The following is a 54,258-nucleotide window of genomic DNA, read 5'->3' as shown; positions in this document are numbered from 1 at the left end:
CCCGCCCCGGCGCGCGCGGGGGGCGGCGGCCCCGCCCCGCGCCGTCCCCCGGCGCGCCCGCGCGCGCCCCCCCCCCCCCCCCCCCCCGCGCCCCCCCCCCCCCCCCCCCCACCGCGGGGTGCCGGTGCCTCGGCGGCACGGCGCCCGCCGGCGAGCGCGGCTCCTGGAAGGCGAGCAGGGCTTCCGCCCGGCGGCCCGGGCCCCCGCGTCCGCTCCGGCCCGCGGCCGGGTGGGATCCGCGTCGGCGGTCACGGCGTGTGCCCGCCGTGTACGTTCCCCGGGACGCCCGGTGACCCCGGCTCCCTACCGCGGGCAGGGGAACTGGGAGGCGGTGCCACTCAGGTCGAGGAGCCGCACCACAGCGGGGCTTCGGGCGCCGAGGGTCATGCATTTCCCCCGGTCCCGCGCCTCGTCCCGCACCCCGAGGAGCACATTGAGTCCCGAGCAGTCCAGGAAGGGCACGCCCTGGAGGTCCAGCTCCAGGCCGGTGCGCGACCGTCCCAGTGCCTCCCGCAGGGCGAGCCTCAGCACCGGAGCCGTGTCGAAGTCGAGCTCACCGCGGATCACCACCACCAGGCGCCCGTCGCTCCCGGGGTAGGTGTCCGTCGTGAAGGGCGGCGGGGTCGCCGCCGGGGCTGCGGCAGCCGCTGTCGCCGCACCCCACGATCCGGATCCGTGTACGTACTCATGCTCTGCCATGGCGGCCTCTCCCAAGTCCACCGGTCTTCTCCCCTCCAAGGTCACCCCCGAGCATGTGACCCGTCAAGAGTTACACGAAACTCTGTTCATGTCTTCTCTTGCGTCCTCTTCGGCCATAGGATCAAGCCATGGGTGCAGTTCCAGAACCGCACAACGGGTGGACGTTCATCACGAACCACGCCCGTGTGCTCGCCGCCATCGCCGACAACTCGAACGTGCGCATCCGGGACATCGCAGCGCACTGCCGACTCACGGAGCGGGCCGTACAGAAGATCATCGCCGACCTGGAACAGGCGGGGTATCTGTCCCACACACGTGAGGGGCGCACGAACAACTACCGCATCGAGCAGGCGAAGGTGCTGCGGCACCCGGCCGAGTCGGGGCTCACGGTGGCCGCGCTGCTCTCCCTGCTCGTCGCGGACGAGGCCGACCGCGTCGTCGGCCCGGAAGCCGAGGCGCGCTGACCCCCGAGGTCCGGGCGCGGCTCGCGGGCTGAAGGCGCCGGGAATGCGCGGCATGCGCTCCGGGCCCGCAGCGGCTGCCCGCCATCCTGCGGACCGCCCCGGGCTCGTCTCCGGACCTCCGGTCGGCAGGCCGGTCCCCGTCCCCCGGCGAAGCGTAGGCTGAGGTCGCAGGCGGTTTCTCGCTTCTCGTCCGCCGCGCAGCAGGACTGTGGCCCTCTCGTACGTCGAGGTCGACGGGCGGACGCGGGCCTTCTCCTCCCGATGGGCCCGTCATGGCGACGCACGACACCAGCCGCATGCTGAGCGGGTTGCTCAGAGCCTCACACCTGGCCACCTTCGAGCAGTTGCCGGCCCTGGTGGCCGAGAGCGCCCGGTACGCCGGCCTGGACGACGTCCGTGTCTTCGTCGCCGATCTGCAGCAGGACTACCTGCGAGAGGTCACCGGCCGTGGCATCGACGCCGGTCTGGACGGTCAGGAGCTGCGCATCGACGCCACCATGGCGGGCAGGGCGTTCATGACCGCCCAGGCGCTGCCCACCGTGATCGAGGACCGGGAGCAGCACTGGCTGCCGGTCCTGGACGGCACCGAGCGCCTGGGGGTGCTGCGCGTCGACGCCCGGCCGGACGGGAGCGGCGGCGCCGCCGAGGCGATGGAGGCGCTGGCGTCGGTGGTGGGTCTGCTGCTGGTGTCCAAACGAGCCAACAGCGATTCCTTCGCCCGTCTGACCCGGGTGCGTCCCATGACGGTCTCGGCCGAGATGCAGTGGACCCTGATGCCGCCCCGGACCTTCGCCAACGGCACGGTCACCATCGCCGCGCAGATGGAACCGGCGTACGAGACCGCCGGGGACGCGTTCGACTACGCCCTGGCCGCCGACGTGGCCCACCTCGCCGTCTTCGACGCCATGGGGCACGACACGGCGGCGGGCCTGACCGCGAACCTGGCGATGGCCGTGTGCCGCAACCAGCGTCGTCACGGCGCCTCGCTGCCGGACGTGTGCCGGGCCGTCGAGCAGCTGCTGGTCCGGCAGTTCGGCCATGCCTGCTACACCACGGCCCTGCTGGCCGACCTCGACCTGGTCACCGGCCGCCTGACGTGGGTCACCTGCGGTCATCTGCCACCGGTACTCATCCGCGACGGCCGCTGGGTCACGCATCTGGAATGCCCGCCGCACCACCCGCTGGGCACCGAACTGGGCATGCCGCTCACGGTGTGCCGTGAGCAGTTGCAGCCCGGCGACCGGATCGTGCTGTACACGGACGGCATCACCGAAGCCCGCGATGCCGCCGGCGAGGAGTTCGGACTCGGCCGTTTCGTCGACTTCGTCATCAGGCGTCAGGCGGACGGACTGCCCGTGCCGGAAACCCTGCGGCGGCTCATTCACGCGGTCCTCGACCACCACGACGGCAAGCTCAAGGACGACGCCACCGTCCTGATCTGCGAATGGCACGGCAACCGCCAGACAGCCGCGCACAGTGACGGGGCGCCGGGTCACCGGGCGGAAGCCTGACGGCGACCGGACGGGGCGCCACCGCTCCCGCCCGCGCGGGTGGCCGCGGCGCCGCGGAACGCACCCCGGGCGCCCGCGAATCCCGGTCCACCGCGGCGCCGAAGGACGTCGAGCCCCGCCCGCACACCCCGGTCCGCCGCCGCCCGGCGACCGTCCGATACGCCGGGCGCTGTGCACACGCAGGACCGCGGCACGGTACGCTGCCTCGTATTTTGTCGCACGACAACGGTTTCCGGACCGGTCGTGCGGCGGGGCACGGGGGTGGGCCCTCCGCCGGGGGGCCGCAGCGCTCCACCCGTCGTCGGCGGGCGGAGACGGGTCAGGCTAACGAGGGTGGTCATGGCTGAGACGACGGTGGGGAAGACGCGTCCGGTGCAGCGCACGGGGCACGACGGGGGCGCCGTGGGAGAGCCCGAGCTGCGGCAACTGCTGGCCGGGCTCACGGCCGTACGGGACGGGGACTTCGGCACCCGGCTCCCGGACGACGCCGACGGCCTGCTCGGCGAGATCGCCGGTGTGTTCAACGGCATGGTCGACCAACTCTCGCTGTTCACCTCCGAGGTGACCCGGGTCGCCCGCGAGGTCGGCACCGAAGGGACGCTCGGGGGCCAGGCCGAGGTCCCCGGTGTCTCGGGAACGTGGGCCGATCTGACCGACTCGGTGAACGCGATGGCGGGCAACCTCACCACGCAGGTGCGGGACATCGCCCAGGTGGCCACGGCGGTGGCGCGCGGCGACCTGTCGCAGAAGATCGACGTGGACGCGCGGGGGGAGATCCTGGAGCTGAAGGAGACCATCAACACGATGGTCGACCAGCTCTCGGCGTTCGCCGACGAGGTCACCCGCGTCGCCCGCGAGGTCGGCACCGAGGGCCGGCTGGGCGGGCAGGCCGACGTCAAGGGCGTCTCCGGCACCTGGCGGGACCTGACCGACTCCGTGAACTTCATGGCCGGCAACCTCACGGCCCAGGTGCGTTCGATCGCCCAGGTGGCGACGGCGGTGGCGCGCGGCGACCTGTCGCAGAAGATCGACGTGGATGCGCGGGGGGAGATCCTGGAGCTGAAGGAGACCATCAACACGATGGTCGACCAGCTGTCCTCCTTCGCCGCCGAAGTGACGCGCGTCGCCCGCGAGGTGGGCACCGAGGGCCGGCTGGGCGGGCAGGCCGACGTCAAGGGCGTCTCCGGCACGTGGAAGGACCTCACCGAGTCGGTGAACGTGATGGGCGACAACCTCACCGCCCAGGTCCGCTCCATCGCCCAGGTCACCACGGCCGTGGCCCAGGGCGACCTCACCCAGAAGATCCGCGTGGATGCGCGGGGGGAGATCCTGGAGCTGAAGGAGACCATCAACACGATGGTCGACCAGCTGTCCTCCTTCGCCGACGAGGTCACCCGCGTCGCCCGCGAGGTGGGCACCGAGGGCAACCTCGGCGGCCAGGCGACGGTCCGCGGTGCCTCCGGTACCTGGAAGGACCTGACCGACAACGTCAACGTCATGGCCTCCAACCTGACCGGGCAGGTCCGTTCCATCGCCCAGGTGGCCACCGCCGTGGCCCGCGGCGACCTGTCCCGGAAGATCACGGTCGAGGCCAAGGGCGAGGTCGCCGCGCTGGCCGAAGTGATCAACACCATGGTGGACACGCTCTCGGCGTTCGCCGACGAGGTCACCCGCGTCGCCCGCGAGGTGGGCACCGAGGGCCGGCTCGGCGGCCAGGCCCGGGTACCGAACGTCGCCGGCACCTGGAAGGACCTCACCGACCACGTCAACTCCATGGCGACCAACCTGACCAACCAGGTGCGCAACATCGCGCAGGTCACCACGGCCGTCGCCAACGGCGATCTGTCGAAGAAGATCGACGTGGATGCGCGGGGGGAGATCCTGGAGTTGAAGACGACCATCAACACGATGGTCGACCAGTTGTCGTCGTTCGCCGCCGAGGTCACCCGGGTCGCCCGTGAGGTCGGCAGCGAGGGGCGGCTGGGCGGCCAGGCCGAGGTCGAGGGCGTCTCCGGCACCTGGAAGCGGCTCACGGAGAACGTCAACGAGCTGGCCGGGAACCTCACCCGCCAGGTCCGCGCCATCGCCGAGGTCACCAGCGCCGTCGCCGAGGGCGACCTCACCCGGTCCATCACCGTCGACGCCTCGGGCGAGGTCTCCGAACTCAAGGACAACATCAACGCGATGGTGGAGTCCCTGCGCGCCACCACCCGCGCCAACCAGGAACAGGACTGGCTCAAGACCAACCTCGCCCGGATCTCCGGGCTGATGCAGGGCCATCGCGATCTGGCGGTGGTGGCCGAGCTGGTCATGGACGAGCTGACCCCGCTCGTGTCCGCCCAGTACGGCGCGTTCTACCTCGCCGAGGAGACCCGGGACGACACCGAGCTCCGGCTCGTCGGCTCCTACGGCCGCCCCGCCGGCACGCCCGGCCAGGACCGGTTCAGGCTGGGCGAGTCCCTGGTCGGCCAGGCCGCCCTCAGCCGCCGTACGATCGCCGCCGACAACGTGCCGGGCGACTACGTCATCTCCTCCGGGCTCGGCCGTACCACGCCGGGGAGTCTGATCGTGCTGCCCGTCGTGGTCGAAGAACAGGTCCTCGGCGTCATCGAACTGGCCTCGTTCACGTCCTTCACACCGGTCCACCGGGACTTCCTCGGCCAGCTCATGGAGATGATCGGCGTCAACGTCAACACCATCGTCGCCAACGCCCGCACCGACGAACTGCTCGGCGAGTCGCAGCGCCTGGCGACGGAGCTGCAGTCCCGCTCCGAGGAACTGCAGGTCCAGCAGGACGAACTGCAGCGGTCCAACGCCGAACTGGAGGAGAAGGCCGCCCTGCTGGCGGACCGCAACAGCGCCATCGAGGGCAAGAACCTCGAGATCGAGCAGGCCCGTCAGGAACTCGAGGACCGCGCCCAGCAACTCGCGCTCGCGTCCCGGTACAAGTCGGAGTTCCTGGCCAACATGAGTCACGAGCTGCGCACCCCGCTCAACAGCCTGCTGATCCTCGCCCAGTTGCTGGCCCAGAACCCGACCCGCAACCTCACCCCCAAGCAGGTCGAGTACGCCGGCATCATCCACTCCGCCGGATCCGATCTGCTCCAGCTCATCAACGACATCCTCGACCTGTCCAAGGTCGAGGCGGGCAAGATGGACCTCAACCCGGAGCGCATCGCGCTGCGTCCGCTGCTCGACTACGTCGAGGCGACGTTCCGGCCGGTGACGACGCAGAAGAGCCTCGACTTCACCATCTCCACCGCGCCCGGTGTCCCGGCCGACCTGGTCACCGACGACTCCCGGCTCCGCCAGGTACTGCGCAACCTCATCTCCAACGCGGTCAAGTTCACCGAGCGCGGCAGCGTCGAACTGCGCATCGAACCGGCGTCCGACGGCGAACTGCCCGACTCCGTCCACCGCGGAGGCGCCGTGGTGGCCTTCCGCGTCAAGGACACCGGCATCGGCATCGCCGAGCAGCAACTGGAGGTCATCTTCGGTGCCTTCCAGCAGGCGGACGGCACGACCAGCCGCAAGTACGGCGGCACGGGCCTGGGACTGTCCATCAGCCGTGAGATCGCGCATCTGCTCGGCGGCGCGGTGACCGCCGAGAGCGCACTCGGCCGGGGCAGCACCTTCACCCTCTACCTCCCCGTGGCACGGACCGGCTTCCAGAGCCGGACCGACGACCCAGCCCTCCCCCCGGCCGGGACCGGGGAGGCAGCGGAGGCCAACGAGGGTGAGCGGCCCAACGGGGTCTTCGGCGCCGCCCGCGCCCGGCAGCCCCGGCGGCTCCTGGTGATCGAGGAGCGCCCCCGCGGTCTGCTGTCGCTCGTGGCCGAGAGCGCGGTCGGCGAACTCGCGGGTGGGGACCTGCCCGACCGCGACGACTTCGAGGTCGTCGCCTCGGTCGGGCCGGAGGAGGCGGCCGCAGCCCTCGCCACCGACCCCTTCCACTGCGTGGTCCTCGAACTCGACATGGCCGACGGGCGGGCCCTGCGCTTCCTCGACGCGATGGACGGGGACGCCGCGCTGCGGACCGTACCGGTACTCGCCCACAACAACCGCCGGCTGGACGCGGCGGACGAGCACGCCCTCCAGTCCCGCGTCCACGAGCGGCCGCTGGAACTGCTGTCCAGCCTGGACGAACTCCGCGAACGCATCACCCTGTACCTCTCGGCCGAGCAGCCCGGGGACGTCGTGCCGTTGGTCAGGGCGGAGGAGAGCCACCAGCAGCCACCGAGTGCCGCCGGGGGACTCCAGGGCCGTACGGTCCTCGTCGTCGACGACGACGCCCGCAACCTGTACGCGCTCAGCGGCATCCTCGAACTGCACGGCATCCGCGTGCTCCACGCCGAGAACGGCCGCCAGGGCATCGACAAGCTGGCCGAGCACCCCGAGATCGACCTGATCCTGATGGACGTGATGATGCCGGAGATGGACGGCTACGCAGCCACGTCCAAGATCCGACAGATGCCCGAGCACACGGCGTTGCCGATCATCACGGTCACGGCGAAGGCGATGCCCGGCGACCGGGAGAAGAGCCTCGCCGCGGGGGCCAGCGACTATGTCACCAAGCCCGTGAACGCCGACGACCTCGTGGCCTGCCTCCGCAGGTGGCTCAGTGCCCCGTGACACACACCGCACCGCGGTGAACGACCCGTGCCGGAGCACGCACGGCCTCCCTCACCACCCTCACCCCGAGGAGTCCGCAGCGCCATGAGCCGAACCGAGCCCGCCGGGAACCCGCCCGGTGACGACGCGCTGCTCGCCCCCGGGGCCGTCCCGGCACTCGGCGCGGGGGTGCCGTCCGGTGCCTGGCCGGGGCCGGATCCGGCGCACGGCACGGAACCGGGAGCGAGTCCGCTGCCCCCGGGGGCGGGCGCGCCCGGTGCACCCCACGACCCCACCGGGCCGGGGGAGACGGGGGACCGCACCTCCAGCGTCGGCCGTCTCGCGGCCACCGTGGAACGGCTCCGCAAGGAGGTCCGAGCCGCGCACGCCGCCGCCGACGGGCGGGCCCTCGTCGAGCTCGCCAAGGGCGTTCTGATCGAACGCCTCAGCTGCGGGCCCGCCCAGGCGGCCGCCCAACTGGCCGAACTCGCCGACCAGGCGGGCCTTTCGCAGCTCGAACTCGCCGCGGACATCATCAACCAGGCCGCCCGCGACGAAGTCGCGGAGATCGCGGGCGAGTTCGTCCGGCGCGCCCAAGGACACCGGGACGCGGACACGGAGGGACCGGGCCGGTCCGTCTCCGTCCGGCTGCGCACGGCCGAGAGCGCCGCACTGGCCTCGGGCGACACCCAGGCGGTCGCCGAGTCGCTGCTCGAGCACGCCCTCGTCCCGCTGGGGGCGACGGCCGTGGCCGTCTGGACCGCGGGGGCGGACGGCTCCCTCTCGCTCAGCGGCCACGCAGGCTTCAGCCCGGACGAGGCGGCACGCTGGCGCTACGTGCCGCCCGGCGTGGCCACCGTCGCCCGACAGGCGCTCGGCGAGCGGCGCCCGGTGCACGTTCCGTGCCTCGCCGAGGCGGGAGTGCCGTCCATCGGCCACGGCCGAAGCGCGGAGGGCGGCCGGATCGCCCTCCCGGCCGGAACCGGCGGCAGGATCCACGGAGTTCTGGAGATCTGCTGGCCGCAGCTGCTTCCCGACCGGGGGCCCGCCGTCGAGCGCCAGCTCGACGCGCTGGCCGAACTGTGCGCACACACACTGGAGAGCGCACCCGCAGGCGCGGGTCTCCACGCGCCGCGGGAGTCCGCCGGCGTGGCCGAGCTCGTGGAGCTGTCCGAAGGGCTCCACGACCCCGCGCTCGTCCTCACCCCGCACCTCGACGCCCAAGGCCATCTCACCGACTTCCGGGTCCGCCACGCCAACAGCCGTTTCCTCGACCCGGCGGGCCGGCCCCGCAGCGCCGTCGGCGGCGCCCTGCTGCTCGAGGCGTACCCCATGGCAGCGGCGGACAGCGACCTCTTCGACAAGGTCGAACGCGTCTACGCGACGGGTGAGCCGTTCCGGGCCCGGCGGATGACCCTCACCGCTCTCGTCGACCAGGTGCCGCTCGACACCGTCGCCGACCTCAGCATCAGCCGGCACGGCCACGCCGTGCTGCTCATCTGGCGCATCGAGGACGAGACCGCGCGCCTGGCCAGTCTGCTCCAGCACGCCCAGCGCCTCGGGCGCATAGGGGGCTTCGAGGAGAACCTGGTCAGCGGCGAAGTCACCTGGAACGGGCAGCTGTTCGCCCTGTACGGCCGCGCCGTCACCGACAGCCCCGTCCACCTGGAGGATGTCTCCGCCCACGCGCACCCCGACGACGCGGTCACCATCGGCCGATTCCTGCAGGCCGTGCTGCACCACCGACGGCCCGCCTCCACGGCGTTCCGCCTGCGGCGCCCCGACGGCGTCACCCGGCACATCCGGGTCATCGCCGAACCCGTCCTCGACGCCGAGAACCGCCTCATCGCCGTGCGCGGGGCCTATCAGGACATCTCCTCGCAGCACTGGACCGAGGTCGCGCTGGCCGCCACCCGCGACCAACTGGAGCACACCGAGAAGGAGTCGGCCGAGCGCAACAGGCTCGCGCTGCAGCTCCAGCACGCCATCATGCCGCCGCGCCGCGCACCGCTCGACGCCCCCGGCCTCGAGGTCGCCGTCCGCTACCGGCCCGCCGAATCGGAGTCCCTGGTCGGCGGCGACTGGTACGACGCGGTCGTGCTGCCGTCCAAGCGCATCCTGCTGTGCGTGGGCGACGTCGCCGGGCACGGCATCGAGGCGGCCACCGGCATGGTCGTGCTCCGCAACGCCGTGCGCGGCCTCGCGGTCACCGGCGCCGGCCCGGCCCAGCTGCTGTCCTGGCTGAACATCGTGGCGCACCATCTGACCGAGCACGTCACCGCCACCGCGGTCTGCGGCCTGTACGACCCCGAGACCCGCGTGCTGCGCTGGGCCAGGGCAGGGCACCTGCCCCCGGTCCTCGTGCGCGGTGCCGACGCGACCACCCTCCCCATGCCCGGTGGCCTGCTCCTGGGCGCCCTCGGCGACGCGCAGTACGAGGAGTCCGACGTCCAACTGGAGCCGGGCGACACCCTCCTGATGTACACCGACGGCCTCGTGGAGCGCCGGGACACCTCCGTCCACGACTCCCTGACCCAGTTGCTCGGCACCGCCCGGACCGCGTCCGCGACCCTGGAACGGCGACTGGACCACCTGCTCACCCACAGCAAGTCCGACACCGACGACGACACCTGCCTCATCGGCGTCCGGGTGCTCTGATCGGGCGCGCGGGACCGGGGACGGGCGCCCTCGGGGGTGGTCCCGGAAGCAGGGGCGCGTCGCCCCGGCTCCGCGTGGCGGGGGCCTTCCCGTCCCGCCCCGCGGCGCTTCGTCGCCTCCGCGGCCGACGTCCGGGCGGCGCCGGGGACCGTCCTTCGCGGGCGGGGGAGGGCGGGTCGGCGAGGCCGGTTCCGGTCCGGTGGCGGAAGTCCCCGGGGACCGCGCCGAAACCACCCCCGCCCAGCCAGGGCGATCCGCCGGGCCTCAGTCCCTGCCGGTCCTGTCGCCGCTCGGCCAGACACCGGTCGCGCGGTGCACGGCCTTGGCGCCGGACCGGTCGACCACGCTGCGCACGACGGCGAAGATGGCACCCTGCACGGCCGCCGCGAGCAGGATCTCGCCCCACTTCCGGTCGGGGTCCAGGGCGTCGGGCGCGTCGTCCTCGTGGCGCAACGCCTTCCACGCCTTCTGGAAGGCCAGTCCGGCGAGCGCGCCGCCACCCCAGCCCAGGGCGAAGCCGACCGGCTTGTAGACGAGCGGGACCTTGCCCTTCCGCTTCAGCTTCATCTTGTTCATGTGTCCCCCTTCACCTGTTTCGCGCTGTGCACACCTGGTCGTACCGCGTGGGCGCGCCGTGCACACCCACGCCCCCGCCATCCGGCTCTCCGACTGGCGCGTGCCCCCTCCGGCACCCCGTACACGTGCCGTTTCGCCCCACGGCGCCGCGGGCACCCGCCGCGTCGCAGGCACCGCGGGCCGGATGCCCGCCCGGCGGCGGCCCGTCGCCACCGGTGGTGCGGGTGCGAGGAAATCCGACCCCGAGCGGAACGGGAGAGACACGTGCAGTGGTGGCGTCGGCTGCGTTGGGAGGCGGCGGCTGTAGGGCGATCGGTGCTGCGGGCGGTGCGAGGGCCCGGGCGCGAGCGCAACACCCTGGTCCAGTCGATGAAGGCGGCCGCCGCGGCCGTACTGGCCTGGGCGGTGGCGGGCTGGTGGTGGGAGGCGCCCATGGCCCTGATGGCACCGTGGGCCGCCGTGGCGCTGGTGCAGAGCACCGTCTACCGCTCCCTGGTGTCCGCCGTGCAGCAGGTCGTCGTCATCGCCTTCGGTGCGGCGCTCGCCGCCGGTGCGGCCGCGGCCACGGGAAACAGCACCGCGGCGATGGTGCTGGTCCTGCCCGCCACCGTGCTGCTGGGCAACTGGACCCGCTTCGGTACGCAGGGCATCTACGCTCCCACCACCGCCCTCTTCGTACTGGCCTACGGTTCCACGTCCTTCTCCGACGTGGGGCACAGGTTGCTGGAGACGCTGGTCGGAGCCCTCGTCGGGATCGGCGTGAACGCGCTCGTCCTGCCCCCGGTGCACCTGAAGGACGTACGCGCCCATCTGGACCGGCTGCCGCGGGACACCGAGCGGCTCCTGCGCACCATGGCGGCAGGCATGGAGGACGGCTACGAGCGGGCGGACGCCGAGCGCTGGCACGATCACGCGCGCGCCGTCCACGGCAATCTGAGGGCCCTGAGCGAGGCACGCGGCTGGACGCGGGAGAGCTACCGCCTCAACCCCGGCCACCGCCTTCGACGGCGTGGCCCCGCCCTCCCGCCCACCGAACTGGACACCGCGTGGGAGCGGGTCGCCCACCACCTCATGTCCCTGACGCGCCTCCTCGCGGACGCCGCCGGCGACACCCCCGCACTGCGCCCTCCCCATGTCGATGCGCTGGGGCCCCTCGGCGAGGTACTGCGCCGAGCGGCCGATGCCTGTGTGCCGGCAGCGGTGCCGGTGAGCGTTCCTGCTCGCGACCCCGAGGCGGAGCCCGGGCTCGCCCCGCGTCGGGAGGAGGCGTTGTCGCGAGCGTGGAGCGCTCACAGCCGCCTGAAAGCCCTGGTCATCAGCGAGGACCAGGAGACGGCCACCTCTCTGGGCGGTGTGGTGGCCGAGACCCAGCAGCTGCTGTACGCCCTCGAGCCGAGTGACACGCAGGCATGACGGACGCCGGTCGGACAAGGCGGTGTGTGTGTCGTGTGATGTGCGGGGCAGGCGGATTCCTGAAGGCCGGTGCGGGCCGGCCGCCGGGGCGTCGTCCCCTTGTGGGGTGCGTGCGCCGCGGCGGGCGGTGCTCGTCGCCGGCACCAGCGGAAGGCGGAGGACATGAATCCACTGATCGTCGGTACGGACTCCCTCGTTGTCGAAGCAGCCGGCAATCCCGCCGTGGGCGGCATCGGGCCGTTCGTCGCGGGAGTCGTGATCGTCGCGGTCCTGATCGGGGTCATTCCGTGGGCGATCCGGCGTCGCAGGACGCAGCCGCGCCGGCCGTTGCCGTCCGAGCAGCCCAGGCGCCCGGCGGGACGCACGCACATCGAGGAGAGCCGGAACTCGGATGGCGAGACCTTTCCCGACGACGGCTCCCGGTTGAACCCGCATCAGCTCAGGTCCCGGAGCGCGCACCCCGGCGAAGGTCCCCGGAACGACGATCGGGGCGGCGGCTCGTTCGGCAGCGGTGGACTCGGTGGATGACCGCAGCCGCCGCGGGGCGTGGGTCCCACCGCTCTCCGAGGCATGAAATCCATGTGACGTCGAGGGATGAGGAGGTATCCGGGCATGAAGGGCACGCAGCGGAAGGACGTACCGCGCACCGCTTTGGACGAGGTCGGGAGGGAGGTTCGAGAGGCGGCGGCCGACGTGACCGAAGGCGGCCGGGGGCGAGGAGCGGGCGATGCCCTCACACCGAACGAAGCGGCCCAGGAAGAGGCGCAGGGCGACCGCCCGGACCGTTAGCGCCGCGTCGGGGGAGGCGTTCATCCACCGAGTGCCGGGAGCCGCCGGGCCCGTTGTCCGCGGCGACCGACCCCACCCCGACAAGGAGCACACTGATGGCGATCTCCGAGCGGCCCGCTGGTTCCCTGTGGGCGGAATACGATCCGGGGCCCGAGTACCCGTCTCTTCACGAGGACGTCCGCGCCGATGTCGCCGTGGTGGGCGGCGGCATCGCCGGACTCTCCACCGCGTGGGAGCTGGTCCGTGCAGGCCGGCAGGTCGTGCTCGTGGAGGCCGACCGCATCGCCCGGGGCGTCACCGGCCACACATCGGCGAAGGTGTCGGCGCTGCAGGGCACGGCGTACAGCCGAATACGTTCGACGAGGGGCCCCGACGCGGCCCGACTGTACGCGGACTCGCAGGCCGACGCGGTACGCCACGTCGCGGCGGTGGCCCAGCAGCTCGGCGTCGACTGCGATCTCGGACATGTTCCCGCCTGCACGTACGTCACCCGACGGGCTCAGGCGGACCGCATGTGCCGTGAGGCGGAGGCCGCGGCGGAGGCCGGGCTGGCGGTGTCCCTGCTCCGGAACGTCGACCTGCCCGTCCCCGCGGCCGCCGCCGTACGCCTCGACGACCAAGTGCAGTTCCATCCGCGCAAGTACCTGCTGGCGCTCGCGGCGGACTTCGTGCGGCGCGGCGGCACGATCGTCGAACGCACCCGCGTCACCGGGCTCGACGAGGGAGATCCGTGCCGGCTGACCACGAGCGCAGGCAGGACCGTCGACGCGCGCGACGTGGTGGTCTGCACGCACTACCCGATCTTCGACCGGGCCCTGCTCTTCACCCGCCTGGAGCCCGTCCGCGAGGTCGTCGTCGCGGGGCCCCTGCCACCCGGGGGCGCGGAACCCGTCGGCATGCTCCTCACAGAGGAGCAAGGCACCCGTTCCGTGCGCACCGCTCCCCACGAGAGCCATGGGCGCATGCTCGTCGTCACCGGGGAGAAGTTCACCCCCGGTGACCCGAAGGACGCCGGTGCCGCCGCTCACTTCGACCGCCTCGAACACTGGGCAAAGCAGCACTTCGGGGACTTCGCGGTGACCCATCGCTGGGCGACGCAGGACGCCTTCTCCACGGACCACGTGCCCTACGTGGGCCGACTGCACCCCCTGACCCGGCGGGTCCACGTGGCCACCGGTTTCGGCGGCTGGGGCATGAGCGGGGGAGTGATGGCGGGCCGGCTGCTCGCGGAGCAGCTGACCGGCGGCTCCTCGCCCTGGGCCGGCCTCTACGACCCCGTACGGCTGCACCCGAGCGACGCCCCGAATGCCATGAGGCTGTGGGCGAAGACAGCCAAACACCTCGTGGGTGACCGGCTGCCCGGCGGTCACGCCGACTCCGTGGACGACATTCCGCCCGGGGGCGGCGCGGTGGTGCGGGGCTCCCACGGCGGCCTTCACGCCGTGCACCGGGACGCGTCCGGTCGCCTGCACCGCCTCTCCGCACGCTGCACCCACCTCGGCTGCATCGTGCACTTCAACGATGCCGAGACGGCCTGGGAGTGCCCGTGCCACGGCTCGCGTTTCGACGTGGACGGCGAGGTGCTGCAAGGTCCGGCCGTCCGCCCGCTCGAACAGCGGAACGGCGAGGACACCGACTGAGAGGCTCCCGACCGCCGTGGCGCGGGCGGATCGACGGCAGTGGTCCGCGGCCGAACGGGGCCGGGACGGGTGTCACTCGTACGGCCGGTGGGCGCCGGGACGCACAGACCCGCAGCGCCCCTGTGCGCGGACGGCCGGAGTGCCGTCGAGGACCGCGGTGGCCGGGTGCGCGCGGCCACCGGACGGGGCACGGACGACGCCGGTCCGTCTGGAAGTCGGCCGCCGAGTTTGCTAGACGTGGGGGATGCCTGAACCTGACCACACCCCATCGGCCCCGGACACCGTGCTCGGCGTCCTCAGCTGCGGCCGTCGTGGAAACGCCTGGGTCGTCACCCTGGGCGGCGATCTCGGGCCGGATGCGCTGGCCGGCGTATCGCGGCAGCTCGACGACGTGGTCGACGAAGGCCGGGCGGTCGTGGTGGACACGAAGTCCGTGACCTCCGCCGACCCGGCCATGCTCACCCTCCTCATGAGGCTCCGGGACGAGGTGTCACTCTATGTGGCCGCTCCTTCGCCTCCGGTGCGGGCGCTTCTCGAGACCGCCGGGCCGCACGCGTCGCTCCGAACCGCCACCTCGCTCGGCGAGGCCCTGGACGCGCTCGGCGCCGGGTCCTCCTGACCGCCGGCACCGGCGAAGGAGTGCGTGCCGTGCGCAGCGTGGGAGTGGAGGAGGAGCTCCTCCTGGTGGACGCGGAGAGCGGTGAGCCCCGCGCCGTCTCGGCGGCCGTTCTGGACGCCGCCGCCAGGGAGAGCGCGGGGGAGCAGCAGGTCTTCGAGTCGGAGCTGCAGCGTGAGCAACTGGAGTTCGCCACCCGGCCGCAGACCCGGATGGAGGAGCTCGCGGCCGAGATCCGCCGGTGCCGGGCCGAGGCCGCGCGGCACGCCGAGGACACCGGCGTCGCCGTGGCGGCGCTCGGCACGTCTCCCCTGCCGGTCAGTCCCTCCGTCGCCGTGGGCAGCCGGTACCACTGGATGGCCGAGCGCTTCGGGTTGACCCTGCAGGAGCAGCTCACCTGCGGCTGTCATGTCCACGTCTCGGTCGACTCGGACGAGGAGGGCGTCGCGGTACTGGACCGGATCCGCCCCTGGCTGTCCGTTCTGCTCGCCCTGAGCGCCAACTCGCCCTTCTGGCAGGGGAGGGACAGTCGCTACAGCAGCTATCGCAGCCAGGTGTGGGGGCGGTGGCCGTCCGCCGGCCCCGCGGGGATCTTCGGCTCGGCCGACCAGTACCACCAGCAGGTGCGTGACATGATCGGCACCGGCGTCCTCAGGGACGAAGGCATGGTCTACTTCGACGCCCGGCTCTCCCACCGGTATCCCACGGTCGAGGTCCGAGTCGCGGACGTCTGCCTGAACCCGGACTCGACGGTGCTGCATGCGGTCCTCGTCCGCGGGCTGGTGGAGACGGCCGCCCGGCAGTGGCAGGCGGGGGAGGCCCCGGCGCGACACGGCGAACACCTGCTGAGGCTCGCCGCATGGCAGGCCGCCCGATACGGCCTCGGAGACCGGCTGCTCCACCCCCTGTCGATGCGCCCCGCTCCCGCCGAAACGGTCGTCCGAGCACTCTTCGATCACGTGAGAGACGCCCTCGACGACCACGGGGACACGAAGCCCGCCCAGGACGCGCTGGCCGGACTGCTCAGGGACGGGAACGGCGCCGCCGTCCAGCGCGCCGTCCTGGAGCGCACCGGAAGCATGCGGAGCGTCGTCACGGAGTGCGTGCGCCTCACCGGCGAAGGAAGTGCCTGACCGGCTCGTCGATCAACCGCCGTACGCGGGGCGACGGCAGCCCGAAACGCCTTCCCGCGGCGCGTCGTTCGCCGATGTCTCGGCTGCCCTTCGCCCCGGCGGGCGACGTACGCGTCACGGGCCTCCCCAGTGGGAGGCCCGTGGTGGGGAGGACGTCGACCCGCTCCCGGGAGTCATCCGGTTCCGGGCTTCCGGGACCGGGTCCCGCGCGGGGAGCCCTCACATGTTCTTGCGAGCCTTGCCCTTCAGCTCTTCGGCGGTCCCGCGGACCGTCTGCTCGGCCTCGGCGGCCTTCTCCTTGCCCTTGCCCGCCAAGCGGTCGGAGGTCCCTTTCGCGCGGAGCTCCTCGTTGCCCGTGACCTCGCCGGCCTTCTGCTTGGCCTTGCCGACGGTCTCCTGGGCCTTGCCGCGGATCTTCTTTCCCTGTGCAGCCATGTGACATCAGCCCCTTGAGCGTCCGAACGGTTCGTCCGCTACGCCATTGCTGCTACCTCGGGCCAATATCCTCAAACCTCATTTGACGTATTCGTCCTCATCCTGGTCCTCGTCCTGGTCCTCTTCGTCGTACTCGTCCTCGTACTCGTCGTCCTCGGGACCCTGGTCCTCGTCCGCGTATTCCTCGTCCTCCTCCTCGTCGTATTCCTCGTCCTCACCGTCGCCCTCCTCGTCGTACTCGCCTTCCTCCTGTTCCCGTTCCTCGTCCTCCAGTGCCTCTTCGTGGCTGCGGACCACCTCACCGTCACGTATTTCCCCACGCCACCCCTCGGGCTCCTCCTCGGCGAAGGTGACATGGCGGACGAACTTCTTGAAGTCCAGCCGCAGTCGCCGGCCTTGGGCGCGCCAGAGATTTCCCGTCTTCTCGAAGAACCCGGACGGGTAGTACTCGACGATGAGCACGATCCGCGTGAGGGACGGCGTCACGGAGTGGAAGCTGACGCAGCCGCGTGTGGTGCCCTTGGCGCCCTCGGACGTCCACATGATCCGCTCGTCGGGTATCTGCTCCTGAACGGTCGCCTTCCAGCCCCTGGTCGAGGGCCCGACCTTCACCTTCCAGTCGCTGTGCACGTCGTCGCTGTCCTTCGACACGCTGCGCACACCCTTGGTGAAGTCGCTGAACGCCTCGTACTGGGTCCAGTGGTCGTAGGCTGTGCGGATCGGCACGCCCACGTCGTGGACCTCGAGGATTTCCGTGGACTTGCCACCGCCGGATTTCCGTTTGCCCTTGCCGCCGCCGAGCAGATCCTGGGCCTTGCCCACCACGTTGTCCTTGACGTCCTTGGCCTTGCTCCCGATGACGGCCTTCATGACGCCGCCGGGCAGCGGGCCGCCGTTCTCGGCCGCGTCGAGCAACTGGTCGGTGAGATCGGAGAGTTTGTCCCCGGCCTTGTCCGCCAGACTCTCGACCTGGGCGCCGAGGAAGTCGACCAGTTCGTCGCGCAGCAGGTCGAGGCCGGAGGCCTCGCCGCCCTTGGAGCTCCGTGCTGCCTTGGCCATGGCCCTACCTCCGCCGTCCGGCCGTCTTCTTGGCGGCCGACTTGCGCGGAGCCGCCTTCTTCGCCGCGGTCTTCTTGGCGGGTGCCTTCCTGGGTGATGTCTTCTTCGCGGCGGCCTTCTTGGGCGCCGCCCTCTTGGCGGTGGTCTTCCGCGCGGGTGCCTTTTTCGCGGGTGTCTTCTTCGCCGCGGCCTTCTTGGCAGCCGTCTTCTTGGCAGCCGTCTTCTTCGCGGGCGCCTTCTTCGCCGTACCTCGCCTCGCGGGCCGAGCCGGGGCCTTCTTGGCGGCCGTCCTGCGCGAGCCCGGCTGCTGCCGTCCCCTTGTGGCGCCCCGGCGGCGTGGCGGCTCCGGTTCCTCCTCCTCCGGTTCCTCCTCCTCCGTCTCGGCTTCGGGCTCCCCCTCTTCCTCGGGCTCTTCCTCCTCGTCCTCTTCTTCCTCTTCCTCTTCCTCGGGTTCCTCGTACTGGTCCTCGTCCTCGTCCTCGTACTCCTCCTCCCCGCCCTTCTCCCCGAGGTGGAGCGTGCGCTCATGGAGCGAGTCCGCCAGATCCGCGAGCTTGCGGTCCGCCGTCGCCGTGATGGCCCTGCGGCCGGCATCCAGCAGCTCGCCCCGTATCTGTTCGTTGAGCTCGGCCACTTGCGGCACGTCCTTCAGCCTGCGCAGCCCTTCCGCCGCCAGCTGCTGGGGGTCCAGGCCGAAGCGCCGCCCTGCGATGTAGGTCGCCATGGCGAAGGCGAGTCGACCCTTCTTGGCGCGTCCCAGCAGGTATCCGCCCGCAACCGCCGCCGCGAGAGCCATCTTGGTCGTGTCGTTCATGAACTGTTCCCTTCGCAAAGGGCGTTGAGGGAAGGCAGGGAAGACCGCAGCCACCGCAGGGCACCGCCCCACACACGACTCACATGTCCCTATATAGTGAAATTGTAGGTTCACATGTGGAATGTGGCGTCCGCTCCGTCCCGGAGAAACGACATGGCCCCTGCAGAGCAGCCCGCGAAACGCAAGCGCAAGGACACGGCCGCCCGGGCCATGCGCTCCGCGGCGCAGCAGCTGGCGCAGCTGCTCGGGCGGCCGCCCGAATCGGTGTCGGCCCTCAGACCGACCGAGGACGGCTGGGAGGCCGATGTGGAGGTCGTGGAACTGGAGAGGATCCCCGAGACGACCAGCGTGATGGCCAGCTACCGGGTCACCCTGGACAAGGAGGGTGATCTGGTGGCTTACGAACGCAAGCGCAGATACACCAGAGGGCAGATCGACCGCAGGCCCTGAGCGGTCGGCCCGGTGAAGGGAGGCGCCATGACCGTGGTGCCGCAGGGCGGAGGCGGTGTCTCCAGGGGTGGCAGCAGCAGCCTCTACGACGTCCTGGAACTCATTCTCGATCGCGGACTCGTCATCGACGTCTTCGTGCGGGTCTCGCTCGTCGGTATCGAGATTCTGAGGATCGACGCCCGTATCGTCGTGGCCAGCGTGGACACGTACCTCCGCTTTGCCGAGGCGTGCAACCGCCTCGATCTGGAGGGTGGCAAGAAGCCGTCGCAGCTGACCGACCTCGTCGGCGACACCGTCGAGAAGGGCGCCCACGGCAAGTCCAAGGGCGCGCTCTCGGGGGCGGTGGAGGCCGTGACGGGCAGCCTCAAGGGCGACGGGGAAGAACAGGACGAGCGGGAAGGGCAGGACGAGCGGGACGAGACGGAGGAGCAGGAACGGGAGCCCGTGGCACGGAGGCGGCGCACGGCGACCCGGAGGCCCCGGCGTTCGAGGGAACGCGAGGAGGACTGACCCATGGCCGTCTATGTGTACTCCGTCGTCGGAAAGCAGCATCCGCTCCGGTTGGACGGCGTCACCGGAGTCGGCGACCCGCCGTCCCCACTGCGTACCGTGACGTCAGGATCACTGACGGCGGTGGTCAGCGACGCTCCCGAGGACCTGCGCCCCAAGCGCCGTGATCTCACGGCGCACCAGGAGGTCCAGAACCGGCTGATCGCCGACGGCACGGTCCTGCCCTTGCGGTTCGGACTCACGGCGCCGGACGACGACGCCGTCAGGGAGGCCCTGGAGGAGCGGGCGGCGGATTACGCGGACCGCCTCTCCGTGCTGGAGGGCTGCGCCGAGTACAACCTGAAGGTCAAGCAGGACGAGGAAGCCCTGCTGCGGCAGATCCTCGAGGACTCCCCCGAGGCGCGGGAACTCAACGACGCGGTCCGGGGCGGCAGGGCCGGCCCCGACGTGTCCCTGGCGCTCGGTGAACTGGTCGCCAGGGAGGTCGAAGCGCGCCACGCGTCCCTGGCCGCCGGAGTCGTCGAGGCGCTCCGACCCTTCGCCCGGGACCAGCAGACCTCCCAGCCCACCGGTGAGGACTTCCTCAGCGTCTCCTTCCTGGTGGCAGAGGAGCAGGAGGAGTTCTTCCTCACCACCGAGTTGAGCGTCGCGAACCAGATGGGGGACGACTTCGAGTTCCGGCTCAACGGCCCGCTCCCCCCGTACAGCTTCGTCTGAGGTGATCCCATGGGCCTGCTCACGCAGATCGTGACCCTTCCGCTGGCGCCCGTGCGCGGGGTCGCCTGGGTGATGGACCGGGTGCTGGAGGCGGCGGAGAACGAGTACTACGACCCCGAGCCCGTGCAGCGGGAGCTGGCGGCGCTGGAGGCGCGGCTGCGCGCCGGGGAGATCGACGAGGAGACCTTCGACCGCCGCGAGGACGAGCTGCTGGACCGGCTCGAGGAGATCAGGGAGTTCCGGCAGGAGCGGGGTCTGCCGTGACCGATCCGCTGGCCGGCAGGATGGGGTCCTATCCGTCCAGGGCCGCGCCGTACGGGCAGAGCTCCACCGCCAATCTGGCGGACATCCTGGAGCGCGTGCTGGACAAGGGGATCGTCATCGCGGGCGACATCCAGATCAATCTGCTCGACATCGAGCTGTTGACCATCAAACTCCGCCTGCTGGTCGCCTCGGTCGACAAGGCCAAGGAGATGGGCATCGACTGGTGGGAGCACGATCCCGCGCTGTCCTCGCGGGCCCGCGGTGGCGAACGTTCGCTCGCCGAGGAGAACCGGAGGTTGAGGGCCGAGGTCGAGGCCCTGCGCCGGGGCGAACCGCTGCCTGAGGGCGGGCGCCGTTCCGTTGCCGGCGAGCGGTCCGTTCCCGCCGAGGAGGCGGAGGGGGAGCCGGCCGAGGCCGAACTCGTCGAGGAGGAGCCGCCGAGGCGGTCCCGCCCGGCTCGGCGCACCGGGAAGGCACGCGATGAGTGACCGCGTCAGCTACGTCTATGCCGTGCTGCGGGAGGCGCCCGGCCTGCGGGAAGCCGTCGCCGAACTCGTCGGTGTCGCCGAAGGGCCCGTACGCCTGCTCCCCCTCACCGGTGGTGCCCGGCTGCTGATCGCGGTGAGCCCCGTGCCGTCCGAGGACTTCCAGGAGGAGGCCCTCAAGCGGCACCTGGAGGACCTGCGATGGCTGGAGTCCGTCGCCCGCGCCCACCACGCGGTGATCGAGCAGCTCTCAGCGCGCACCACCGTCCTGCCGTTGCGCCTGGCCACCGTGTATCTGGACGACGAGCGGGCGAGGAGTGCCCTGGACGCGCAGCGGGAGTCGCTCGCGGAACGGCTGTCCCACCTCGCCGCCCATGTGGAGTGGGGTGTGAAGATCTACGTCGAGCCGTCGGCCTCATCTGCCTCCGAGCCCGCCGAACCGACGGGGTCCGAGGAGCTCAGCCCGGGGCGGGCGTACCTGCGCACCCGCAAGGCCCAGCGCACCGTTCGGGACACGGCCCACCGCGCGGCGCGGACCGCGGCCGAGCGAATCGAGGAGACGGGTCGCCGCCACGCCGTCGGCCGGGCCCGTCATCGCGTGCAGCAGGGCGAACTCGCGGCCGCACCGGGCGAGAACGTCCTCAACGACGCGTACCTCGTGCCGCGGGACCGGGCCGAGGAGTTCCGCGACGAGGTCGGCCGTGCGGCGGAGGGCCTGGACGGGGTACGGGTCGAACTCACCGGCCCCTGGGCGCCGTACTCGTTCGCCACCCCGCCGGACACGCCGGAGCCGGAGGAAGCAGAGCCGGAGGAAGCGGCGCAGGCGCCACGAGGCGGGGACACGGCCGGGGGCGAATCAGGTGATGCGGCCGGGCCGAGGGGAAACGCCGGCCGGGCGAGCGGCGAGCCAGGGGAGTCCACGGCCCACTCACGGGCGCCCGCCGGGTACGAGCGGGGCGCGGAGACGTGACGGAGCCCCGCCCGCTGCCGGCGACGTCTTCCCGGCCCTCGGAGACCGGATCCGCCCTGCCGGACCGTCAGGTCGCCCTCATCGACCTGCTGGACCGTTTGCTCAGCGGGGGTGTCGTCCTGACCGGGGACGTGGTCCTGTCCATCGCGGACATCGATCTCGTACGCATCTCGCTCCGTGCCCTCATCATGTCGATCCGCTCGTCGGAGGGCGCCGACGCCTCGGCGGGCACTGCCTTTCCCGGGAGCGGCGCCTCGGCGGGCAGTGCCATTTCCGGGAGCGGCGCCTCGGCGGTCGGGGGTCTCCCCCGGCGCGCGACGGAGAGCGGTGACACGGCAGGGGGCGGTGGCGGTGACCCCTGAGGCGGAGGGGGAGCGGGGCCGCCGCTTCGACGAGGTCGCCGAAGCCGCGGCCAGGGCTTTCCGCCTGCTGCCCGCCGCGCCGCAGGACCTGCCCGCGCCGGGCCGGGCCGCGCCGTCACCCGCCCGCAGGATCAGCGCCGACCCCGACACCGTGGAACGCGACCTCGTGCGGCTCGTCCTCACGCTCGTGGAACTGCTCCGCCAGCTGATGGAGCGTCAGGCGCTGCACCGGGTGGACCAGGGCGACCTCTCCGAGGAGCAGGAGGAGCGGCTGGGGGCGACGCTCATGATCCTCCACGACCGCATGACGGACCTGTGCGCCCAGTACGGGCTGACGATGGAGGACCTCAACCTGGACCTCGGGCCCCTGGGCCCCCTGCTGCCGCCGGCCGACTGAGCGGGGGCGGCGTCCTCGCCGCGGCCGCCCTTCGGACCACGCCCCGCCGTGCGGGCAGAGCGGCCAGTCCGGATGTCCTCACGGCACCCTCCGCATCCGCGCGCGTGTCGGACGGGACTCCGGGTACGCGAGCGCCCATGGACACCAAACCCTCGGGCCGGACGGTCCGGGCCGCCCGGGAAGCGCTCGCGGACGAGCCGTGCGAACGGGTGACGAAGCAGCCTCGCACGGCGCTCCGCCACGGCATGGCGGGAGCCGCCGGGCTCTGTACGGGGCGCGGCGGCTCTCGTCGGCTGCCTCGTACTCCTGCTCGGCGGGGAGGCACCCGCGTGGGCCGCCGGGCCGCCCGCCGCCGCACCGGCGGCCGCCGCGGTCCTGGTTCGGTCCGCCGCCCGGAGGGAGTGTGTCCCCTCGGCATCGGCACCCGTCCCGCCCGGGACTGCGCCGATGCCTCGGAGGGCGCCGGGCGCCGGTGCCGGTTCACGTCTGTGACACACAGCCAGGTTTTCGCCGACGACATGCGGCAACCAGAAGGAGGACGAGGTCGCGATGACCAACTCAACCAGAAGGTCCGGTGGCGGTGACACCGGGGCGGACCGTCCGTCGACGGCGATCGACGTCATGCGGGCGGCCCGCGACCAGCTCACCGAACTCACCGGAAGGCAGGTCGAGTCGGTGTCGTCCTTCGCGCGCACGGAGGACGGCTGGGAGCTCGCCGTCGAGGTGGTCGAGCTCGCCCGTATCCCCGACACGACAAGTCTGCTCGCGACGTACGAGGTCTCCCTGGACCCCGACGGCGAGCTGACCACGTACCGGCGCGTCCGGCGATACGAGCGCGGGAGGGCGGACTCCTCCTGAGGCTCCGGACCACCGGCCGACGGCTCCGGGCACGGTGCCCGCGACCACGGCCCCGCGCCTCCGTCGCATCCACCCCGTGCCCTGCACCCGTGCGTGACCGCGGGAGCCCGTCGGCGTGCCCGCCGACCGGACCGAGGCGCACGGACCATGACGACCAGAGAGGGAGGACCGGAACCATGACGGTTGTTCCGGCACAACAGGGCCGCTCCGGCGGCGGTACCAGCGGACTGTACGACGTCCTCGAGCTCGTCCTCGACCGGGGGCTCGTGATCGATGCGTTCGTACGGGTGTCGCTGGTCGGCATCGAGATCCTGAAGATCGACGTCCGAGTCGTCGTCGCGAGCGTCGACACCTATCTGCGCTTCGCCGAGGCGTGCAACCGCCTCGACCTGGAATCGGGCCGCAACGCCAGCCCCGGACTGCCCGATCTCGTCGGAGAGATAACCGAGTCCGGCGCGCGCGGCAAGTCCAAGGGTGCGCTCTCGGGCGCAGCCCAGACCATCTCCGAGGCCTTCGAGAAGGCCCGTGACGAGAGCGGCTCGGAGAGCAGGTCGCGCACCCGCCGCACCACGTCGCGCAAGAAGGAGGAGCAGGAGTGAGCACCTACGTCTACGGCATCGCCCGCCGCTCCCACCCGGGCCCGGCGACCGAACTCGTCGGAGTCGGCGATCCGCCGCTCCCGGTGCGGACCGTGGTCGGCGGCGACCTGATCGCCATCGTCAGCGACGCGCCCGAGAACCTGAGGCCCAAGCGCCGGGACCTGCTCGCCCACCAGAACGTTCTCGCCGAGGCATCCGCGACCGGCGCGGTGCTGCCGATGCGGTTCGGCGGGGTGTCGCCCGACGACGACGCGGTGAAGGCGGTCCTCGCGGAACGCGCGGAGCACTTCGAGCAGCGGCTCACGGCCCTCGACGGCAGGGTCGAGTACAACGTGAAGGCATCCCACGACGAGGAGGCCGTACTGCACCGCATCCTCGCCGAGAACGCCGAGCTGCGCGCCATGAGCGAGGCCAACAAGGCCGCCGGCGGCGGAACCCAGGAGCAGAAGCTCCGGCTCGGCGAGCGGATCGTGGCGGCCGTGCAGCAGCGGGAGCTGATCGACGCCGACATCGTGCACCGCGAACTCGGCGGTCTGACCGAGTCGATCAGCGTCGGTCCGGAGTCCACCGGCTGGCTGGCCAATATCTCCTGCCTGGTCGCCCGGGACGACGCGGACGCGTTCGTCGCCGCCGTCGACAAGCTGGCCAAGGACAACCCGCACCTGTCGCTCCAGCTCAACGGCCCACTGCCTCCCTACAGCTTCGTGGAGTGAGCCCCCATGGGACTGCTGGGTGAGCTGCTGCTCCTTCCCGCGGCGCCGGTCCGGGGCACCTTCTGGGTGCTCCGGCAGGTCGCCGACGAGGCGGAGCGGCGGTACTACGACCCTTCGACCATCCGGCGCGAACTGGCTCTCCTGGAACGTCAGTTGGAGGAGGGCGAGATCGGCGAGGAGGAGTTCGACCGTCGCGAGGACGAGCTCCTCGACCGGCTGGAGAGGGCGGCGGGGACGTCATGAGCAGAGGGGCGGCGGCACGATGAACAACGGGCTCGCAGTGGGGCTCGCGGTCGGCGCGGGCTATGTGCTGGGGCGCACGAGGAAGGCGAAACTCGCCCTCGCCGTCGGCACCGTCGTGGTGTGCAGGCGGCTCGGCCTGGGGCCGCGCGCACTGGTCGGGGTGATCACCCATCCCTTCCGGGGCAATCCTCAGTTCAAGGAGATCGGCTACCAGCTGCGCGAGGACCTGAACGGCGTCGGCAGCGCCGCGGTCGGCGCCGTCGTCAACCGGCAGCTCAACGGGCTGGCGGACCGTCTGCGCGAACGCACGCTCGACGTCCGGGACCGGGTGTACGGGGCCGTCGGGCCGGGGGCGGCGCATCGCCCCGACGACGACTTCGACTTCGACGACGCCGACGCCGACGACCTCGGGCAGTCCGCCCCCGGCGAGACCGTACCCGAGAGGTCGCAGCAACCCACCGCGCCGACGGCGGAGCCGAAGAAGACCGCGCCCGCCGCGAAGCGGGCGACCGGCGCCACCGACTCCGGCTCGGCGGGGGAGGAGTCCGCGTCCGGGAAGGCGCCGGCCAGGAGGAAGGCCGCGAAGAAGGCGGCGAACAAGGGAGCCGCGGCCAGGAAGGCCGCGGCGGGGAAGACGCCGGCCGGCAAGACCACGCCGCGGAAGCCGGCCGACCGGAAGCCCGCGACGACCGACACCACCGCGAAGACCGGCGCCAGGACCACCGCCAAGTCCACCGCCAAGAAGGCGTCCTCGTCCCGGAAGAGGACGCCGGCGAAGCGAACCACCGCCGCCGCGAGGAGCGCTTCCGCACGGGAGGGCCGAACCGATGACTGACACGAGAGGCCACGGCGGCCTGCTCTCCACGGTGGACCCGGACGCGGTCGAGCGCGTGAAGACCGAACTCCGCGACCATGCCGTCGCCCGTGCGGAGTACCTGCTGGCCTCCCTCGGCCGTGGGCTCGGCCGGGCCGTCGTCACGCTGCAGGACATCGCCGACGGCCGCAGTCCCGGCTTCGCGAGGCTCGCCCTCGACGGCGGCCGGAAGCTCTCGCAGGGAAAAAGCCCGCTGCGCGCGGCGGTGGAGATGGGCGCCTCCCGCCTCAGGGACGGCATCACCGATCGCATCGCCAGGCGGGTCCGCGCCGGAGGCGACGGCGGCCCCGCCCTCGTGGTGGAGTCCGTCGATGTCGGGACACCCGTGGCCCGCGCGTTCGACCTGTGGAACCGTCAGGAAGCGCTGCCCGCATTCGCGATGGGGACCAGGGGCGATAGGGCTTCGGACGAGACCGGAGTCGTCTGGACCTCGCGCGGGGCGAAGGGCACCGTCGACGGTGTCGTGACCTTCCACGCGATCGGGGACACACTCACCCGGGTCCTGCTCGTCGTCGAGTACCGACCGAGAGGGCTCGTCCAGCGCGCCGGCGCCCGGCTGGGCACCCCGAGCCGCCGGGCACGCCTCGACCTCACGGGCTTCGCGCGGCGCGTCGCGATGGCCGAGCGGGCCGGAGAGTGGGAGGGCCGCGCCCGGACCGATGCCGACCGCGACGACACCACGGGCCGGGGCGAGCAGGAGCTCGACCACCGCGAGCCGTGCGACCGCGAGTCGTGTCAACACGGGTCGGATGAAAACGAGTCGCACGCCGAAGAGACCCACGACCGCGAGACGGCCCGCGCCGAGGCCGGGACCGGAGGACGAACATGACCACCCCGAGCCGGCTCCCGGACCCCTACGGCTCAGGAGCATCGGGAGCCAACCTCGCCGACATCCTCGAACGGGTGCTCGACAAGGGCATCGTCATCGCCGGCGACATCCGCATCAATCTGCTCGACATCGAACTGCTCACCATCAAGCTGCGCCTCGTCGTCGCCTCGGTCGAGCGGGCGAAGGAGATGGGCATCGACTGGTGGGAGGACGACCCCTCGCTGTCGTCCGGAGCCCGCAGGCGTGAACTCTCCGAGGAGAACGAGCGGTTGCGACAGCGCATCGCTGCCCTGGAGGCGGATACCGCATGACGGAGGTTCGCTATGTGTACGCCGTGACCCGGCCCTTCGACGGTGCCGGCGCAACCCCGTGCGAAGAGGTGCAAGGGGTGTCCGGAGCCCGGGCGAGGCTGCTGGCGCACGACGGTCTCGTCGCCGTGCTGAGCGACGTGCCCGCCGAGGAGTTCTCCGACCTCGCCCTTCGCGAACGGCTGGAGGACCTCGACTGGCTCGCCGCCACCGCACGCGGCCATGACGCCGTGGTCAGTGCGCTGACCACGGCCACCACACCGCTTCCCCTGCGCCTGGTGACGGTGTGCCGGGACGACGACGGCGTCCGGCGGCTGCTGGACGCCGGTCGCGAGCAGTTCACCCGGGCCCTTGAACGGCTTGACGGGCGCGTCGAATGGGGGGTCAAGGTCTATGCCGAAGAGGGGGGCGACGACACCCGGGAACCCGGGGGCGGCGCACGGGACGTCCGGACGGGGCGAGAGGACCGGCCGGAAGGCACTGCTCCCGGTGGCTCCGGCGACGCGCCCGTGCGGGGCCGTCGCCCCGCATCCGGTCGTGACTACCTGCGGCAGCGGATGCGCCGCCGCGACGCCACCGAGGGCGTCTGGGCCCGGGCCGAGGCCGTCTCGCGCACCCTGCACACGGAGCTCTCCCGGTACGCGGAGGCCGAGCGGGTTCACCGGCCCCAGGACCCCAGGCTGCCGGGAGCGGCACGTGGGAACGTGCTCAATGCCGCCTATCTCGTGCCCCGCGAGGACGGCGACGCGTTCGCCGACGAGGTGCGGCGGCTGACGCCGGCGGGTACCGGCATCCGCGTGGAGCTGACCGGGCCGTGGGCGCCGTACTCCTTCGCCGTCACCACGGCCGTACCGGAAGTCGAGGGGAGCGAGGCGGAGTGACGACTTCGACGGATCCGGCCGTGCCGCGGGACACCCGGACGGCGTCACTGGAGGCCGGACCGCTCGCACAGCGGCAGTTGGCGCTGGTCGATCTGCTGGACCGGCTGCTCGCGGGCGGCGTGGTGATCAAGGGTGATCTGACCCTGCGGATCGCGGACGTCGACCTCGTGCGCATCGACCTCAACGCGCTCATCTGCTCGGTCGGGTCCGTGGTCGCCTCGCCCTTCGAGGACGGCGGCGGCCCCGGCACGTACGGGCCGGGCGCCGGCGCATCGCCGGGAGGGACGGCATGAGCGGGCGGCACATGGACCTCGACCCCGACACCGTCGAGCGCGACCTTGCCCAACTGGTGCTCACCGTCGTCGAGTTGCTGCGACAGCTCATGGAACGCCAGGCGTTGCGCCGGGTGGAGACCGGCGACCTCACGGAAGAGCAGGAGGAGCGCATCGGCCTCACGCTCATGCTGCTCGAGGAGCGCATGGACGAACTGCTGGAGAAGTTCGGGCTCCGCCCGGAGGACCTGAACATCGACCTGGGCCCGCTCGGCCCGCTGCTCCCTCGCGACGGCTGAAACGAGCACATGCCCGCAGATCACGATTCCCGAAGGAAGGCAGCGATGGCGTCCCACGATGTGGTGGAGTTGATTCTCGAGGACCACCGGACGATGGAGGACCTCCTCCGCAGGATGCGCAGCATCGAAGCGGACCGAGCGAAGGCCCTCCGTGAGTTCTCGCGGCTGCTCATCGCCCACGGCGAGGCCGAGGAGTCTGAGGTCTATCCCGCGCTGAGGCGCTACAGGAAGATCGACAACGACGAGGTCGACCACGGCGAGGAGGAGCACGCCGAAGGCAACGAGGCACTTCTCGCGCTGCTGGAGGCGGACGGTGCCGGCGACGACGAGTGGGACGAGAGGCTGGAGAACCTGGTCCGGGCCGTCGGTCACCACCTCGACGAGGAGGAGAGGACCCTGCTCAACGAAGCCCGCCGCCATGTGCCCGAGGAGCGGCGGGCGGAACTCGGCGAGGCCTTCCGGCGCGAACGCGACGGGCTGCTCGCCTCCGACTGCGGGTCCGTGGAGAACGTACGTCGTCTGGTCAAGGGCTGAGGACGGTCAGGGGCGGAGGAGACCGGGCGAGGGCACGGCAACGGGTGCCGGTCCGGACTCCTCACCCCCGTCCGTGAACGAACCGCGTGTGAGGACCTTCGACGTGCGAGCCCGGGCGAGGATCTGATCGACGCCGTCCGTGGCCTCACCGAGGGGCGCGGGACGGACGCGGTCATCGACGTGGTCGGCGTGGAGCCCCACGGCGCACCCGTCGCCCAGGCATGCTCAGGACCTGGCTCAGATCCTGACCGGGTCCGCGGCAGGGGCCGGGCCGGAGGCCGGCCCGGCAGCCGTGACGCGGCGATTCCCGGTCAGCCCCGCTCCCGGTTGAGGACCGTGCCGGCCGCGGCCAGGTGCAGTTCCTCCACGGTGGCCATCTGGCCCTGTGCGCGGTCCATCAGCTCGTCCAACTGTGCCGTGGTGACCGGTCCTGTCCGCTGCGCCAGCGGGGTGAGGGCACGCCAGAGCATGTACTTCCCCTGAATACCCATCCGGAGCGCCTCCAGTTCGACGATCGTGCTGAGCCCCGCGCGTCGCAGTGCCCGCCCGTTGGGCTTGAACCGGGCTGCCTTCTCCATGGCCCAGCCGGCGCAGATCTTGTACCGGTGGGGGGCGATGTCGAGAACTCCCATCAGGTCCCGAAGGGTCTTGCGGTCCTGTGCGATGTCGTCCGCGAGCCGACGCAGTTCCGAGGCGCGCGGGGACGACCGGTGGGCGCGCGCCATCCGCCGGGCGAGTTCGACCCCGGACGTCGCACCGGACAAGTGGTCGTTGAGATAGATGCGGAGGGCGTCTCGGTGCACGGGAAGGCTCCAAGCTTCGGACGCGACGGGGCGCTGCGTCTGGATCGGTGGACTGATCGCGGGCGGCCGTCGACTCGCAGGGTACGGGCCACCTGTTTCTCGCCTTCATGTCTTTCCTGCGGCGCGCAGGGGCCTCGCTTCGTGTGCCCACCCTCGCCCGTTCGGAGTCACACAGGCCGCCGGGCGTCTGGCAGGGGGCCCCGGGTTTGGTGGACGGACGGGCGGGCAGCCGCCCGGTGCCCCGGAAGCGCGAGGGACCGGGGCGCTCCCGCCGGATCGTCGCGCCCACGACGATCGCGGAAGGGTCGTACCGAGTCGAGAGGACGGACGAGATGGCAGCGAGGGAACCTGAACGGATCGACCCCGTCACCGCCCACCCGCAGCCGGAATTCGCCGACCAGCAGCAGGCGCATCCCGGATGGACGGGGCCCATGGATCCGCCCCCGGACCACGGAGAGACGACGTACGTGGGGCACGGCCTCCTTCGGGAGCGCGCGGCGGTGGTGACCGGTGGCGATTCGGGTATCGGCAGGGCGGTCTCACTGGCGTACGCGCGCGAGGGAGCCGACGTCCTCTTCACGTATCTGCCGGAGGAGGAGGTGGACGCCCGGGAGACCGCCCGGCTCGTCGAGGAGGCGGGTCGCAAGGCAGTGGCGGTGAGCTGTGACATCCGGGAGGAGGACCAGTGCCGGTCCGTGATCGAACGGGCTGTCGAGGAGTTCGGCCGTATCGACGTCCTGGTCAACAACGCCGCATACCAGATGTCCCAGCCGGAGGGGATCGGCGCCATCTCCACCGAGCAGTTCGACCGGGTGATGCGAACCAACCTCTACGGTATGTTCTGGCTCTCCAAGATGGCGTTGCCGCACATTCCCCGCGGCGGCAGCATCATCAACACCACGTCCGTACAGGCGTACAAGCCCAGTCCGCACCTGCTGGACTACGCGACGAGCAAGGGCGCCATCGTGACCTTCACGCAGGGGCTGGCCCGGATGGTCGCTGCGGACGGAGTGCGTGTGAACGCCGTCGCGCCGGGGCCGGTGTGGACGCCCCTGATCCCGGCGACGATGCCCGACACCGAGGAGTTCGGAAAGCAGGCTCCGCTCGGCAGGCCGGCGCAACCGGTGGAAATGTCCCCGGCATATGTCTTCCTCGCCTCCGACCAGGCGCGTTTCATCACGGCGGAAGTCCTCAACGCCACCGGAGGTACGCCGCTGCCCTGAGGCTTTCGTGATGGGGGCCGGCGGCGGAGTTTCCCGGCACTGGCGAAGGGCAACCAGGCAATATGGTGCAAATCGGATACACGATGATGTCGGAACAGGCCGGCCCCCGGCAGCTGGTCGATCACGTGATGCACGCGGAGGACGTCGGGTTCGACTTCTCCGTTACCTCCGACCACGCCTTTCCCTGGCTGCGCGCCCAGGGGCACTCGCCGTACGCCTGGAGCGTGCTCGGCGCGGCGGCGCAGGCCACTTCCGAGATCCCCCTGATGACCTTCGTCACGTGCCCGACGATGCGGTACCACCCAGCCGTCGTGGCGCAGAAGGCGGCAACCCTCCAGATCCTGTCGGAGGGGCGGTTCCGGCTCGGACTGGGATCGGGCGAGAACCTCAACGAGCACGTCGTCGGGGACTGGCCGCCTGCCGACGTGCGCCTGGAGATGCTCGGCGAGGCGGTCGGGATCATCAGGGAGCTGTTCCGCGGGGAGCACGTCAGCAGGCGCGGCGGCTACTTCACCGTGGACTCCGCCAAGCTGTGGGACCTGCCGGACGAGCCGCCGCCGATCGGCCTCGCCGTCTCGGGCGACCGGTCCTGCGGACTCGCGGGGCGACTCGCCGACCTCATGGTCGCGGTCGAGCCCGCGCGCTCCCTCACCGAGTCCTTCGCGCGTGCCGGGGGAGCGGGCAAGCCCCGCATCGGACAGCTGGCCGTCTGCTACGACACCGACCGCGACGCCGCGGTGCGTCGCGCGCACGAACAGTTCAAGTGGTTCGGCATGGGCTGGAAGGTGAATGCGGAACTTCCGCACCCCGACTCGGTCGCGGCGGCCACCCGGTACGTACGGCCCGAGGACGTGGCGGAGGCCGTCCCCTGCGGCGACGACCCGGAGGCGGTCGTGGAGGCGGTGCGCGCCTTCGTCGACGCGGGCTTCACCGAGGTCGCCCTCGTGCAGATCGGGGGCGACACCCAGCACGATTTTCTGGCCTGGGCCGAGGACAAGCTGCTGCCCGAACTGCACGCGCTCGGCGGGGGCAGCGACGCGATGGCGGCGTAGCCGCCACCTGGCGCGAGGGTGCGCGGATGCGCAAGACGGGCGCGGCTGTGCAGCACGGGCGGGGTGCGCCCGACGTTCGCGGTGCGGGGCCCGCACGCGGGAGCGCTTCTGCTCCCCGCGCGGCAGCAGGGACGGGGGCGTTGCTTCCGCGTCGCGTCGTCGGTGCCTACCGGCTCACGGCGCTCCAGGGTGCGCGTCCGGCCGGTCGCCCCTGGCACCGCCGCATCCGGCCGGTGCGGTGGTCGTCGCCCCGAACGCCGCCTCTCCCCGTACGCCACCCGGCTCGCCTGCCGCGCCCACGTGGACCGAGAACGGCTTCGCGCGGCGGCCGTACCGTCGGCGGCCGCCGCGTGAGGGGTGCTCGAACCACGGCTCGACATCGACGGGCAGCGGTGACGGCCCCGGGCAATCCGCCTGCGACGGGTCCACGTCGCCGGGGCCGCGACGGACCCGGCCGTGGCCGTCCCCCGCGCTGCGAGGACCGGGCCCAGTACGGCGAGGACGAGCACGTACCCGGCGATGAACGGAGCCAGACGTGCGTCGAGGTCGGCGACGGCGGCATGGCGGCCAGGACCAGCGCGAACCCCCCGCGTGCCAGGAGCGTGGCCGCGATCCCTGCGGCGGGGCCGGGACCGTGGAGGCAGAGCCGGGCGACGAGCAGACCGGCGGCCGTGTTCATCCCGATCGTCAGGCCCGCCGCCGCTGAGACCGCCCCCGCCACCGGCACGACGTCACCGGGGTCGATGGCGAGCCCGAACGCGAAGGAAGAAGACGGCGGCGAACGTGTCGCGCAGCGGATGCACCAGTTCACGGACGCGCGGCCCGGAGGGAGTGCCGGCGAGCGGTACACCCACCGTCACACGGGCAGGGGGCCGGCACATCGGTGCCGGCCCCATCTTCCGCGGTCGGGAGGGGCATCCGGAGCCGGCCGTCCGGGCCCGCGGTGACCGCGGGCCCGGACGGGGCGTGCGTGCCGCCGCCGTGGCGCCGGGCCCCCAGGAGCGGGCCATCCCCGCACCGCCCCGGGCTGTGGGCCGTCGCAGTCGCCGCCGTTCCCGGCGTCGCGCAGGGGCGCCGTGGCTGACGCGGCACCGACTCGGTATGGTGCGCAGCGCGGAGAGCCATGGTCAGCGCCCGAGGGAGAGGGGCCCGGCGACGATGCAGGCGTCAGAGGTCCCGCGTGCGGTGGCCGCGGCCGTGTCGACCGCCTCCTCACTCGGTCTGAGGGCCGATGACGCGATCGTTCTGCAGGACTCGAACACGATCACTCTGCGCCTGCTGCCCTGTGACGTCCTGGCCCGGGTGGCACCCGCAGCGCGCCAGATCGCCCAGTTCGAGGTCGAGCTCGCCCGGCGGCTGGCCGCGTCCGGCTGTCCCGTGGTCGCGCTCGATCCTCGTGTGGAACCACGCGCTCATGAGCGTGACGGCTTCGAGATCACGCTGTGGACCTACCACGAACGCATGACACCTCGAGCGCCCTCACCGGCCGACTACGCAACTGCGCTCGGGCGGCTGCACGCCGGCATGCGGGAGATCGACGTCCCGACGCCGCGGTTCACGGATCGGGTCGAGCGCGCTCAGCAACTCGTGGCGAACCATGACGACACCCCGGCGCTCGCCGACGCGGACCGGCGGCTGCTCGGCGACACATTGCGGGATTTGAGACAAGTCGTCGGCGAGTACGGCGGCGCGGAGCAACTGCTGCACGGTGAGCCGCACCCGGGCAATGTGCTGAGCACGAGCCACGGGCCGCTGTTCATCGACCTTGAGACGTGTTGTCGTGGGCCCGTCGAATTCGATCTCGCCCATGCGCCCGAGGAAGTCGCCGAGCACTATCCCGGTGCCGACCGGGACTTGCTGCGTGCGTGCCGAATCCTCGTGGCGGCGATGATCACAACGTGGCGGTGGGATCGGCGCGACCGACTCCCCGACGGGCGCCGACTGGGCACGGAATGGCTCAGCCGGATCCGGCAAGCACTCGACCGCGACGGCTTGCCGGGGCGTCAGGGGAACGGGCCGGCCGGTCCGTGACCACCGCTACCGCCACCGCCACCGCGGCATCTCGTCGTGGAACTCCTGGGCGCTGTGCCGCCGCTCGGACTCCCGCGCCACGAGCACCCGGCCGCTGCTCGTGGCGCGTTCGGCCTCCAGCCGGTCGAGCACCGCGTTGAACGTCTTCGTCAGCTCCGCCGTCTCACCCCGGCCCGTGACGACCGGCCGGGCGCCCGGCCGCGGCAGATCGGCCGTGGTCATGGCGCGGGTCAGCCGCTGCAGCGGAGCCGGCCCGACCCTCTTCGCCCGGAGCCGCCTCTCGACCACGCGGCTGCGCGTCCATACGTGCCGACACCCATGTTCGGGCTCCGCGGCGAGGTGGCAACATTGCTCGTCGCCGCGCGCGTCCCCGAACGGGGCGCCGCGGTCCGCACATCAGTCCGCAAGACCAGAGGGGATGGGCCGTGCCTGCCTCACGGATGAGCACCACGCCACTGCCCGGCATCGGTGTCCAGTACGACCTCACCACGCGTGAACACCGCCATCTGTCGGTGGTCGCGCACCGGGACGGCACCCGGACGGTCAACGTCTACCGCGCCGACGACCCAGACGCCTGCGCCCAGTCCCTGCACCTGTCGTCGGGGGAGACGGCATCGCTCATCGACGCGCTGATGCCGGACCACCACAGCCCCAACGTGCTCCACACCACGGACCTCGGCCTGGTAGCCGAGCGAATCGAGTTGTCCGCCCATTCGCACTGGAACGGCCGCGTACTCGGCGACATGCGGATGCGGACGGAGACCGGCGCGTCCGTGGTCGCGGTGCTGCGCAGGGCGGAGGCGACCCCGTCTCCGGCGCCCGACTTCCGGCTCGCCGGCGGCGACACCCTGATCGTCATCGGTACCCGTGAGGGCATCGAGGCGGCGGCCGCCATCCTCGGACGGGAGTGACCCGCGTGCACTCCGCCCTCTTCCTGATCGAGTTCGGTGCGATCATCCTCGGCCTCGGCCTCCTGGGCCGTGTCGCCGGGCGCTTCCGGTTCTCCCCGATCCCGCTCTACCTGCTCGCCGGTCTCGCCTTCGGAGAGGGCGGTCTCCTGCCGCTCGGCGCGAGCGAGGAGTTCGTCGCCATCGGTGCCGAGATCGGAGTCATCCTGCTGCTGCTGATGCTGGGCCTGGAGTACACGGCCAGCGACCTGGTGTCCAACCTCAAGACCCAGTACCCGGCCGGGCTCGTCGACTTCACCCTGAACGCCGTGCCCGGCGCCCTCGCGGCGCTGCTGCTCGGGTGGGGGCCGGTGGCCGCGGTGGTCCTGGCCGGCGTCACCTGGATCTCGTCCTCGGGCGTCATCGCCAAGGTGATGGGCGACCTCGGGCGGATCGGGAACCGCGAGACGCCGGTGGTCCTGAGCATCCTCGTCCTGGAGGACCTGGCGATGGCGGTGTACCTGCCGATCGTCACGGCCCTGCTGGCAGGGGTCGGCCTCGCCGCGGGCAGCATCACCCTCGCGATCGCCCTCGGCGTGGCCGGAGCGGTGCTGTTCGTGGCCCTGCGCTACGGCCGGGTCATCTCGCGTTTCGTCTCCAGCGACGACCCCGAGAAGCTGCTGCTGGTCGTGCTGGGGCTGACGCTGCTGGTCGCGGGCATCGCCCAGCAACTGCAGGTGTCCGCGGCGGTCGGCGCGTTCCTCGTGGGCATCGCCCTGTCCGGCGAGGTCGCGGAGGGTGCCCACACCCTCCTGAGCCCGCTTCGGGACCTCTTCGCGGCCGTCTTCTTCGTGTTCTTCGGTCTGCACACCGACCCGGCGAGCATCCCGCCGGTCATTCTGCCCGCGCTCGCCCTCGCCGTCGTCACGGCCTGCACGAAGGTCGCGACGGGCTACTGGGCCGCCAAGCGGGCCGGTGTCGGTGTCAAGGGACGCTGGCGCGCCGGCGGCACGCTGGTGGCGCGAGGCGAGTTCTCCATCGTCATCGCCGGTCTCGCCGTCACCGCGGGCATCGAGCCGGCCCTGGGCCCGCTCGCCACGGCGTACGTCCTCATCCTCGTCGTCATGGGCCCGCTCACCGCCCGCTTCACCGAACCCCTCGCCACCCGCCTCACCGGTCGAGGGGGGCCGGTGGCGACGGCTCCGGTGGTACGGCAGGCCCCCGAACCGGCGGCGGGCGGCCCGGTCGGCGACCCGGTGGCGGACGGGGAGGGCACGGTGCTGTCGGACCGGGACGCGGTGGACCGCGCCTGAGCGTCGGGCCGTCCGACGAGACGTTCCGCAGAGGCCGCCGCCTGCCGCTGGGGTACGCAAGCCCTCCGGGGCGTCCGACGGGCGGTCCGGGCCGGTCATCCGGCACACAGAGGCGCCATGGCCGGTGCGGCGAGGGCCCGCACCGGTCACGGCGCCCGGCGAGGACCCGGGCCGCGCAGTCCCGCCCGGTCGCGTCGCCGGGGACCGGCCACCGCGGCGGCCGTTCCGCCTGCTGAACGGCGCAGTCGGGATCGGCCGCCTCGGCCCCGGGCAGGCGACGCGGAACGCCCGGAGCCGTGTCGGAACGGCGAGGTGCGGGCGGACCGCCTCGCCCCGTCAGACGGGTGGCGTCGGGCTCACCGGCGTGGTCATCGTGTCCGTGGCGACGCGCGGACCGGGGATGGGCAGCTCGGGCTGCGGGATCTCCGTCTGGTGGACGGAGACGATGCGCCGGGGAGCGGGCACGCTGATGCCCTCCGACCGGTAGCGCTTGTGCAGCCGCTTGATGAACTCGTGCTTGATCCGGTACTGGTCGCTGAACTCGCCGACCCCGAGGATCACCGTGAACCCGATCCGGGAGTCGCCGAACGTGTGGAAGCGGACGAGGGGTTCATGGTCGGGCAGACCCCCCTCGACATCGGCCATGACGCTCTTCACGACCTCGACGGTCACGTGCTCGACGTGCTCGAGGTCGCTGTCGTAGCCGACCCCCACCTGCACCAGGAGCGACATGTGCTGCTCGGGGCGGTGGTAGTTGGTCATGTTGGTGCCGGAGAGCTTCGTGTTGGGGATGATCACGAGGTTGTGCGAGAGCGTACGCACGACGGTGTTGCGCCAGTTGATGTCGACGACGTAGCCCTCCTCACCGCTGCTGAGCTTGATGTAGTGACCGGGCTGCACCGTGCGGGAGGCGAGGATGTGCACGCCCGCGAAGAGATTGGCCAGGGTGTCCTGCAGGGCCAGTGCCACCGCCAGACCGCCCACTCCCAACGCGGTGAGCAGCGGCGCGATGGAGACGCCCAGAGTCTCCAGCATCACCAGGAAACCCATGGCCAGGACCACGACGCGGGTGATGTTCACGAAGATGGTGGCCGAACCGGCGACACCGGACCTGGACTGCGCCAGGGCCTGCACCATTCCGGCGACGACCCGCGCGACGGTGACCGTCGCCGCCAGGATCAGCACCGCCGTCAGCGTCATGGTGACGTTGCGTCCGACCCGGGCCGTCAGCGGGAGGGCCGAGGCGGCTACCGCCGCGCCACCGGTCACCGCGGCCCAGGGGGCGATCGTCCGCAGGCCGTCGACGATGATGTCGTCGCCGCTCCACTTCGTTCTCCTTGCGCGTACCCCGAGCCATCTCAGGATCACCCGCAGCAGTACGGCGGCCGCTGTGCCCGCGGCCAGCGCGATACCGGCGACGACGAGGTCGTGGAGGGTGAGGGCCCGGTTCACCTCGTACCTCCCGGTGCGTGGGTGCGGCGGGGTGCGCCTGCCGCAGTGAGTCGGATGTGATGAGTCGTCACGAGCCACCTGTGCGTGTCGGGGGATGCCGTTGTGCGTCGCGCCGGGCGGTTCGGATCCGTTCGGCGCGCGAGTCATCCTGCCGCATCTGTCGTACCGTCACATGATCGGCCCCGACGTGGGGTCCGTACCCCGGCGCACCGTTCACCCCGTCGTCCAGGGGGTCGAGGCCCGGGGAGGGGTCCGGGGCGCGATTCGGCCCCGCGATGCCGAGTCTCCACGGTGGCGGTGGTGGTGCCGTCGGTCGCGCGTGGCGTGGCGCTCCGCGCGACGCTGAGGCCCCGTCCGGTCGGCAGGCGCGCCGAAGGGACCGGTGACGTGAGCGGAGCCGGCCCGGGCGGGGCGGGCCCGGGCCGGGCGGGTCGAAGTCAGCCGTCGCTGCCGGGCGGCGGGGGCGGGGATGGCGAGGGGAGCCGGGGCGGCAGGCCGGGCGGCACGATCCACGGCTCAACGGGGTGTCTTCCTCCGTGTGCCGGCGGGGACCCGGGCGTGCGCCGGTCCCCGTCCTCGCCGGGGCGGGACGCCTCGGGAGAGGCTCCGCTGCGGGCGTCATGCCGGGCCTGGACCCGGACGAGGCAGCTGAGCGGGTCGTGCGTGTGGGAGTCGAGCCAGTACGCGTCGACGCAGGACGCGGCCGGAGCGAGTGGGGTCTCCCTGCCGATGGCGTTCATGCCTGGGGAACGACCGACTCCTGCGAGGGGGAACGACACCCGACCGCGTCGCAACCGAAACGTCATCCGCCGTGGTCCCCGGCGGTCGGCGGTGCGTGAGCGACCGGATACTCCGAGTCGTGTCGGATGGGTGGAAGCGGCGCCTCCGTGTGATGCCGGGCATAGGAGGCGCGTCACGTCCTAAGGGCGGTAGTGGAACCGGGGGCCGAGTGGCCTTCGGGGAGCGCATGCGAGACGCGAAATCGGACATTTCTCCGTAGAACGGTAGTACGTCACATCTTTGCGTTCGGGCGGGGGTGCCCTCCACGATGGCTGACGTCCCGGGGAGTGAGTGCCGGGCCGAGCGGGTCGCCATCCGCACCGATCGCTCAGCTCCTGCCGAACCGCCCATGGTTCCTCCCCACGCAGTCCATCATTGGAGTCCTCCCGCATGACCGCTCGCACGCAGTCCACCACCGGCCGTATCGCCCGTCTTCGCAAGCTCTCCGTCGCCGGCATCGCCACCGCCGGTGCCGCGGCAGCGGCCCTCACGCTGGCCCCGTCGCCGGCGCACGCCGCCGAGCAGGCTTCGGTGAGCGTCGCGTCCGGCAAGGCTGTGGCGGCCGAGGCTCCGGCGAAGAAGGCGAAGAAGGACAAGAAGCAGTACAAGGACAACCTCGACGGTTGGATCCGTGAGGCCCTGGACATCATGGAGTCCGAGGACATCCCGGGCAGCTACGAGGGCCTGCACCGCAACATCATGCGCGAGTCCGGCGGAAACCCGAACGCGCAGAACAACTGGGACGTCAACGCCCAGAACGGCACCCCCTCCAAGGGGCTGCTGCAGGTCATCCAGCCGACCTTCGACGCCTACCACGTCAAGGGCACCGAGCACGACGTGACCGACCCGGTCGCCAACCTCACCGCGGCAGCCAACTACGCCGCCGACCGCTACGGCTCCATCGACAACGTCGACTCCGCCTACTGATCCGCTCCGGTCCCTCCCGGAGCGGGCCCGAGCAGGACCCGGGCGCCGAACTCCCGGGTCCGTACCCGATCACCCCGGCGGGTCCGGCAGCTCCGTGCCCACCGCCGGCTCCGAACGGCGAATGCGCGCCCCTGTTCCCGCCACCGCGGCGGCGACGGGGGCGCCTTTGTCCTGCGCACGTCCCCAAGCCGCGGGACCCATCCCGCCGGTCCGCCTCCGCCGGTCCGTCCCCCTGCCGGTCCTCCCGTGCCGGTGCGGCCCGAGACGCCGGCGATGCGCGGTGGCCCCGGGCGGGCCGCTTCCCACTCGCGCACCGGCAGCGCCGGTTGTTCGCCCCGATGTCGCCAACGCCCTCTGGTAAGGCATCACTCGCGCCGCGATGCTGAAGCGCCGTCACGTGCGCACCGGGCGCACGTGACCGCCCGCCCTCACCGGAGTCGCCGTGCTTTCACCTGGACTGAGAAGAAGCGCGACCGTCGTGGCGGTGTGCTCGGCCCTGGCGGTCGGGGCCGCCGGGCCGGCCGCCGCAGCCGGGTCCGCACCCCCGCCCGATCCCCTCCCGCGGACCGCGGCCGAGATGCTTCGGCCCGTCTCCCCGCCGGCCGCGAGTGACGCCGACCGTACCGGCGCCGACCCGGGCGGCAAGGGTCTCCAGAGCTTCACCGTCGCCGACGGCGACGGACTGGAGACGGCCCGGACCAGTCGTCCACTGGCCCCCGGCGTCGAACTGAGCTCGTACGACCGGCTGGAGTCCGACAAGTGGCTCCGCGTCGACTCGCTGTCCGTCGACCTCACCCGGGGGACGAGGGTGGACTATCTCCACCCGGGCAAGGTCGCCGCCCGGAAAACGGTGTCCCGGATGGCCGCCGAGCACGACCCCGGACCTGGACGCCGTACCGTCGCCGCGATCAACGGGGACTTCTTCGACATCAACCAGACCGGTGCTCCCAGCGGCATCGCCCTCCAGGACGGCCGCCTGCTCAACTCGCCCGCCGCCGGCCACCACCGGGCCCTCGGCTTCGGTCCCGGTGACGCCGGCCGCGTGCTGCGGATGTACTTCGACGGCACGCTGACCCTGCCCGCCGGTACCCGTCCTCTCGCCGCGCTCAACGCGGCCGACGTCCCCGCGAACGGCGTCGGAGCGTACAACGCCCAGTGGGGCGAGGCGGACCGGGCCCTCACCGTCGACGGCGCGCAGCGCACCGCCGAAGTCGCCGTCACGGACGGCAGGGTGACCGCCGCTGCCGGCGCGCCAGGAAAGGGGCCGGTCCCGCCGGGCACGACCGTGCTCGTCGGCCGGGACGCCGGCGCGGACGCGCTCGTCGCACTCGCCGTCGGTGACCCGGTCACCCTGGAGTACCGCCCACGCGCCGCCACGGGGCGGCTTCCGCGCACCGCGATCGGTGCCAGTGAACTCCTCGTGGTCGACGGCGTACCCGTCGACCACGAGGGTGGTGGGAACAACGCCGCCGCCCCCCGCACCGCGGTCGGCTTCTCCCGGGACGGCGGCATCATGCGGATCCTGACCGTCGACGGCCGCCAGGCCGACAGCGGCGGGGTGACCCTCACCGAACTCGCCCTGATGATGCGACGGGCGGGCGCCCACAACGCCGTCAACCTCGACGGCGGTGGTTCCTCCACCCTCGTCGCCCGCGAGCAGGGCAGCGACACCGTGCAGGTCGAGAACAGCCCGTCCGACGGCGTCGAACGGACCGTACCCAACGGCCTGGCCCTCACCGCGCCCGACGGCAGCGGACGGCTCAGGGGCTACCGGGTCGAGACGGCCATGGACCCCGGTACCGCACCCACCGCCGACCCCGTCCGGGGCGGCCACCCCGAACGGGTCTTCCCCGGGCTCACCCGCCGCCTCACCGCCGCCGGTTACGACGAGACGTACGGGCCCGCCGGCGGGGCCCCGCGCTGGTACACGGGGAACCCCCTGGCCGGGCGGGTCGGCACCGACGGGGTGTTCACCGCCCGGCGCAGCGGTGACACGCACGTCACCGCTCGGCGCGGGAGCGCCCGCGGATCCATCCGGCTGACCGTCCTCGACGACCTGGTTCGCATTCGCACCTCGGAGCGGCGCGTGGCTCTCGCCGACGCGGAGGCGTCCGGGCGTTTCGGCGTCCTCGGCTTCGACGCGCACGGGACCAGCGCCCCCGTCGAACCCGCGGACGTCCGGCTCGACTACGACCGCTCCCTCTTCGACATCGCCCCCGACACCGAGGGCGGCTTCTCCGTCAGGGCACGCGTGGCAGAGCCCGCGGCCGGCCGGGTCACGGTCACGGTGGCGGGCAGGAGCACGGTCATCGCCGTGACCGTCGGCCTGGCCGCCCGGGAGGTCGCGTCGTTCGACGACGCCGGGCGCTGGACGTTCACCGCCGCCCGTGCCTCCGGCTCGGTCGCACCCACGGCCGACGGGCGCACCGGCACCGGCCTGGAGATCGCCTACGACTTCACCCGGTCCACCGCGACCCGGGCCGCCTACGCCAGTCCGCCGGGAGCGATCCCGGTCGACGGCCAGCCGCAGTCGTTCGGGCTCTGGGTCAAGGGCGACGGGAACGGAGCCTGGCCGACGCTCCACCTGAAGGACTCGGCCGGGTCCGACCAATTGCTCCGCGGGCCGTACGTGACGTGGACCGGCTGGCGGCACGTCGAGTTCGCGGTGCCCCCCGGCGTCTCGTACCCCCTGCGGCTCCACCGCTTCTACCTCGCCGAGACCGGCGCCGACCGCTCGTACACGGGCAGGATCGTCGTCGACGACCTCACCGCCGAGGTCCCGCCCGCCGTCGCGCTGCCCGCCGAGCCGCCGCACCGGGACCCGCTCGTCGGATCCGCGGCGGGCACCCAGAGCCGGGACTGGCGGTTCGCGGTCATCTCCGACGCGCAGTTCGTGGCCCGCAGCCCCGACAGCCCCGTCGTCGCCCAGGCCCGCCGTACCCTGCGCGAGATCAGAGCGGCCGGGCCCGACTTCGTGGTCGTCAACGGCGACCTGGTCGACGAAGGCTCGCCCGAGGACCTGGCGTTCGCCCGCACCGTCCTCGAGGAGGAGCTGGGGGGCGAGTTGCCCTGGTACTACGTACCGGGCAACCACGAGGTCATGGGCGGCAGGATCGACAACTTCGTGGCCGAGTTCGGGCCCGCCCAGCGGACGTTCGACCACCGGGGCACCCGGTTCGTCACCCTCGACACCTCCAGCCTCGGACTGCGCGGCGGTGGCTTCGCCCAGATCAAGGAGCTGCGCGAACAACTGGACGCGGCGGCCGCCGACAAGAGCGTCGGCTCGGTGATGGTCGTCCAGCACGTGCCGACGCGCGACCCCACACCGCAGCGGGGCAGCCAGCTCGGCGACCGCAAGGAGGCCGCGCTGCTGGAGAGCTGGCTCTCCGCGTTCCGGCGGGAGACCGGCAAGGGAGCGGCCTTCGTCGGCGGCCATGTCGGCACCTTCCACGCGGAGCGCGTCGACGGCGTCCCGTACCTGGTCAACGGCAACTCCGGGAAGGCGCCCTCCACTCCGGTGGACGAGGGCGGCTTCACCGGTTGGTCGCTGGTCGGCGTCGACAGGGTGTCGGGCGCCGACCAGACCGCGGCACGGCACTCGCCGTGGGCCGGCGGGCCGGACTGGGTGACCGTCCAGACCCGCGCGCACGTCGACGGGCTGGCGCTCGACGCCCCGGCGTCCCTGCCGGTCGCCACCGACGAGTCCGTCACGGCCGTCGTCCGGCAGGGCCGGGGCACGGCCGTCCGCGAGGTGCCGGCCCGCTTCCCGATGAGCGTCGACTGGAGCGGTTCCCCGAACGTGTACGTGGGCGATCCCGGCCGGGCGAGGCCGTGGCACATCGCCGCGTACGACCCGTCGACGGGCCTGCTCACCGGACTGCGCCCCGGGACGGCCCTGCTCGCGGTGACGGTGAACGGGACGCGGACCGAGTCCCGTGTCGCAGTGACCGCTTCCTCCGGGCACGGGTACGGGGACGCTCTCCGGCGTGGGTACGTGTACGCGCCCGCGGACGGGAAGAGCCGGGTGCCGGCGGCGTAGCGACCTCCGTCTGGCCGGGAGGGAACGGCCGCGCGGCACCGGTCGGGTCACCGCCGGTGCCGTACCGCCCGGCCGGGTCACCGGTCGGGCGGTCCTGACGGCCGGCCCGGCCGGTGACCCGCTGCCTGCCCGGCCGCCGCGTGCGACCGGCCGCAACACCCCCCGGGCCGACGGACGTCCGGGTGATGTGCGGACCTCGTGCTCCCTGGTCTCGGCGCCATGAGCACTGCGCGGCTCCTGTGGGCCAGTTGGGGAGACTACGACCGCAGGCGGATCGCCCGGCAGTGCGCGGCGACCGGTACGGCGTACGCCTTCGGGCAGCGGCACACCAACGCCAAGGCCGTGTTGACCGACGCGTACGGCCTGCGCGAACGCCCGGGCATGGCGCAGGCGCTGCGGATCCCCGGTCTTCCCCCGGAGGGCCGCCACCACAGTGGTGAGGACGACGCCTGGAACATCGGCGCACCCGTGCTGTCCTGGCCCGACGCGGCGACCGGCCGGAATGAGGCGGGCTGCGGGACGCGAAGGGTGCCGCCGAGGGGGGTGCGGGAGCGGGCCGGGGAGTGCGGGGGCGGGGCACCGGGATGGGACGTGGCGAGGCCCCGCCGTGCGGATGCGGGCGGGGTCTCGCGGCGGTGCGCAAGGGGGAGGTGCACCGCGTTTCCCCGGCGGGCGGGTGCCGGGGAAACGCACAGTACGCGCCAACATGGCGGGAAAGGAACCCTTGTGCGGCCAGTCGTCGCACCTGATGCGGAACCCTTGCCGGAGCGAGTCGCCGCACCCGATGCCCACCGGTCCTTGCGCCGGGCGTCAGCCGGACCTTCCCGCGTGGGACTCGGCCATGGGACTCGGTCCCGGGCACGGCTGAAGCGCGGGGCGGAGGCACGGGGCGGAGGCGCGGGGCGGAAGCAGCCCCGCGGCGCGACCCCGTCCGGCGACCTCCCCGGCCGACCGCGGGTGTGACCTGACCGGCGCGGCGCGCCTCGCGTCCTGCACCGCCCGACGCGGGGCGCCCTCCGCGGCGCTCGGGACGCCCGTGCGCCCTGGAGCGGCCGGGTGGCCCGAGTGCATCATCGAAGAGGAGGAGCCGGGCGGCGAGGAGTGACGATGAGTCTGTCGTATCCGGAACCACCCGTGACGCGGCCCGGCGACCGCACCGGACAGGGGGCACGATGATGTCGCGGCAGCCGTCACCGCAGCCGTCGTGGGAACCGTCCCCCGGGTCGTCGCCACCGCGGTCGGAACCCTCTCGGGACTCGTGGTCAGGGCCGTCCCCGGAGCGGGAGGGCCGCCAGGGGCGTGGCGAGGGGCCCGGTCCCGAGGACCTGGTCCGGGCCTCGCGGGCCGTGGGAGTGCGGGACGAGCGCGTCCTCGAAGCGCTGCGAAGCGTCCGGCGGGCGGACTTCGTCCCCCGCGCGGAGGTCGTGTCCGCCTACCTCGACGTCCCCGTTCCTCTTCCGCACGGCCAGGTGACCACCCAGCCGAGCCTGGTGGCCCTGATGGTGGAGGCGCTCGGACTGACCGGTGGCGAGCGGGTTCTGGAGGTCGGTACCGGCTACGGCTTCCAGGCCGCCGTACTGGCCCGCCTCGCCGGGGAGGTCGTCAGCCTGGAACGCTGGGCCGACATGGCGGGGCAGGCCCGCCGCCGACTGTCCCGGGCGGGTGCCGGCAACGTCTCGGTCACCACCGCCGACGGCACGCTCGGCTCGCCGGAACGGGCGCCCTACGACGCCGTCGTCGTCTCGGCGGCCTTCCCGGAAGTGCCGGAACCACTGGTGGGGCAGTTGCGCGTCGGGGGCCGACTAGTCCAGCCGATCGGTCCGGGCGGGCGGGAACAGGTGTGGCTCCACGAGCGCACGCCCCGGGGCCTCACGCCGTGCCGGACCATCGTCCCGGCCCGTTTCGTCCGGCTCTACGGCGCGTACGGATACCCGCCCGGTGCGGACCCGTGAACGCCAGGGGTGCGACGGCCGGAACGGGTCACGGCCCGAACCGGCCCCGACGGCGGCCCGGTTCCCCGGCGAGACCGGCGCGTGCTCGTCCGCCCGACGTGTCGAGGCGGACGGGCGCACGGCCCGGCATTTGCCGGCAGGCGGCGCACGCCCCGGCGATTCCCGGCGGGTGGGCGCATGGCCCTGTACGGAAGCGCGGCCGTCGACGCGCCTCGGCCCACCCGTCCGGTCAAGGAAGTGACTACTCATGCCGTTGAGTACGCTTCCGACGGTACGGACCGGGAAACGACACGGAGCGGGAGGCGGAGTCATGGCGCTGCGCCATGCGGTGCTCGCGGCCCTGCTGGACGGGGAGTCCAGCGGCTACCAACTCGCGAAGGCCTTCGACCTGGGGGTGGCGAACTTCTGGCACGCCCTTCCGCAGCAGCTCTATCTGGAGCTGACCAAACTGGAGCAGGCCGGGCTGGTCGAGGGCCGCCAGGTGATCCAGGAAGCCCGTCCGCCGAAGCGGCTGTTCACCATCACGGAAGAGGGACTGGAAGAACTGGCGCGCTTTGCGGAGACCGTCGCGAAACCGTCCTTCATCCGCGACGACCTCCTGGTCAAGGTGCAGGCCGTGGACAGCGCGCCCATGGCGCCCGTGATCGAACAGCTCGACGAGCGGGCGGCCACGGCCGCCGCCAAGACCGACTTCTTCGAGCGCTTCCTGCGGCGCTTGCGCGGCGAACTCGACGAGGACACCTTCCTCGCCACCGCGGACCGCGTCGGCCCGTACCTGACCTGTCTGCGTGGCCTGCGCTTCGAACAGGAGACCTCCCAGTGGTGCGCCCGGACTGCCGCGGTCCTCCGGTCCCGGCAGGCCGGGCAGACGCAGGAGGGCGCCCCGCGGGACGCCTGACGGCCGTCCCGCCGGGCACGCCGGCAGCCGCCGGAACTCCGGTCGCCCCAGCAACGATCGGACCCTGGCCGGGCCCACCCGGCCTTGCGCATCCGTCCCGGCGTACCCGAGTGCACCACGACGCAGTCGACGGCCGAGGACGGGCCCGTCCGACCCGGGCCCGGCCGGCCGGGGTCCCAGGGTCAGGCCAGCTTCTTCAGGACCTCGGACGCGACCCCGGCCGAGGAGGCCGGATTCTGGCCCGTGATCAGGTTTCGGTCGACGACGACGTTCGCGGCCCAGGGCTCGCCCTCCTGGACCAGTACCCCGGCCTCCGTCAGGCGGTCCTGGAGGAGCCACTTCGCGCGGTCGGCGAAACCGGCCTGGGTCTCCTCGGCGTTGGTGAACGCGGCGACGCGGTAGCCGGCGAAGGCGTTCGAGCCGTCGGCGTGCGTCGCGGCGAGCAGGGCGGCCGGGCCGTGGCAGAGCACCGCGAGCGGCTTGCCGGAGTCCAGTGCGCGGACCAGCAGCCGACCCGAGGCCGGGTCGTCGGCGAGGTCCTCCATCGGACCGTGGCCGCCCGGGTAGAAGACGGCCGCGAACTCGTGGAGGTCGACGTCCTCCAGCTTCACCGGGCTCCGGAGCTCGGTGAGCGCGGAGAGGCCGGCGCTGACCTTCGCGGCACCCTCCGGCCCGCCGTTGACCTCGGGCGCGAGGCTGTGCCGGTCCACGGTGGGCACGACGCCGCCCGGGGTGGCGACGACGACCTCGTGCCCGGCCGCCCTGAACGCCTCGTAGGGGGCGACGGCCTCCTCGGCCCAGAAGCCGCTGGGGTGGCGGCTGCCGTCGGCCAGGGTCCAGTGACCGGCGCCGGTGATTACGAAAAGGATCTTCGACATGCTTGGTACTCCCAGTGAGGAGCGGCCCTCTGCAACGGGGCCCGGATATGCGTTCGGCACCGACCGTAGACCCGTTCAGTCATAGGTGGCCAATGGGAAAACCTATCTTTGCCATCGGGATTCCAATGGCTTGGATCGGTGCTGAGCAGCTCCCGGCGGCTAGGGTTCATGGAGTGAGACACAAAGCAGACTCCGGTGGCGGCCCGGGCGGACGAGGGCCCGAACGGCGCGGGCCGGACCCGCGTGTCCCCGAACCGGCCGTGGGCCCGGGGCCCGGCGCGCCGCCGCCGGCCTCCCCCGCCGATCTGAACCTGCTGCGGACCTTCCTCGCCGTGTACCGCTCGGGGTCCTTCACCGCCGCCGCGTCTCTGCTGGGTCTGTCGCAGCCCACCGTGACGGCACAGATGCGCGCACTGGAACGACAGTCCGGACGCGAGCTGTTCGTACGGCTGCCGCGAGGCGTCGCTCCCACCCCCGTGGCCGACGAACTCGCCGCGCGCATCGCCGCGCCCCTGGACGCGCTCGCCGCCGCCACCGGAGCGGGTACGCCCGAAGGCGTTCCCAACGAGCCGGTCCACCTCGCGGGTCCCGCCGAACTGCTGTGCAGCCGCGTGCTGCCCGCCCTGGCCCCGCTCGTCGCCGACGGGGTGCGGCTGCGCGTGACCATGGGTCTCACGGACGCGCTCCTCGACGAACTGCGTGCCGGGCGCCACGATCTCGTCATCGCCACCGGACGGCCGCGTGGCCGCACGCTGTCCGCCGTGCCGCTGATGGACGAGGAGTTCGTACTCGTCTCCGCGCCCGTGTGGGCGGAGCGGATCGGGGGCGGTGTGAGCAGCGACGGGCCCTCGGTACTGCATCGTGTCCCGCTGATCACGTACGCCGAGGACCTGCCCATCGCCAGGCGGTACTGGCGCCATGCCTTCGGCACCCGTCTGTCCTGCCACGCGGCCGTCACCGCCCCCGACCTCCGGGGCGTCGTCGCCGCCGTCACGGCGGGCGCGGGCTTCGCCGTGCTGCCCCGCTATCTCTGCCTCGACGAACTTGCCTCGGGGGCCCTCGTCCTTCTCCACGACCTCGACGAGCCGCCCATCAACACCTGCTACCTGGCCCAACGCCCGGGCGTGCCGGACAACCCCCGCGTCGCTCCGGTCCGCGACCGAATCCTGGAAGCGGCCCGCGACTGGTGAGCCCCGGACGGAAGCACCGGACGGACGCCCGGCCGAGGCGGCCGCGGGACGCGCGCCCCGAGGGCGCGGACCGTGCATCGGCACGGACCGTGCATCGGCACGGACCGGGCGGGGGCGCGGACCGGCCCCCGCGTGGACGGCGAGGTGTTCATCCCGGCCGGTCAGGGGGAGCCGGTCCGGTCAGGGGGAGCCGGTCCGGTCACGGGACCCGTCCCGGTGGCCGTTCGCCGTTCGCCGTCGCACGCGGTCGTGCCGCCGGACGACGTCGGCCGTCCCGGCTGTGCGCGGTGCTCCGCAGGCACCTCCGCTCCGTCGGCCCCGCGCGGTCCCGGAAGCCCGGGTGCCGCGCCCCGCGCCCCTCCCTCCCCGGATGACGGATCCCGCCCCGCCCGGTCCCGGCCCGCTCCCGTCCCCGGCGCGTACTGCGCGGCCTGCGTACGGAACATGGACGCGTACCGGCCGTCGGCCGCCATCAGTTCGTCGTGGGTTCCGTGTTCGACCAGCCGTCCCCCGTGGAGCACGTGGATGGCGTCGGCGTGGCGCACCCCGGACATACGGTGGGTCACCAGTACGATCGCGCGCCGTGGGCCGGCCAGTTGCCGGATGCGGTCGAAGGCCGCGATCTCAGCCTCGGGGTCGAGCGCGGACGTGGGCTCGTCGACGATGAGCAGGCTGTCCGCCGCGCAGTGAGCCGTGCGGAAATGCGTACGGGCGAGGCCGACCTTCTGCCACTCCCCGCCCGAGATCTCCGACGCACCCCGGAACATCCGGGCCAGCAGCGTCCGCAGCCCGTGCGGCAGCCGCTCCACGAGCGCGCCGGCGCCCGCGAAGCGCACCGCCGCGGCCAAGTGCCCTTCAAGGCCGCCGAGTCCGGGTCGGCCGATACGGATGTTCATCTCCGCCGTCATCGGCCAGCGCTCGAAGTCCTGGGTGAGCAGGGCGACCCGGTCGAAGACCTGGGCGCGGTCGAGCCGGGCCACGTCGACGCCCGCCCAGCGCACGGTGCCGGTCCCGGGCAGCAGCAGCCCGGCGAGCACCTTGATCAAGGTGCTCTTGCCCGAGCCGTTCTCCCCGACGACAGCCGTGACCGACCCCATGGGGATCGTCAGCGACACCCCGGTCAGGGCCGGTGCGTCGCGGTCGGGATAGCGGTAGGTGACGTCCTCCGCGCGGATCTCACCCACCCGGCCCGGCACATCGACGCCACCCTCGGGGATGGTGCAGGCGGCGGCCTCCGCCAGGAAGCGGTCGTGGTCGTGGACGTACAGGGCCTCCTCGTGGAGCTGGTTGACGTTCATGACCAGCGCGCCGAGGTTCGCCGAGCCGGACCGGACCGCGATCACGGCGGTGCCCGCCACCGCAAGCTCCATGTGCCCCGCCACGATCAGCCAGCCCATCAACGCGTACGTCGCCACCGTGGCGACCCCGGACATGCCCGCCGCCACGAGTTCGGTGAACGCCTTGTCCGTCGCGAGCCGCTTCTGCTCCCGCTCCGCGCTCTGAGCCATGTCGCGATAGCGGTCCAGCAGGAAGGCGCCCACTCCGTGAACGCGTACCTCGTGCGCGGCTGTGCGTGAGGTGAGCAGAGTGCCCAGCAGACGGCCCGCTCGAATGTGCTCCACCCACACCATGACCGACATGTACCGTTCCTGCGCCACTCGCATGGCGCCCCAGCCGCGCGGGGCCGCGATCAACAGGAGCATCGGCAGCAGCGCCGGGTGCAGGACCGTCAGGACACCGCCCGCGGCGATCAGCGAGATGGTCCCGTTCACCGCGGCGACGCAGGCGCCGATCATCTGGCGGGCCGAGGCCGCGCCGTACTGGGCGACGTCGATGAGGCGGCGGAACTCGGGGTCCTCGATGGCCTCCAGCTCCACCGCCGCTGCCGCCGCCAGGTACTCCGTCGTCGCAAGCCGCTCCACGAGCGGCTCAAGGCGGCCGGCCCGCGACGTGGACCAGCATGCGAGCCCCGCGTTGACCACACCGACCGCACCCACGACGCCGAGGGCCGGAAGCGCCGCGTACAGCCGGTCGACCGGCGCGCCGCCACCGAGCAGGGCGTGCATCACCGAGTTGACCGCGAGCAGTCCCACGGCCGCGGCGACGCCCTGCCCGATCTCGCTCACGGCGACCGCGACCAGCGCCGAACGGTCCGCGCGCCAGGCCCTGCGCAGCGTCCCGCCGACCAGCCTCGGCATCGCCCGCACCGCGGAGAGCATCGACAGCTCCAGCCGCGCGCGTTCGTGCTCGGCCCAGCCCGTGTCGTACCGCAGCGGCCCGCCGAACAGCTCCCGCTCGCTGTCGGAAACCGCGGCCCCGGCCGCCCTCACCCGTCCGAACACCCTCATGGCGCCCCCTCCCGTGAGGCCATGGATACCCCGGTTGAACGACGCCGCGCCGGGCCGCGTATAGACGGTGGGGTCCAGGCCGCTTCCTGGGCCCCGTACACCTGGTGACACCGTGTCGGTACGACCTTGGGGCCGCGGATGAGGCACGCACGACGAAACCTTCAGCGGATCGCCCGGCTGGCGGCGGTCGGCGGGCTGGTCTGCGGCTCGCTGATGGTCTCCGACGCCATGGCCGGGGAGACACGGCCCCCCGGCACGGGCCCGGCGCCCGTCACACGCGCCGCCGACCCCGGTGGGGAAGTGGTCGAACGGCTCGGCACGTCCCGTACCGCCGGGAGCTGGATCGGGGCCGACGGCCGCCCGGTCGTCGCGGTGACCGACCCGGGCGCGGCGGCCGAGGTGCGCCGGGCCGGGGCGAACCCCAAGACCGTGCGCCACAGCATGGACGAACTCCGCTCGGCCACCGAGACACTGCGCGCAGCCCCGCGGGTGACGGGCACAGCCTGGGCGGTGAACTACCGCACCAACGAGGTCGTGGTGCGCGCCGACCGCACGGTCTCCGCCTCCGACTGGTCGCGGCTCACCGAACTCGCCGAGGACATCGGCGGCTTCGTCCGCATGGAACGCAACCCGGGCACCTTCACCACCCGTCTGAACGGCGCCGCGCCGATGTTCGGCGGGAACAGCCGCTGCTCCGCGGGCTTCAACGTCACCGACGGGCAGCGGTCGTACATCCTGACGGCAGGCCACTGCGGGCCCGTGGGCACCACGTGGTTCGGCGACCGAGGACGGAACGACCGGGTCGGCAGCACGGTCGCCGGGAGCTTCCCCGGCGACGACTACTCCCTGGTGCGGTACGACGAGAGCTCGGTGCCCGACCCGGCCGTCGCCGACATCGTGGCCGTCGGGGAGAACCGGGGCGTACGGATCAGCGGGGCCGCCGACCCGTCCGTCGGCCAGGAGGTCTTCCGCAGCGGCAGCACCACGGGACTGCGCTCGGGACGGGTGACCGCGCTCAACGCGACCGTCAACTACCCCGAGGGCACGGTCGGCGGGCTGATCGAGACCACGGTCTGCGCCGAATCCGGGGACAGCGGCGGCCCGTTGTTCGCCCAGGGCATCGCGCTCGGCGTCACCTCGGGCGGCACCGGCGACTGCGACAGCGGCGGCACCACCTACTTCCAGCCGGTCACCGGCGCCATGGCGTCCCTCGGGGTGGCACTCATCGGTCAGACCCCCGGAGCGCAGGGCGGGGCGGGCCCGGACGCGACACCCCCCGCCCCGGCCGATCCCTCGGCTCCGGCACCCGGGAGTCCCGCGCCCGGGGCGGGAGCCGGGGGCGGTGTCGCTCCACCGTGGGGCGGTACGTCCGGGCCGGGGATCGTCACGGACATCGCCGCGGAGCTCGGCCCCCTCGGTGCCGTCGCCCCCGGCATCGGTGTCATCGGTGCGAGCCTGGTCCTGCTCGTCGTGAGCCGCTGGATCCAGACGGCCCAGGGCCGCAGGAACTACCGGGACTACTACTCGCAGACCTGGGCTTGAGCGCCTGCTCGGGCCCGGAACCGAGAGGGACCGGCGGCGGGCGGGCACAGGCGGAGGCTCCGTCCGGCCCCCTCGGCGCCGCCCGGCGTCCCGTCCGCGCCCCGACGCCGCTCCTCCGCCCCGACGCCGCTCCCGACGGCAGCGATGTGACCGGCATCACCCTGGAGGGGCGCTTCTTCGGCGGCGGCACCGGGATGTACGTTCCCGGTCATGACGGACGATCTTGCGTACGCGGGCGCAGCCGGACAGGCGGCGGCCGTCCGCTCCGGCGAGGTGTCGGCACGGGAACTCACCGAGCTGCTGCTCGCCCGCATCGAACGGTACGACGGCACCCTCAACGCCTTCACCGCCGTCATGGCCGAGGAGGCGCTGGCCGAGGCCGGACGCAGGGACGCCACCGCCGCGGACGAGCGCGGCCCGCTCCACGGCGTACCGGTGGCGATCAAGGAGGAGAACGACGTCGAGGGCCGTGTGACGACCTTCGGCACCGCCGCCAACACCCGCCCCGCGCCCGCGGATTCCGAGGTCGTACGACGGCTGCGCGCCGCGGGCGCGGTCGTCATCGGCAAGACGAACATGCCCGAGTTCGGGCTGTTCCCCTTCACCGAGTCGTCGGCGCACGGCAGCACCCGCAACCCCTGGGCCCCGGACCGCTCGCCCGGCGGATCCAGTGGCGGCTCGGCGGCGGCGGTGGCCGCCGGACTGGTTCCCGCCGCCATCGGCGGCGACGGGGGCGGCTCCATCCGGATCCCGGCCGCCTGCTGCGGCCTGTTCGGTCTGAAGCCCACCCGCGGGCGGGTGAGCACCGCGCCGCAGCCGCACCTGTGGTGGGGGCTCGGGGTGCTCGGCCCGCTGACGCGCTCGGTCGAGGACTCCGCCCTCGTCCACGACGCGATCCGGGGCTCCGTCCCCGGGGACCTGTTCCGCGCCCGCGAACCGGCCGGCTCCTTCGCCGCGGCCGCGGCCGCCGAACCGCCCCGGCTGCGGATCGGGTGGTCCACCCGGCCCGCGGCGCGAGGGGTGCGACCGGCGCCGGAGGTCGTCCGGGCCGTGACGGGGACGGCCGGTCTGCTGGCCGGACTGGGCCACCACGTCGAGGAGATCGACCCCCACTACCCCGACCCCACCGCGTCCTTCGTGCCGCAGTTCTTCGCCGGTCTGCGCACCGAGGCGTTCGCCATGGACGACTACGCCCGACTCGAACGCCGCACCCGCGAGACCGTCCGCCTCGGCACCTGGGTCCGGCCCGGCGTCACACGCTGGGCGATGAACCAGGGGGAGAGGACGGCGGCCAGGGCGAACCGGGTGTTCGACCGGGTCGATGTGCTGCTCACCCCGACGATCGCCGGACTCCCGCCCATGGAGGGTCGGTTGACGGGCACGGGCACCGTGCGGGCGGCCCTGCGGTCCATGCCGATGATCGCGTACTGCGCGCTGTGGAACGTCACCGGCAACCCCGCGGCCTCCGTCCCGGCCGGGTTCACCGCCGGCGGCCTGCCCCTCGCCGTGCAACTCGTCGGCCGCCGTGACGACGAGACGACACTGCTGTCCCTCGCCGCCGAGCTGGAGCGGGCCCGCCCCTGGGCCGATCGCAAACCGCTGCCGGCCTGAGAGCCGGTGGCCGTCCGCGCCGGCACCGCTTCGAGGCGACCCGGTGGCCGGCCGCCCGTGGCGGCGCACGCCCTCGCGGACACGGGAGCCTGGGGAGCCGAGCACCCGTCAGGCGACGTTCTGCTCGGCCCAGATGGTCTTTCCGTCCTCGGTGTAGCGAGTACCCCAGCGCTCCGAGCACTGCGCCACGAGCAGCAGCCCCCTGCCGCCCTCATCGGTCGTACGGGCGTGGCGCAGCCGGGGCGAGGTACTGCTGCCGTCGGACACCTCGCAGGTCAGTACGTGGTCGCGGATCAGACGCAGCCGTACCGGAGCGCTGGCGTACCGGATCGCGTTGGTGACCAGCTCG

The 54,258-nt window shown here is 72.6% G+C and carries 51 protein-coding genes and 4 pseudogenes (1 of these 55 running past the window's edge); 43 read left to right on the top strand and 12 right to left on the bottom strand.

What is annotated here, in order from left to right:
* Positions 1–303: 303 nt before the first annotated feature.
* The gene (locus AB0J10_RS03970; protein ID WP_363057486.1) at positions 304–699 is read right to left on the bottom strand and encodes an STAS domain-containing protein; all 396 of its coding nucleotides are present in this window, start codon (positions 697–699) and stop codon (positions 304–306) included.
* A gap of 128 nt (positions 700–827) precedes the next feature.
* Here AB0J10_RS03970 and AB0J10_RS03965 point away from each other — a divergent pair, with 128 nt between their 5' ends.
* The 4 genes from AB0J10_RS03965 (at position 828) to AB0J10_RS03950 (ending at position 9,943) form a co-directional block, all read left to right on the top strand.
* On the top strand, positions 828–1,163 hold the full coding sequence (locus AB0J10_RS03965) for a helix-turn-helix domain-containing protein (RefSeq protein WP_363057484.1): 336 nt from the start codon (positions 828–830) through the stop codon (positions 1,161–1,163).
* Between the two features lie 272 nt (positions 1,164–1,435).
* Positions 1,436–2,674, top strand: coding sequence for a PP2C family protein-serine/threonine phosphatase (locus AB0J10_RS03960; protein ID WP_363057482.1), 1,239 nt, complete (start codon positions 1,436–1,438; stop codon positions 2,672–2,674).
* Positions 2,675–3,013: 339 nt separating this feature from the next.
* On the top strand, positions 3,014–7,306 hold the full coding sequence (locus AB0J10_RS03955; RefSeq protein WP_363057480.1) for a HAMP domain-containing protein: 4,293 nt from the start codon (positions 3,014–3,016) through the stop codon (positions 7,304–7,306).
* A gap of 84 nt (positions 7,307–7,390) precedes the next feature.
* Entirely contained in the window at positions 7,391–9,943 is a 2,553-nt protein-coding gene (locus AB0J10_RS03950) for a SpoIIE family protein phosphatase (protein WP_363057478.1), read from the top strand.
* Positions 9,944–10,207: 264 nt separating this feature from the next.
* On the opposite strand, the gene AB0J10_RS03945 is transcribed toward AB0J10_RS03950, so the two are convergent.
* A complete protein-coding gene (locus tag AB0J10_RS03945) occupies positions 10,208–10,519 on the bottom strand; it encodes a DUF4235 domain-containing protein (RefSeq protein ID WP_269727092.1) in 312 nt (103 codons plus the stop codon).
* Between the two features lie 264 nt (positions 10,520–10,783).
* Between AB0J10_RS03945 and AB0J10_RS03940 the strand changes: the two genes are divergently transcribed.
* From AB0J10_RS03940 to AB0J10_RS03915, 6 genes are all read left to right on the top strand, one after another.
* Positions 10,784–11,932 carry an aromatic acid exporter family protein gene (locus AB0J10_RS03940; RefSeq protein ID WP_363057476.1) on the top strand — a complete coding sequence of 383 codons (1,149 nt, stop codon included), beginning with the start codon at positions 10,784–10,786 and terminating at the stop codon, positions 11,930–11,932.
* Positions 11,933–12,094: 162 nt separating this feature from the next.
* Positions 12,095–12,460 (top strand): DUF6479 family protein, encoded by a 366-nt coding sequence (locus AB0J10_RS03935; protein WP_363057474.1) that lies wholly within the window; start codon positions 12,095–12,097, stop codon positions 12,458–12,460.
* 84 nt (positions 12,461–12,544) lie between these two features.
* Positions 12,545–12,721, top strand: a complete 177-nt coding sequence (locus tag AB0J10_RS03930) for a hypothetical protein (RefSeq protein WP_363057472.1) — start codon at positions 12,545–12,547, stop codon at positions 12,719–12,721.
* 95 nt (positions 12,722–12,816) lie between these two features.
* Positions 12,817–14,361 carry an FAD-dependent oxidoreductase gene (locus AB0J10_RS03925; protein ID WP_363057470.1) on the top strand — a complete coding sequence of 515 codons (1,545 nt, stop codon included), beginning with the start codon at positions 12,817–12,819 and terminating at the stop codon, positions 14,359–14,361.
* Between the two features lie 244 nt (positions 14,362–14,605).
* A complete protein-coding gene (locus AB0J10_RS03920; RefSeq protein ID WP_363057468.1) occupies positions 14,606–14,980 on the top strand; it encodes an STAS domain-containing protein in 375 nt (124 codons plus the stop codon).
* Positions 14,981–15,009: 29 nt separating this feature from the next.
* On the top strand, positions 15,010–16,110 hold the full coding sequence (locus AB0J10_RS03915) for a glutamate--cysteine ligase (protein ID WP_363057466.1): 1,101 nt from the start codon (positions 15,010–15,012) through the stop codon (positions 16,108–16,110).
* A gap of 219 nt (positions 16,111–16,329) precedes the next feature.
* Here the strand turns inward: AB0J10_RS03915 and AB0J10_RS03910 are convergent, their stop codons facing one another.
* From AB0J10_RS03910 to AB0J10_RS03900, 3 genes are all read right to left on the bottom strand, one after another.
* Positions 16,330–16,545, bottom strand: coding sequence for a CsbD family protein (locus AB0J10_RS03910; RefSeq protein ID WP_363057464.1), 216 nt, complete (start codon positions 16,543–16,545; stop codon positions 16,330–16,332).
* Between the two features lie 78 nt (positions 16,546–16,623).
* Entirely contained in the window at positions 16,624–17,604 is a 981-nt protein-coding gene (locus AB0J10_RS03905) for an SRPBCC family protein (RefSeq protein WP_363057462.1), read from the bottom strand.
* Positions 17,605–17,608: 4 nt separating this feature from the next.
* Positions 17,609–18,418, bottom strand: coding sequence for a histone H1-like repetitive region-containing protein (locus AB0J10_RS03900; RefSeq protein ID WP_363057460.1), 810 nt, complete (start codon positions 18,416–18,418; stop codon positions 17,609–17,611).
* Between the two features lie 153 nt (positions 18,419–18,571).
* Here AB0J10_RS03900 and AB0J10_RS03895 point away from each other — a divergent pair, with 153 nt between their 5' ends.
* From AB0J10_RS03895 to AB0J10_RS03800, 20 genes and pseudogenes are all read left to right on the top strand, one after another.
* Positions 18,572–18,868, top strand: coding sequence for a gas vesicle protein (locus AB0J10_RS03895; protein ID WP_363057458.1), 297 nt, complete (start codon positions 18,572–18,574; stop codon positions 18,866–18,868).
* Positions 18,869–18,895: 27 nt separating this feature from the next.
* The gene (locus tag AB0J10_RS03890; RefSeq protein WP_363057456.1) at positions 18,896–19,378 is read left to right on the top strand and encodes a gas vesicle structural protein GvpA; all 483 of its coding nucleotides are present in this window, start codon (positions 18,896–18,898) and stop codon (positions 19,376–19,378) included.
* Between the two features lie 3 nt (positions 19,379–19,381).
* Positions 19,382–20,095: a GvpL/GvpF family gas vesicle protein gene (locus tag AB0J10_RS03885; RefSeq protein ID WP_363057454.1), complete on the top strand. Its 714-nt coding sequence runs from the start codon at positions 19,382–19,384 to the stop codon at positions 20,093–20,095.
* A gap of 9 nt (positions 20,096–20,104) precedes the next feature.
* On the top strand, positions 20,105–20,359 hold the full coding sequence (locus AB0J10_RS03880; protein WP_363057452.1) for a gas vesicle protein GvpG: 255 nt from the start codon (positions 20,105–20,107) through the stop codon (positions 20,357–20,359).
* Positions 20,360–20,379: 20 nt separating this feature from the next.
* On the top strand, positions 20,380–20,847 hold the full coding sequence (locus tag AB0J10_RS03875) for a gas vesicle protein (RefSeq protein WP_363057599.1): 468 nt from the start codon (positions 20,380–20,382) through the stop codon (positions 20,845–20,847).
* Positions 20,840–21,814, top strand: coding sequence for a GvpL/GvpF family gas vesicle protein (locus AB0J10_RS03870; protein WP_363057450.1), 975 nt, complete (start codon positions 20,840–20,842; stop codon positions 21,812–21,814). Before AB0J10_RS03875 ends, AB0J10_RS03870 begins: the two co-directional genes overlap by 8 nt.
* Positions 21,815–21,828: 14 nt before the next feature.
* Positions 21,829–22,176 carry a gas vesicle protein gene (locus AB0J10_RS03865; RefSeq protein ID WP_363057597.1) on the top strand — a complete coding sequence of 116 codons (348 nt, stop codon included), beginning with the start codon at positions 21,829–21,831 and terminating at the stop codon, positions 22,174–22,176.
* Positions 22,166–22,573, top strand: coding sequence for a gas vesicle protein K (locus AB0J10_RS03860; RefSeq protein WP_363057448.1), 408 nt, complete (start codon positions 22,166–22,168; stop codon positions 22,571–22,573). The genes AB0J10_RS03865 and AB0J10_RS03860 overlap by 11 nt, the downstream gene beginning before the upstream one ends.
* Positions 22,574–23,122: 549 nt before the next feature.
* A complete protein-coding gene (locus tag AB0J10_RS03855) occupies positions 23,123–23,431 on the top strand; it encodes a gas vesicle protein (RefSeq protein WP_363057446.1) in 309 nt (102 codons plus the stop codon).
* 176 nt (positions 23,432–23,607) lie between these two features.
* A complete protein-coding gene (locus tag AB0J10_RS03850) occupies positions 23,608–24,030 on the top strand; it encodes a gas vesicle structural protein GvpA (protein WP_363057444.1) in 423 nt (140 codons plus the stop codon).
* Entirely contained in the window at positions 24,027–24,743 is a 717-nt protein-coding gene (locus tag AB0J10_RS03845) for a GvpL/GvpF family gas vesicle protein (protein ID WP_363057442.1), read from the top strand. Before AB0J10_RS03850 ends, AB0J10_RS03845 begins: the two co-directional genes overlap by 4 nt.
* Before the next feature lie 6 nt (positions 24,744–24,749).
* Positions 24,750–24,986: a gas vesicle protein GvpG gene (locus AB0J10_RS03840; protein WP_363057440.1), complete on the top strand. Its 237-nt coding sequence runs from the start codon at positions 24,750–24,752 to the stop codon at positions 24,984–24,986.
* Positions 24,987–25,005: 19 nt separating this feature from the next.
* Complete coding sequence (locus tag AB0J10_RS03835) at positions 25,006–25,821, top strand: hypothetical protein (RefSeq protein ID WP_363057438.1); 816 nt, start codon at positions 25,006–25,008, stop codon at positions 25,819–25,821.
* Positions 25,814–26,689 carry a hypothetical protein gene (locus AB0J10_RS03830; protein ID WP_363057436.1) on the top strand — a complete coding sequence of 292 codons (876 nt, stop codon included), beginning with the start codon at positions 25,814–25,816 and terminating at the stop codon, positions 26,687–26,689. Before AB0J10_RS03835 ends, AB0J10_RS03830 begins: the two co-directional genes overlap by 8 nt.
* The gene (locus AB0J10_RS03825) at positions 26,686–27,000 is read left to right on the top strand and encodes a gas vesicle protein (protein WP_363057434.1); all 315 of its coding nucleotides are present in this window, start codon (positions 26,686–26,688) and stop codon (positions 26,998–27,000) included. The genes AB0J10_RS03830 and AB0J10_RS03825 overlap by 4 nt, the downstream gene beginning before the upstream one ends.
* Positions 26,997–27,878, top strand: a complete 882-nt coding sequence (locus AB0J10_RS03820; RefSeq protein WP_363057432.1) for a GvpL/GvpF family gas vesicle protein — start codon at positions 26,997–26,999, stop codon at positions 27,876–27,878. The genes AB0J10_RS03825 and AB0J10_RS03820 overlap by 4 nt, the downstream gene beginning before the upstream one ends.
* Positions 27,879–27,925: 47 nt before the next feature.
* Positions 27,926–28,171: a gas vesicle protein gene (locus AB0J10_RS03815; protein ID WP_363057595.1), complete on the top strand. Its 246-nt coding sequence runs from the start codon at positions 27,926–27,928 to the stop codon at positions 28,169–28,171.
* Complete coding sequence (locus tag AB0J10_RS03810; RefSeq protein WP_363057430.1) at positions 28,168–28,449, top strand: gas vesicle protein K; 282 nt, start codon at positions 28,168–28,170, stop codon at positions 28,447–28,449. The genes AB0J10_RS03815 and AB0J10_RS03810 overlap by 4 nt, the downstream gene beginning before the upstream one ends.
* Before the next feature lie 45 nt (positions 28,450–28,494).
* The gene (locus AB0J10_RS03805; protein ID WP_363057428.1) at positions 28,495–28,983 is read left to right on the top strand and encodes a hemerythrin domain-containing protein; all 489 of its coding nucleotides are present in this window, start codon (positions 28,495–28,497) and stop codon (positions 28,981–28,983) included.
* Between the two features lie 87 nt (positions 28,984–29,070).
* Positions 29,071–29,205 (top strand): annotated as a pseudogene (locus AB0J10_RS03800) (glutathione-dependent formaldehyde dehydrogenase); the annotation flags it as partial.
* A gap of 89 nt (positions 29,206–29,294) precedes the next feature.
* Here AB0J10_RS03800 and AB0J10_RS03795 read toward each other — a convergent pair.
* Entirely contained in the window at positions 29,295–29,786 is a 492-nt protein-coding gene (locus tag AB0J10_RS03795) for a hypothetical protein (RefSeq protein ID WP_363057427.1), read from the bottom strand.
* Positions 29,787–30,118: 332 nt separating this feature from the next.
* Between AB0J10_RS03795 and AB0J10_RS03790 the strand changes: the two genes are divergently transcribed.
* Together AB0J10_RS03790 and AB0J10_RS03785 are read left to right on the top strand one after the other, a co-directional pair.
* On the top strand, positions 30,119–31,009 hold the full coding sequence (locus AB0J10_RS03790; protein ID WP_363057425.1) for an SDR family oxidoreductase: 891 nt from the start codon (positions 30,119–30,121) through the stop codon (positions 31,007–31,009).
* 62 nt (positions 31,010–31,071) lie between these two features.
* Entirely contained in the window at positions 31,072–32,061 is a 990-nt protein-coding gene (locus AB0J10_RS03785) for a TIGR03557 family F420-dependent LLM class oxidoreductase (RefSeq protein ID WP_363057423.1), read from the top strand.
* Between the two features lie 467 nt (positions 32,062–32,528).
* Here the strand turns inward: AB0J10_RS03785 and AB0J10_RS03780 are convergent.
* Positions 32,529–32,915 (bottom strand): annotated as a pseudogene (locus AB0J10_RS03780) (cation:proton antiporter); the annotation flags it as partial.
* Between the two features lie 304 nt (positions 32,916–33,219).
* Between AB0J10_RS03780 and AB0J10_RS03775 the strand changes: the two are divergent.
* Positions 33,220–34,092, top strand: a complete 873-nt coding sequence (locus AB0J10_RS03775) for an aminoglycoside phosphotransferase family protein (RefSeq protein WP_363057593.1) — start codon at positions 33,220–33,222, stop codon at positions 34,090–34,092.
* Positions 34,093–34,119: 27 nt separating this feature from the next.
* On the opposite strand, the pseudogene AB0J10_RS03770 reads toward AB0J10_RS03775, so the two are convergent.
* Positions 34,120–34,380 (bottom strand): annotated as a pseudogene (locus tag AB0J10_RS03770) (hypothetical protein); the annotation flags it as partial.
* Positions 34,381–34,532: 152 nt separating this feature from the next.
* Between AB0J10_RS03770 and AB0J10_RS03765 the strand changes: the two are divergent.
* Together AB0J10_RS03765 and AB0J10_RS03760 are read left to right on the top strand one after the other, a co-directional pair.
* Positions 34,533–35,003, top strand: coding sequence for a TrkA C-terminal domain-containing protein (locus tag AB0J10_RS03765; protein WP_363057421.1), 471 nt, complete (start codon positions 34,533–34,535; stop codon positions 35,001–35,003).
* A 5-nt stretch (positions 35,004–35,008) separates the two neighbouring features.
* Positions 35,009–36,292 carry a cation:proton antiporter gene (locus tag AB0J10_RS03760; RefSeq protein ID WP_363057591.1) on the top strand — a complete coding sequence of 428 codons (1,284 nt, stop codon included), beginning with the start codon at positions 35,009–35,011 and terminating at the stop codon, positions 36,290–36,292.
* Positions 36,293–36,628: 336 nt separating this feature from the next.
* On the opposite strand, the gene AB0J10_RS03755 is transcribed toward AB0J10_RS03760, so the two are convergent.
* A complete protein-coding gene (locus AB0J10_RS03755) occupies positions 36,629–37,744 on the bottom strand; it encodes a mechanosensitive ion channel family protein (protein WP_363057419.1) in 1,116 nt (371 codons plus the stop codon).
* Positions 37,745–38,914: 1,170 nt separating this feature from the next.
* Here AB0J10_RS03755 and AB0J10_RS03750 point away from each other — a divergent pair.
* From AB0J10_RS03750 to AB0J10_RS03730, 5 genes and pseudogenes are all read left to right on the top strand, one after another.
* Entirely contained in the window at positions 38,915–39,451 is a 537-nt protein-coding gene (locus AB0J10_RS03750) for a transglycosylase SLT domain-containing protein (protein ID WP_363057417.1), read from the top strand.
* Between the two features lie 484 nt (positions 39,452–39,935).
* Positions 39,936–43,490 carry a phosphodiester glycosidase family protein gene (locus tag AB0J10_RS03745; protein ID WP_363057589.1) on the top strand — a complete coding sequence of 1,185 codons (3,555 nt, stop codon included), beginning with the start codon at positions 39,936–39,938 and terminating at the stop codon, positions 43,488–43,490.
* 225 nt (positions 43,491–43,715) lie between these two features.
* Positions 43,716–43,964: pseudogene (locus AB0J10_RS03740) on the top strand (DNA polymerase III); the annotation flags it as partial.
* Positions 43,965–44,815: 851 nt separating this feature from the next.
* The gene (locus AB0J10_RS03735; protein WP_363057587.1) at positions 44,816–45,442 is read left to right on the top strand and encodes a protein-L-isoaspartate(D-aspartate) O-methyltransferase; all 627 of its coding nucleotides are present in this window, start codon (positions 44,816–44,818) and stop codon (positions 45,440–45,442) included.
* 310 nt (positions 45,443–45,752) lie between these two features.
* On the top strand, positions 45,753–46,340 hold the full coding sequence (locus AB0J10_RS03730; protein ID WP_363057415.1) for a PadR family transcriptional regulator: 588 nt from the start codon (positions 45,753–45,755) through the stop codon (positions 46,338–46,340).
* Between the two features lie 182 nt (positions 46,341–46,522).
* Here AB0J10_RS03730 and AB0J10_RS03725 read toward each other — a convergent pair whose 3' ends face one another.
* A complete protein-coding gene (locus tag AB0J10_RS03725) occupies positions 46,523–47,218 on the bottom strand; it encodes a type 1 glutamine amidotransferase domain-containing protein (protein ID WP_363057413.1) in 696 nt (231 codons plus the stop codon).
* A 260-nt stretch (positions 47,219–47,478) separates the two neighbouring features.
* Between AB0J10_RS03725 and AB0J10_RS03720 the strand changes: the two genes are divergently transcribed.
* Positions 47,479–48,408 (top strand): LysR family transcriptional regulator, encoded by a 930-nt coding sequence (locus AB0J10_RS03720; protein ID WP_363057585.1) that lies wholly within the window; start codon positions 47,479–47,481, stop codon positions 48,406–48,408.
* 161 nt (positions 48,409–48,569) lie between these two features.
* Here AB0J10_RS03720 and AB0J10_RS03715 read toward each other — a convergent pair whose 3' ends face one another.
* A complete protein-coding gene (locus tag AB0J10_RS03715) occupies positions 48,570–50,756 on the bottom strand; it encodes an ABC transporter ATP-binding protein (RefSeq protein ID WP_363057411.1) in 2,187 nt (728 codons plus the stop codon).
* Between the two features lie 138 nt (positions 50,757–50,894).
* On the opposite strand from AB0J10_RS03715, the gene AB0J10_RS03710 reads away from it, so the two are divergent.
* Together AB0J10_RS03710 and AB0J10_RS03705 are read left to right on the top strand one after the other, a co-directional pair.
* On the top strand, positions 50,895–52,298 hold the full coding sequence (locus AB0J10_RS03710) for a S1 family peptidase (RefSeq protein ID WP_363057409.1): 1,404 nt from the start codon (positions 50,895–50,897) through the stop codon (positions 52,296–52,298).
* A 210-nt stretch (positions 52,299–52,508) separates the two neighbouring features.
* Positions 52,509–53,909 (top strand): amidase, encoded by a 1,401-nt coding sequence (locus AB0J10_RS03705; protein ID WP_363057407.1) that lies wholly within the window; start codon positions 52,509–52,511, stop codon positions 53,907–53,909.
* Between the two features lie 108 nt (positions 53,910–54,017).
* Here the strand turns inward: AB0J10_RS03705 and AB0J10_RS03700 are convergent, their stop codons facing one another.
* Positions 54,018–54,258: the 3' portion of a SpoIIE family protein phosphatase gene (locus AB0J10_RS03700; protein ID WP_363057405.1), read on the bottom strand. Its footprint extends 2,456 nt past the window's final position; the window shows 241 of its 2,697 coding nt (coding positions 2,457–2,697); the start codon falls outside the window, past its right edge; the stop codon is at positions 54,018–54,020.

The organism is Streptomyces sp. NPDC049887, assembly GCF_040656535.1.
Taxonomy (GTDB): Bacteria; Actinomycetota; Actinomycetes; order Streptomycetales; family Streptomycetaceae; genus Streptomyces.
This window is presented reverse-complemented; position numbering and strand designations above follow the sequence as displayed.

What these genes read in the sequence shown, in the direction of transcription:
- AB0J10_RS03850 (WP_363057444.1), top strand. Translation starts at nt 23,608, where the DNA reads ATGACGGTTGTTCCGGCACAACAGGGCCGCTCCGGCGGCGGTACCAGC.
- AB0J10_RS03840 (WP_363057440.1), top strand. Translation starts at nt 24,750, where the DNA reads ATGGGACTGCTGGGTGAGCTGCTGCTCCTTCCCGCGGCGCCGGTCCGG.
- AB0J10_RS03855 (WP_363057446.1), top strand. Translation starts at nt 23,123, where the DNA reads ATGACCAACTCAACCAGAAGGTCCGGTGGCGGTGACACCGGGGCGGAC.
- AB0J10_RS03775 (WP_363057593.1), top strand. Translation starts at nt 33,220, where the DNA reads ATGCAGGCGTCAGAGGTCCCGCGTGCGGTGGCCGCGGCCGTGTCGACC.
- AB0J10_RS03705 (WP_363057407.1), top strand. Translation starts at nt 52,509, where the DNA reads ATGACGGACGATCTTGCGTACGCGGGCGCAGCCGGACAGGCGGCGGCC.
- AB0J10_RS03765 (WP_363057421.1), top strand. Translation starts at nt 34,533, where the DNA reads ATGAGCACCACGCCACTGCCCGGCATCGGTGTCCAGTACGACCTCACC.
- AB0J10_RS03835 (WP_363057438.1), top strand. Translation starts at nt 25,006, where the DNA reads ATGAACAACGGGCTCGCAGTGGGGCTCGCGGTCGGCGCGGGCTATGTG.
- AB0J10_RS03960 (WP_363057482.1), top strand. Translation starts at nt 1,436, where the DNA reads ATGGCGACGCACGACACCAGCCGCATGCTGAGCGGGTTGCTCAGAGCC.
- AB0J10_RS03895 (WP_363057458.1), top strand. Translation starts at nt 18,572, where the DNA reads ATGGCCCCTGCAGAGCAGCCCGCGAAACGCAAGCGCAAGGACACGGCC.
- AB0J10_RS03810 (WP_363057430.1), top strand. Translation starts at nt 28,168, where the DNA reads ATGAGCGGGCGGCACATGGACCTCGACCCCGACACCGTCGAGCGCGAC.
- AB0J10_RS03930 (WP_363057472.1), top strand. Translation starts at nt 12,545, where the DNA reads ATGAAGGGCACGCAGCGGAAGGACGTACCGCGCACCGCTTTGGACGAG.
- AB0J10_RS03965 (WP_363057484.1), top strand. Translation starts at nt 828, where the DNA reads ATGGGTGCAGTTCCAGAACCGCACAACGGGTGGACGTTCATCACGAAC.
- AB0J10_RS03820 (WP_363057432.1), top strand. Translation starts at nt 26,997, where the DNA reads ATGACGGAGGTTCGCTATGTGTACGCCGTGACCCGGCCCTTCGACGGT.
- AB0J10_RS03725 (WP_363057413.1), bottom strand. Translation starts at nt 47,218, where the DNA reads ATGTCGAAGATCCTTTTCGTAATCACCGGCGCCGGTCACTGGACCCTG.
- AB0J10_RS03710 (WP_363057409.1), top strand. Translation starts at nt 50,895, where the DNA reads ATGAGGCACGCACGACGAAACCTTCAGCGGATCGCCCGGCTGGCGGCG.
- AB0J10_RS03900 (WP_363057460.1), bottom strand. Translation starts at nt 18,418, where the DNA reads ATGAACGACACGACCAAGATGGCTCTCGCGGCGGCGGTTGCGGGCGGA.
- AB0J10_RS03910 (WP_363057464.1), bottom strand. Translation starts at nt 16,545, where the DNA reads ATGGCTGCACAGGGAAAGAAGATCCGCGGCAAGGCCCAGGAGACCGTC.
- AB0J10_RS03905 (WP_363057462.1), bottom strand. Translation starts at nt 17,604, where the DNA reads ATGGCCAAGGCAGCACGGAGCTCCAAGGGCGGCGAGGCCTCCGGCCTC.
- AB0J10_RS03890 (WP_363057456.1), top strand. Translation starts at nt 18,896, where the DNA reads ATGACCGTGGTGCCGCAGGGCGGAGGCGGTGTCTCCAGGGGTGGCAGC.
- AB0J10_RS03785 (WP_363057423.1), top strand. Translation starts at nt 31,072, where the DNA reads ATGGTGCAAATCGGATACACGATGATGTCGGAACAGGCCGGCCCCCGG.
- AB0J10_RS03950 (WP_363057478.1), top strand. Translation starts at nt 7,391, where the DNA reads ATGAGCCGAACCGAGCCCGCCGGGAACCCGCCCGGTGACGACGCGCTG.
- AB0J10_RS03790 (WP_363057425.1), top strand. Translation starts at nt 30,119, where the DNA reads ATGGCAGCGAGGGAACCTGAACGGATCGACCCCGTCACCGCCCACCCG.
- AB0J10_RS03885 (WP_363057454.1), top strand. Translation starts at nt 19,382, where the DNA reads ATGGCCGTCTATGTGTACTCCGTCGTCGGAAAGCAGCATCCGCTCCGG.
- AB0J10_RS03825 (WP_363057434.1), top strand. Translation starts at nt 26,686, where the DNA reads ATGACCACCCCGAGCCGGCTCCCGGACCCCTACGGCTCAGGAGCATCG.
- AB0J10_RS03830 (WP_363057436.1), top strand. Translation starts at nt 25,814, where the DNA reads ATGACTGACACGAGAGGCCACGGCGGCCTGCTCTCCACGGTGGACCCG.
- AB0J10_RS03715 (WP_363057411.1), bottom strand. Translation starts at nt 50,756, where the DNA reads ATGAGGGTGTTCGGACGGGTGAGGGCGGCCGGGGCCGCGGTTTCCGAC.
- AB0J10_RS03970 (WP_363057486.1), bottom strand. Translation starts at nt 699, where the DNA reads ATGGCAGAGCATGAGTACGTACACGGATCCGGATCGTGGGGTGCGGCG.
- AB0J10_RS03870 (WP_363057450.1), top strand. Translation starts at nt 20,840, where the DNA reads ATGAGTGACCGCGTCAGCTACGTCTATGCCGTGCTGCGGGAGGCGCCC.
- AB0J10_RS03955 (WP_363057480.1), top strand. Translation starts at nt 3,014, where the DNA reads ATGGCTGAGACGACGGTGGGGAAGACGCGTCCGGTGCAGCGCACGGGG.
- AB0J10_RS03805 (WP_363057428.1), top strand. Translation starts at nt 28,495, where the DNA reads ATGGCGTCCCACGATGTGGTGGAGTTGATTCTCGAGGACCACCGGACG.
- AB0J10_RS03925 (WP_363057470.1), top strand. Translation starts at nt 12,817, where the DNA reads ATGGCGATCTCCGAGCGGCCCGCTGGTTCCCTGTGGGCGGAATACGAT.
- AB0J10_RS03875 (WP_363057599.1), top strand. Translation starts at nt 20,380, where the DNA reads ATGGGGTCCTATCCGTCCAGGGCCGCGCCGTACGGGCAGAGCTCCACC.
- AB0J10_RS03935 (WP_363057474.1), top strand. Translation starts at nt 12,095, where the DNA reads ATGAATCCACTGATCGTCGGTACGGACTCCCTCGTTGTCGAAGCAGCC.
- AB0J10_RS03880 (WP_363057452.1), top strand. Translation starts at nt 20,105, where the DNA reads ATGGGCCTGCTCACGCAGATCGTGACCCTTCCGCTGGCGCCCGTGCGC.
- AB0J10_RS03945 (WP_269727092.1), bottom strand. Translation starts at nt 10,519, where the DNA reads ATGAACAAGATGAAGCTGAAGCGGAAGGGCAAGGTCCCGCTCGTCTAC.
- AB0J10_RS03730 (WP_363057415.1), top strand. Translation starts at nt 45,753, where the DNA reads ATGGCGCTGCGCCATGCGGTGCTCGCGGCCCTGCTGGACGGGGAGTCC.
- AB0J10_RS03920 (WP_363057468.1), top strand. Translation starts at nt 14,606, where the DNA reads ATGCCTGAACCTGACCACACCCCATCGGCCCCGGACACCGTGCTCGGC.
- AB0J10_RS03750 (WP_363057417.1), top strand. Translation starts at nt 38,915, where the DNA reads ATGACCGCTCGCACGCAGTCCACCACCGGCCGTATCGCCCGTCTTCGC.